At 44.2% G+C, this 57,671-nt stretch carries 51 protein-coding genes and 1 pseudogene (2 of these 52 cut by a window edge); 26 read left to right on the top strand and 26 right to left on the bottom strand.

Going from position 1 to position 57,671, the window contains the following annotated elements:
* The 3 genes from OCV44_RS09825 to OCV44_RS09815 form a co-directional block, all read left to right on the top strand.
* On the top strand, positions 1-299 hold the 3' portion of the coding sequence (locus tag OCV44_RS09825) for a septal ring lytic transglycosylase RlpA family protein (protein WP_139684464.1). Its footprint begins 154 nt before the window's first position; only the last 299 of its 453 coding nucleotides appear in the window; its start codon lies beyond the left edge, outside the window; the stop codon is at positions 297-299.
* Positions 300-503: 204 nt separating this feature from the next.
* A complete protein-coding gene (locus tag OCV44_RS09820; RefSeq protein WP_139684465.1) occupies positions 504-1,517 on the top strand; it encodes a manganese-dependent inorganic pyrophosphatase in 1,014 nt (337 codons plus the stop codon).
* A 199-nt stretch (positions 1,518-1,716) separates the two neighbouring features.
* Positions 1,717-3,555 (top strand): hypothetical protein, encoded by a 1,839-nt coding sequence (locus OCV44_RS09815; RefSeq protein ID WP_139684466.1) that lies wholly within the window; start codon positions 1,717-1,719, stop codon positions 3,553-3,555.
* Between the two features lie 132 nt (positions 3,556-3,687).
* Here the strand turns inward: OCV44_RS09815 and OCV44_RS09810 are convergent, their stop codons facing one another.
* The 6 genes from OCV44_RS09810 to OCV44_RS09785 all read right to left on the bottom strand — a co-directional run bounded on the left by OCV44_RS09810 (position 3,688) and on the right by OCV44_RS09785 (position 8,312).
* Positions 3,688-4,194 carry a GNAT family N-acetyltransferase gene (locus tag OCV44_RS09810; protein ID WP_139684467.1) on the bottom strand — a complete coding sequence of 169 codons (507 nt, stop codon included), beginning with the start codon at positions 4,192-4,194 and terminating at the stop codon, positions 3,688-3,690.
* Positions 4,195-4,307: 113 nt separating this feature from the next.
* Positions 4,308-4,793: a TetR/AcrR family transcriptional regulator gene (locus tag OCV44_RS09805; RefSeq protein WP_315973228.1), complete on the bottom strand. Its 486-nt coding sequence runs from the start codon at positions 4,791-4,793 to the stop codon at positions 4,308-4,310.
* Positions 4,794-5,116: 323 nt separating this feature from the next.
* Complete coding sequence (locus OCV44_RS09800; RefSeq protein ID WP_390903450.1) at positions 5,117-6,376, bottom strand: esterase/lipase family protein; 1,260 nt, start codon at positions 6,374-6,376, stop codon at positions 5,117-5,119.
* Positions 6,377-6,423: 47 nt separating this feature from the next.
* A complete protein-coding gene (locus OCV44_RS09795) occupies positions 6,424-6,870 on the bottom strand; it encodes a pentapeptide repeat-containing protein (protein ID WP_139684469.1) in 447 nt (148 codons plus the stop codon).
* Positions 6,871-6,918: 48 nt separating this feature from the next.
* Positions 6,919-7,308 (bottom strand): ArsR/SmtB family transcription factor, encoded by a 390-nt coding sequence (locus OCV44_RS09790; protein WP_139684470.1) that lies wholly within the window; start codon positions 7,306-7,308, stop codon positions 6,919-6,921.
* Positions 7,309-7,394: 86 nt separating this feature from the next.
* On the bottom strand, positions 7,395-8,312 hold the full coding sequence (locus OCV44_RS09785; protein WP_167855777.1) for a permease: 918 nt from the start codon (positions 8,310-8,312) through the stop codon (positions 7,395-7,397).
* A 476-nt stretch (positions 8,313-8,788) separates the two neighbouring features.
* Here OCV44_RS09785 and OCV44_RS09780 point away from each other — a divergent pair, with 476 nt between their 5' ends.
* Positions 8,789-9,268: a hypothetical protein gene (locus tag OCV44_RS09780; RefSeq protein ID WP_135384781.1), complete on the top strand. Its 480-nt coding sequence runs from the start codon at positions 8,789-8,791 to the stop codon at positions 9,266-9,268.
* A gap of 140 nt (positions 9,269-9,408) precedes the next feature.
* Here the strand turns inward: OCV44_RS09780 and OCV44_RS09775 are convergent, their stop codons facing one another.
* From OCV44_RS09775 to OCV44_RS09755, 5 genes are all read right to left on the bottom strand, one after another.
* On the bottom strand, positions 9,409-11,562 hold the full coding sequence (locus OCV44_RS09775; RefSeq protein ID WP_139684472.1) for a TonB-dependent receptor: 2,154 nt from the start codon (positions 11,560-11,562) through the stop codon (positions 9,409-9,411).
* Between the two features lie 621 nt (positions 11,563-12,183).
* Positions 12,184-13,140, bottom strand: a complete 957-nt coding sequence (locus tag OCV44_RS09770) for a GntR family transcriptional regulator (protein ID WP_139684473.1) — start codon at positions 13,138-13,140, stop codon at positions 12,184-12,186.
* A 457-nt stretch (positions 13,141-13,597) separates the two neighbouring features.
* Positions 13,598-15,595: a Fe(3+)-hydroxamate ABC transporter permease FhuB gene (gene fhuB / locus OCV44_RS09765; protein WP_139684474.1), complete on the bottom strand. Its 1,998-nt coding sequence runs from the start codon at positions 15,593-15,595 to the stop codon at positions 13,598-13,600.
* Positions 15,595-16,506, bottom strand: a complete 912-nt coding sequence (locus OCV44_RS09760; protein WP_139684475.1) for an iron-siderophore ABC transporter substrate-binding protein — start codon at positions 16,504-16,506, stop codon at positions 15,595-15,597. The genes fhuB and OCV44_RS09760 overlap by 1 nt, the downstream gene beginning before the upstream one ends.
* A 17-nt stretch (positions 16,507-16,523) precedes the next feature.
* A complete protein-coding gene (locus tag OCV44_RS09755) occupies positions 16,524-17,291 on the bottom strand; it encodes an ABC transporter ATP-binding protein (protein ID WP_017104133.1) in 768 nt (255 codons plus the stop codon).
* A 101-nt stretch (positions 17,292-17,392) separates the two neighbouring features.
* Between OCV44_RS09755 and OCV44_RS09750 the strand changes: the two genes are divergently transcribed.
* On the top strand, positions 17,393-18,649 hold the full coding sequence (locus OCV44_RS09750; protein ID WP_139684476.1) for an MFS transporter: 1,257 nt from the start codon (positions 17,393-17,395) through the stop codon (positions 18,647-18,649).
* A gap of 77 nt (positions 18,650-18,726) precedes the next feature.
* Here OCV44_RS09750 and OCV44_RS09745 read toward each other — a convergent pair whose 3' ends face one another.
* Together OCV44_RS09745 and OCV44_RS09740 are read right to left on the bottom strand one after the other, a co-directional pair.
* Complete coding sequence (locus OCV44_RS09745; RefSeq protein WP_139684477.1) at positions 18,727-20,511, bottom strand: amidohydrolase; 1,785 nt, start codon at positions 20,509-20,511, stop codon at positions 18,727-18,729.
* 125 nt (positions 20,512-20,636) lie between these two features.
* Positions 20,637-20,813: a hypothetical protein gene (locus OCV44_RS09740; RefSeq protein WP_170213710.1), complete on the bottom strand. Its 177-nt coding sequence runs from the start codon at positions 20,811-20,813 to the stop codon at positions 20,637-20,639.
* 52 nt (positions 20,814-20,865) lie between these two features.
* On the opposite strand from OCV44_RS09740, the gene OCV44_RS09735 reads away from it, so the two are divergent.
* A complete protein-coding gene (locus tag OCV44_RS09735; protein WP_139684478.1) occupies positions 20,866-21,828 on the top strand; it encodes a helix-turn-helix transcriptional regulator in 963 nt (320 codons plus the stop codon).
* A 149-nt stretch (positions 21,829-21,977) separates the two neighbouring features.
* Positions 21,978-22,496, top strand: coding sequence for a lipocalin family protein (locus OCV44_RS09730; protein WP_139684479.1), 519 nt, complete (start codon positions 21,978-21,980; stop codon positions 22,494-22,496).
* Positions 22,497-22,589: 93 nt separating this feature from the next.
* Here the strand turns inward: OCV44_RS09730 and OCV44_RS09725 are convergent, their stop codons facing one another.
* Positions 22,590-22,964, bottom strand: a complete 375-nt coding sequence (locus OCV44_RS09725) for a hypothetical protein (protein WP_139684480.1) — start codon at positions 22,962-22,964, stop codon at positions 22,590-22,592.
* 76 nt (positions 22,965-23,040) lie between these two features.
* Entirely contained in the window at positions 23,041-23,346 is a 306-nt protein-coding gene (locus tag OCV44_RS09720; protein ID WP_050644585.1) for a monooxygenase, read from the bottom strand.
* A gap of 163 nt (positions 23,347-23,509) precedes the next feature.
* Between OCV44_RS09720 and OCV44_RS09715 the strand changes: the two genes are divergently transcribed.
* Positions 23,510-24,421 carry a LysR family transcriptional regulator gene (locus OCV44_RS09715; protein WP_139684481.1) on the top strand — a complete coding sequence of 304 codons (912 nt, stop codon included), beginning with the start codon at positions 23,510-23,512 and terminating at the stop codon, positions 24,419-24,421.
* Between the two features lie 22 nt (positions 24,422-24,443).
* Here OCV44_RS09715 and OCV44_RS09710 read toward each other — a convergent pair whose 3' ends face one another.
* Complete coding sequence (locus tag OCV44_RS09710) at positions 24,444-25,058, bottom strand: TetR/AcrR family transcriptional regulator (RefSeq protein WP_004736309.1); 615 nt, start codon at positions 25,056-25,058, stop codon at positions 24,444-24,446.
* A gap of 201 nt (positions 25,059-25,259) precedes the next feature.
* On the opposite strand from OCV44_RS09710, the gene OCV44_RS09705 reads away from it, so the two are divergent.
* Positions 25,260-26,375, top strand: coding sequence for an efflux RND transporter periplasmic adaptor subunit (locus tag OCV44_RS09705; protein WP_139684482.1), 1,116 nt, complete (start codon positions 25,260-25,262; stop codon positions 26,373-26,375).
* A gap of 8 nt (positions 26,376-26,383) precedes the next feature.
* The gene (locus OCV44_RS09700; protein WP_139684483.1) at positions 26,384-29,482 is read left to right on the top strand and encodes an efflux RND transporter permease subunit; all 3,099 of its coding nucleotides are present in this window, start codon (positions 26,384-26,386) and stop codon (positions 29,480-29,482) included.
* 120 nt (positions 29,483-29,602) lie between these two features.
* On the opposite strand, the gene OCV44_RS09695 is transcribed toward OCV44_RS09700, so the two are convergent.
* The 5 genes from OCV44_RS09695 to OCV44_RS09675 all read right to left on the bottom strand — a co-directional run bounded on the left by OCV44_RS09695 (position 29,603) and on the right by OCV44_RS09675 (position 35,672).
* Entirely contained in the window at positions 29,603-30,091 is a 489-nt protein-coding gene (locus tag OCV44_RS09695; RefSeq protein ID WP_139684484.1) for a hypothetical protein, read from the bottom strand.
* A 168-nt stretch (positions 30,092-30,259) separates the two neighbouring features.
* Positions 30,260-32,236, bottom strand: a complete 1,977-nt coding sequence (locus OCV44_RS09690; RefSeq protein ID WP_139684485.1) for an alkyl sulfatase dimerization domain-containing protein — start codon at positions 32,234-32,236, stop codon at positions 30,260-30,262.
* Positions 32,237-32,492: 256 nt separating this feature from the next.
* Positions 32,493-33,482, bottom strand: coding sequence for an HlyD family secretion protein (locus OCV44_RS09685; RefSeq protein ID WP_139684486.1), 990 nt, complete (start codon positions 33,480-33,482; stop codon positions 32,493-32,495).
* A complete protein-coding gene (locus tag OCV44_RS09680) occupies positions 33,482-34,108 on the bottom strand; it encodes a magnesium transporter (protein WP_139684487.1) in 627 nt (208 codons plus the stop codon). The genes OCV44_RS09685 and OCV44_RS09680 overlap by 1 nt, the downstream gene beginning before the upstream one ends.
* 634 nt (positions 34,109-34,742) lie before the next feature.
* Entirely contained in the window at positions 34,743-35,672 is a 930-nt protein-coding gene (locus tag OCV44_RS09675) for a hypothetical protein (RefSeq protein WP_139684488.1), read from the bottom strand.
* Between the two features lie 330 nt (positions 35,673-36,002).
* Here OCV44_RS09675 and OCV44_RS09670 point away from each other — a divergent pair, with 330 nt between their 5' ends.
* The 4 genes from OCV44_RS09670 (at position 36,003) to OCV44_RS09655 (ending at position 39,617) form a co-directional block, all read left to right on the top strand.
* Positions 36,003-36,938 carry a LysR family transcriptional regulator gene (locus OCV44_RS09670; protein ID WP_139684489.1) on the top strand — a complete coding sequence of 312 codons (936 nt, stop codon included), beginning with the start codon at positions 36,003-36,005 and terminating at the stop codon, positions 36,936-36,938.
* Positions 36,939-37,155: 217 nt separating this feature from the next.
* Entirely contained in the window at positions 37,156-37,533 is a 378-nt protein-coding gene (gene gloA, locus OCV44_RS09665) for a lactoylglutathione lyase (protein ID WP_086049742.1), read from the top strand.
* A gap of 14 nt (positions 37,534-37,547) precedes the next feature.
* The gene (locus tag OCV44_RS09660) at positions 37,548-38,645 is read left to right on the top strand and encodes an alkene reductase (RefSeq protein ID WP_139684490.1); all 1,098 of its coding nucleotides are present in this window, start codon (positions 37,548-37,550) and stop codon (positions 38,643-38,645) included.
* Positions 38,646-38,756: 111 nt separating this feature from the next.
* Positions 38,757-39,617: a DMT family transporter gene (locus OCV44_RS09655; RefSeq protein WP_139684491.1), complete on the top strand. Its 861-nt coding sequence runs from the start codon at positions 38,757-38,759 to the stop codon at positions 39,615-39,617.
* 33 nt (positions 39,618-39,650) lie between these two features.
* Here OCV44_RS09655 and OCV44_RS09650 read toward each other — a convergent pair whose 3' ends face one another.
* Positions 39,651-40,145 carry a peptidylprolyl isomerase gene (locus OCV44_RS09650; RefSeq protein WP_086049739.1) on the bottom strand — a complete coding sequence of 165 codons (495 nt, stop codon included), beginning with the start codon at positions 40,143-40,145 and terminating at the stop codon, positions 39,651-39,653.
* 199 nt (positions 40,146-40,344) lie between these two features.
* Positions 40,345-40,446: pseudogene (locus OCV44_RS22250) on the bottom strand (thiol:disulfide interchange protein DsbA/DsbL); the annotation flags it as partial.
* A gap of 131 nt (positions 40,447-40,577) precedes the next feature.
* On the opposite strand from OCV44_RS22250, the gene OCV44_RS09645 reads away from it, so the two are divergent.
* On the top strand, positions 40,578-41,534 hold the full coding sequence (locus OCV44_RS09645) for a glycosyl transferase family protein (RefSeq protein ID WP_246091714.1): 957 nt from the start codon (positions 40,578-40,580) through the stop codon (positions 41,532-41,534).
* A 309-nt stretch (positions 41,535-41,843) separates the two neighbouring features.
* On the opposite strand, the gene OCV44_RS09640 is transcribed toward OCV44_RS09645, so the two are convergent.
* Positions 41,844-42,077 (bottom strand): hypothetical protein, encoded by a 234-nt coding sequence (locus OCV44_RS09640; protein WP_086049737.1) that lies wholly within the window; start codon positions 42,075-42,077, stop codon positions 41,844-41,846.
* A 286-nt stretch (positions 42,078-42,363) separates the two neighbouring features.
* Between OCV44_RS09640 and OCV44_RS09635 the strand changes: the two genes are divergently transcribed.
* The 4 genes from OCV44_RS09635 to udp all read left to right on the top strand — a co-directional run bounded on the left by OCV44_RS09635 (position 42,364) and on the right by udp (position 47,990).
* Positions 42,364-42,780 carry a CBS domain-containing protein gene (locus OCV44_RS09635; RefSeq protein ID WP_009847166.1) on the top strand — a complete coding sequence of 139 codons (417 nt, stop codon included), beginning with the start codon at positions 42,364-42,366 and terminating at the stop codon, positions 42,778-42,780.
* 149 nt (positions 42,781-42,929) lie between these two features.
* Positions 42,930-44,393 (top strand): MATE family efflux transporter, encoded by a 1,464-nt coding sequence (locus OCV44_RS09630; protein ID WP_139684493.1) that lies wholly within the window; start codon positions 42,930-42,932, stop codon positions 44,391-44,393.
* Between the two features lie 173 nt (positions 44,394-44,566).
* Positions 44,567-46,918, top strand: a complete 2,352-nt coding sequence (locus tag OCV44_RS09625; RefSeq protein ID WP_139684494.1) for a zinc/cadmium/mercury/lead-transporting ATPase — start codon at positions 44,567-44,569, stop codon at positions 46,916-46,918.
* A 313-nt stretch (positions 46,919-47,231) separates the two neighbouring features.
* A complete protein-coding gene (gene udp, locus OCV44_RS09620) occupies positions 47,232-47,990 on the top strand; it encodes a uridine phosphorylase (RefSeq protein WP_009847163.1) in 759 nt (252 codons plus the stop codon).
* 327 nt (positions 47,991-48,317) lie between these two features.
* Here udp and OCV44_RS09615 read toward each other — a convergent pair whose 3' ends face one another.
* A complete protein-coding gene (locus OCV44_RS09615) occupies positions 48,318-49,484 on the bottom strand; it encodes a DUF1887 family protein (RefSeq protein WP_086049734.1) in 1,167 nt (388 codons plus the stop codon).
* A 197-nt stretch (positions 49,485-49,681) separates the two neighbouring features.
* On the bottom strand, positions 49,682-51,673 hold the full coding sequence (locus OCV44_RS09610) for a methyl-accepting chemotaxis protein (RefSeq protein ID WP_139684495.1): 1,992 nt from the start codon (positions 51,671-51,673) through the stop codon (positions 49,682-49,684).
* Positions 51,674-51,948: 275 nt separating this feature from the next.
* On the opposite strand from OCV44_RS09610, the gene hinT reads away from it, so the two are divergent.
* From hinT to OCV44_RS09575, 7 genes are all read left to right on the top strand, one after another.
* Entirely contained in the window at positions 51,949-52,299 is a 351-nt protein-coding gene (hinT, locus tag OCV44_RS09605; protein WP_139684496.1) for a purine nucleoside phosphoramidase, read from the top strand.
* Positions 52,300-52,813: 514 nt separating this feature from the next.
* Entirely contained in the window at positions 52,814-54,205 is a 1,392-nt protein-coding gene (locus tag OCV44_RS09600) for a COG3014 family protein (protein ID WP_012604412.1), read from the top strand.
* Positions 54,205-54,588 (top strand): YcfL family protein, encoded by a 384-nt coding sequence (locus OCV44_RS09595; RefSeq protein ID WP_139684497.1) that lies wholly within the window; start codon positions 54,205-54,207, stop codon positions 54,586-54,588. Before OCV44_RS09600 ends, OCV44_RS09595 begins: the two co-directional genes overlap by 1 nt.
* A gap of 142 nt (positions 54,589-54,730) precedes the next feature.
* Complete coding sequence (gene lpoB / locus OCV44_RS09590; protein ID WP_009847157.1) at positions 54,731-55,321, top strand: penicillin-binding protein activator LpoB; 591 nt, start codon at positions 54,731-54,733, stop codon at positions 55,319-55,321.
* 164 nt (positions 55,322-55,485) lie between these two features.
* The gene (locus tag OCV44_RS09585) at positions 55,486-56,352 is read left to right on the top strand and encodes a phosphotransferase (RefSeq protein WP_139684498.1); all 867 of its coding nucleotides are present in this window, start codon (positions 55,486-55,488) and stop codon (positions 56,350-56,352) included.
* Positions 56,353-56,448: 96 nt separating this feature from the next.
* Positions 56,449-56,988 (top strand): alpha/beta hydrolase YcfP, encoded by a 540-nt coding sequence (gene ycfP, locus OCV44_RS09580; RefSeq protein ID WP_139684499.1) that lies wholly within the window; start codon positions 56,449-56,451, stop codon positions 56,986-56,988.
* Positions 56,989-57,468: 480 nt separating this feature from the next.
* Positions 57,469-57,671, top strand: the 5' portion of a protein-coding gene (locus OCV44_RS09575) for an NAD(P)/FAD-dependent oxidoreductase (protein WP_139684500.1). 1,087 nt of this gene lie beyond the right edge of the window; the window shows 203 of its 1,290 coding nt (coding positions 1-203); its start codon is at positions 57,469-57,471; its stop codon lies beyond the right edge, outside the window.

Below are 57,671 nucleotides of genomic sequence, written 5' to 3'. Positions count from 1 at the left end.
CTTCTTGGTATGGAGATAAGTTTCATGGAAAGCTCACAGCAAGTGGTGAGACGTATAATATGAATGCGAATACTGCGGCTCATAAAACTTTGCCATTCGGGACTATCGTGAGAGTGACCAATACAGACAATAACAAGTCTGTTGATGTGAAAATTAACGATCGAGGGCCTTACGTAAAAGGCCGAGTGATCGACCTTTCGCACAAGGCATTTGCACAAATAGGTAACGTTAAGAAAGGCACTGTACCTGTCAAAATCGAGATTGTTGATGACAGCAATACCTTTAGGTATAAGCACTAATTGCCTTAAAGCCTGTATTTGTTTGTGAAACTCAAAGGATTGGTAGAGATACCGATCCTTTTTTGTTTTTTAGGAAAACCTAACGAAAATGAAATTACATTTCGTTACTTACTGAAGTAAATCTGAAACATCGCTGACACGGTTCTGAAATTTTTGATGGTTAGCTTATGGGGTTCTAAAACGAATCCAAATAAGGAAATACCCGTGAAGCTAACACCTGTCGTTGCCGCCGTAATTATGTCTTTCAGTTCAGCAAGTTTTGCTTTTAGCTTGCAACAATCTACCAATGAAAACAGTGAAGATCTCGTATGGACAGGGCACCTTAGCCCAGACAGCGACACGGTAATGTCTGCGATGCTCGCGGCTCATATCTATGGTGGTACGGCGGCAGTGCCTGAGCCTATCAACCCTGAATCGACGTTTATCTTGAACTACTGTAATGCGGAATCACCACGTGTAGAGACAGATTACTCTTCATACCGAGTGGGGCTGGTAGACTTCAACCAAGTGACTCAACTCGCGCCAACTATCGATCAATCATCCATTGTGGCTGTGGTCGACCATCACGCAATTGGTGGCTCACCGATTAACACCCCACAGATTGTCGAGATGGATATTCGAGGTTGGGGGTCGGCTGCAACGATTCTGGTTGATAACGCTGAAAAGCTCGATGTGACCTTACCTAAACACCTTGCTTGTGTTGGCTTGGGGGCGATTCTTTCTGACACCGTGGTGTTCCAATCATCAACCACAACTGAGCACGATCGTGAATACGCAGAGAAGTTAGCAAAAGTTGCAGGCATTTCAGATATCGAAGACTTCGGCCAACAGATGTTGATTGCTAAATCGGATCTTAGCCATCTTTCATCTGAAACCATTTTGACGCTGGATTACAAAAACTTTAAATACGGTGGCAAGCAGGTGGGTATCGGTGTCGCTGAAACGCTAACGGCTCAACAATTGATTGACCGTAAAGACGAGCTATTGGCTGCGATGAAGGCTTATAAAGCAGAAAACGGGCTAGACCATCTGTTCTTCTCAATCACAGATACTAAGAACAAAGAAGCGAACCTATTGTGGGTGGATGAAAGCGACTATCAAGTCATTAAATCGGCTTTCAACGCAGAACCAACAAGCGATATGTTGACTCTGGAAGGCGTCACTTCTCGTAAGCGTCAGATTGGCCCTGCGGTTCAAAAGGCAATTGAAAGCTTGTAAGTATTAGAGAGTTTGGGAGAGGGATTGGTAGATATACCAATCCCTTTTTTGATTTCTATATAATTAGTTATCGGTAGATGTGCGGTTATTTGATAGTAAACAGGTGACATAGTTAACAAATTAGTATTGACTGATATACCTACAATAAATGCGGAGTTATTATCCGACGATTACTCTATGTATTTCAGCAGGCTATTTCATGAAATTAAATCAGGTTCTAAACCACACTAATCAAGTTGAACGTTCTAAATTCGTCAACTGCATAGACAAGTTATGTCAAGACATTAAAGATGATCCTGATTTAGCCAAACAACTGGATAAAATCGATGGGCAGCTTAAGGCTGCGTCAGGCAACGAAATAACGCAATTATTTAGCCTAATTCCTACTCTTTTCAAAAAGCATCTTAAAGAACAAATTGCGATCGGCGGTCCTCAGGTTTCTTTATTGATTAATATTCTCGTAAGAGATGGAAACTGCATTGCAACTATCCCTTGGATCGAAAGCCTTTACGCTAAAGAATACAAAGAAATTAATGACTTAAGCTTAAGTCTTATCAAAGAAATTGAAGATAATGATTCTGTTGATTTTGAACGTTTGAACCGTTTAGATATTTATCGTGAATGTATGAAAACGGCTTTTGATAATGATTTGAAATCTAACCGTACTGCAAAAATATCTGAAGATGAAAGAAGCATTCTAAACGTTTTAGCAGAAAGGTTGGCGCTTTCACGAGAGGAAATTCATGCTATTGAGCATTCCATTGACCCAATTCCAGAGTTGGGGATTGAAAATTCACTTGAGTACCTCCGTGAAAATGGAATCATCCTTATTAACAGACGCCGCGCCGAGGTTATGGTTGCTGATGAAGTGATCGAATCTCTGCACGATGTATTAGGGAAGGAATTACATGATAAGTACGTACTCCGTATCTTAAGGTCACTCTCTGATGCTGATCTCTCCAACATACTTAAGAACCATGGGTACAAAATTCGTGGAGTTGAGCGACAAGACAAAATAGCAACAATTGTACATTCTGGTTTATCCATCAGAAGTATTTTGATGACTGATTTACATAGTGAAGATGCTACGCAGAACCAAAGAAAAGAACGCATAAAGCAACTAATTGAAGACATGGATCTGGATATTTCAAGAATTGGTACAAGATTGCAAGATCGTATCGATGTCATGATTGATTACCTGAGAGCATCAGAAGACGAAGAGTTTAATCTACTCAGTGTTAGCGGCTATAAAGAATTATTAGAGGCGTTGTCCCGAACAGAGCTTAGTGTTGAAGAGCGAATCCGAGCTGATTTCGAGATTGAGAATAAGGAAACTCTAGATCCTGAGCGTTTAAAAGCCCTCAGTATTACGCCACTAGATATTCTTTACCTATACAGTAATGATGAAATTAAAACTATTCGAAATGATATGAATCTGCCGAGGCGTGGTAATCCAAGAAGTCAGATCATTGAGAGCTTCGCTAGCGCAAATGATCGCTTAATTGAAAATTATCATCTCCTAGCTTGTCGTGATCTTCAAGGACTGCAATCTGCGGGGATTGATATTAAAGAAGCAGATATCGGTGTTAAATTTGAAGAAGCAACTCGTTCAATTTTAGAGCAGTTAGGAATGAACGTAGATGAAGATTTGAGAAAAGATATCAATACAGCAAAAGACAAAGCTGACATCATTATCTCGTTGGAAAATGATGATGTTATTATTGGTGAAGCAAAGTCATTTAAGAACGGGCAATTCTCGAAATATTCTTCGACTTCTCGTCAAGTTAAGGCATACGTTAAGCGTTGTGAAGCCAACGGGCACAGAGTCGCTCAAGTATTGATTGTTGCTCCAAAGTTCTCCGAAGATTTTATCGATGCAGCTGACATGGATACAGAGATCAATATTTCTTTGTTAGAGGCCGAAGGGTTGCAGAAAATATTGGCAGCATTTAAACAACGTAGAAACCCTAATTTCTCTCCTAAGCTATTAACAAAGGGAGGGTTACTTAAAGCTGATTTGATTTCCAAATCGATTTAGGTAATTACTTTAGGTTAATAAACATCGAGCTAAGACATCTTAGCTCGATTTTTTGCATCAGAACCTAGAGTATTTCGATTCACCCAAAAAAATGGAACGCCTGAGCGTTCCATTTTTCGTATCTGATTTACCTTAAACTTGCTCGCTTGGGTGTCCCCACATCAGCTCGCTTGCGTAAGGGCCTGTGATGCTTGAGGTTGATTCACCTACTTCATCTAATGCGCCAGGGGTGAGTGCTTTAGCGAACCAGCACTCTAGAGGTGCAAGTGTTTTTACTGGTGGAAGAACATTATGTGGCGTGTTGTAACGGTTTCCGTAGTGGATAGGGTCGCCCATCACGAAGATAACGTCAGCGTCGAGTTGCTTCTCGGCTTCTTCCATTAATCGTGTCGCGTAACCTTTGCCTTGATACTCTGGCAATACCGCTAACGGTGCCAATATATAACACTTCAAATGTGGTGCTGCGTCTACAGTGATTGGGGTATAGCATGCGTGTGCTACGCCTTCATGCACGATAGAAAAGCTGCCGTCGGCAATAAGATCGTCGGCAAATTCTGCGTACAGTTTTGCATGGCGTTCGTCGTAAAGCCCGCCAGCAGCGGCGAAAGCTTGGTATTGAATTTCATAAGGTGTTTTCATTTGAAAAATTCCTAACTTAAATTGTTTTTTGCTAGCGTTTTCTGATAGATACTTTAAATAGAAAGTTACTTGAGATAGCTAGCTGCGTTTTATTGAGCTTTTAAGCGAGGTACTTATAAATCCAGCAGCAGTAAGTACTTAGCGATGAAGCGTTCTTTAACTTGTTCTAACGGGTAATCACCATCCGAGAACAAGTAATTGAGTGCGATACCATCGATATCGGCGATTAACATGTGGCTATCGACAATGCTGTTGGCATTGGGAATATCACATAGAATGACCTCGAAAGACTGCATCATCAGTTGATAGCGTTCGTCCAACAGGTCTTTCAAGATCAGCCTCAACGATGGCTGACATTTCACTTGGTAATCCAACTGATAAAACAGTTTTTGTTGTGGTTCGGCCATCGACAAGAAGATGTGCTCAATAAGGTTAATGAACCTCTCTTTTACCGACATTCCTTCACTAGATAGGTCAACACTTTCTCTGACCTCACTAATGATCTCTGCCATGCGAACAAACACTTGTCTTAGTAGGTCATCTTTATTTTTAAAATGATGAAAAACTAAGCCCTTCGATACTTTCGCTGTTTCACACACCTGTGCGATAGACGTTTTTTCAAAGCCTTGTGTCGCGAATAATTCAATCGCGGCTTGGATTGCTTGCTGCTTCTTGTCCATGGAATTCACTCAATTATTTTACAGACCGACTATCCGGTCTGCAATTTATTGTGTGGATAATATACAACAAAAGTGAGGATCGCAAGATCTTTAAAGATCGTTGAATTGGAGTGATGTTCGGGAAGAACCTAGGTTAGAAGCCTATAAAAGTGGCTTCCTTTTACTGTGGAGTTCTGCGTCTGAATTTATGGGAGTGTATTTATACCTTTAAGCATCCCCTCGTATCCATGAAGTAATGGACGCTATTCTTGTTCAGTCCTCAACCAAAACTCAGAAAGATCTTCAAACAAGTCGTCGTTGTCTAAGATACTTAAATGATTTTCGTCGTACCCGAAAATTTGGTCGGCGTTCAATTGAGCTGGTCGCGAAAGCTGGCTTGATAGGTCAATTACGCCATCATTACTGTTGGTATTAAATAACTCCCCCGAATTGTATCCAAACGCTAAAAAGTGCGGGGTATGGTTTTTAGTCTTACTACCAAATAACTCGGCGATAAATTTTCCGTCTGGATTTAAATCTACCCAAGCTGGCATCACGATAGGGGAGTATTCAACCCCTTGCTTGGCGGATGCCACACCACCAAACGGGGAAGATATGGTGGTGATGCTGCTGACAAAATTGCATAACTGTCCGATTTGGCACTGACGAACACTGTTTGCCACGATCAGCCCGCCCATGCTGTGTGCCACCACGTGTAATTGTTGGATCTTGTATTCCGTCACTATGGTATGCAGCAGGTTATTCAAGCCTTTCGAACTTAAAACCAGAGATAAGCCAGAAGGGTAGTTGAATACCCATATTTGGTATTTAGATTGATCTATTTTTTCGATTAATGGAGCAAAATCTAAAGCGGTTGCGTTGATACCATGTACAAATAGGATAGGGATTTTAGTTGGGTCGTATTCCGACAAAAAGTAGAGTCCAGCATTCCCTTCAAAAAAGAATGTTACTGGCTGCCACATGCCGAGCTTAGCGTTTTCTCGCTTAAAGGGCGGATCCGTTAAACTCACCACGGTGCCTATATCGACAAGATCCAATTCCACTTTCAGTAAAGAGGACAGTGAGTGATTAACAAAGGCTCTGGGCGCTTTGTTTTCGTCAATGGCGAGTGAAATTCTTACTGTAGAATTGTCTTGGTGATCATGCAGATTAACGACACTGAATGGTTCGTCAGCCTGTAGGGTTAAATCTTGGTTTTTATCATCAAAGACAAGTAGGTAGTGTATTTTTCTAGATAGCTGCAATTGAATACTGTCGCTATCTATTATGCCGTCGTAGCCATCAACTTCGCTTTTATTGATATCTTTTATCTGTTGAATAACGACGGCTGAGCCCGACGCAGGTTCGGTCAGAATGATTTGGTACTGGTCGGTATAGGCATCAATTGCGTCTATCTCATTAGATAGATTTCTAAAATTACCACACCCTGATAGCACAACACTGAATAACAGTACGAAAAATAATCGTCCAGTAATGAATTGCCTCATTCCAATTTTATCCATAAATCAACAACCTGTGTTTAATAGTAGCAATAAAACTGTGCCTAGCCTTACTCAGAGGTGAAGCACTGCTGATTAGGGTTACGCAATTCAATAATGGTGTTGCGGATGTCGATGCGTTTGAACGCTTCGTCATTAACTTGAGCATTGTTGAAGTCAGTGCGAAACAAGTCGGCTCGCAGTAAATCGACGTTGTGCATTTGTGTGTTGCTCATGTCGGCGTTGCGTAAATCCGCGTCTTGGAAAATCGCGTTATTCAGAGTCGCGTGGCTGAAATTGGCGTAGGTGATATCCGCTTCACTCATGTTACTGCCCGACATATCCGTACCACTAAAATTGGTGCGAATTAGGTTGGCACAACGCAGGTCGATGTTTTGAAGCGCTAGATTACTTAGGTCGGCATTACGCAATTGTGCTCGTTCGCCACCTTGGTTTTCTAGCCATAATTTGTGTTGTTCAAGAATAGAATCAAGCTCTTGTTGAGTGTATTTATTCATACTTCACGACATCCCTTCAGTTGTTCGGTATCGCTTATTTATTTGGTATTACTTAATTTTGCTGTGCCACACTTCGCTGTCTGGGCCAATGACACATTCGCCATCTACTCTCATTGATAAACGAATCAGGCAACGTTTCACTACTTCTTTGAAGTCGTCTTCCGGTAAGTGTCTGACGGAATCAACCAAGGCTTTGCAGTGAGGGGCGTTTTGTTCTTTTAATGTGTAGAACACCCATTTACCTTTCTTTTCGTGGTTGAGCAGGCCAGCTTTGTAGAGCATTTTTAGGTTACGCGAGACGTTGTATTGAGTCTCACCAATGATGTCCATGGCTTCAGCCACCGCCATACATTCATCAACATGCAGAAACAGCCAGAATAATCGTAAGCGATTGGGTTCCGACAGGGCTTTTAATGCATCAATGTATTTTTCATCCACGTGGTGTTTACCTTTTCAACGAATAGCGCCACTCAATACGAGCAGCGCGAAGTTTCTATTTTGTCGTTTTTACAAAGTGTAAGCCTCTACACAACGTATTGGAAGATGGCGCCACCAACGACGGCGGTGGTTAGAACGATTCCAACAAACGCGATTACGGCTTTTCTTTTTAGAACTGCTGATACTAGCGCGATTTCAGGCAAACTTGCACCAGTACCACCGATAATTAATGCAAGTGCCGCGCCTAAGCCCATTCCCTTAGCAATTAATACGTTAAGTAGCGGTATTGCCATTTCAATACGTAGGTAAAGTGGAATACCAATCAATGAAGCCACCACTATCGATTGGAAGCTATCGCCACCGACGTACTTCTCAACTAGATCAGCAGGCAGGTAAACCGCAGAGAATCCGCTGATTGCCGCACCCAACAATACGTATGGGATGATTCGTTTGAACAGAGACCAAGCGCCGCCCATAGCATTACGCATTCTTGATGCAGAAGAGGGTGCTCCGCCACAGGTTGAAGCGTTGCTGCTGCATCCTTTTCCTTTGCTGTCTTCCAGTTCGTCGGCTCGTTTGATTTCATTTCTCCAAGGCGACTTGGAGATCAAGTAGCCACCCAGTACCGCTGCGGTAAACGTTACTAAGAAGTACACAACGGTAATCTTCAATCCGAACGCGGCATACACCATCGCCAACACAATGAAGTTACACAGTGGCGCCGAGATGATGAAGCTCATTACCGTACCCAATGATGCGCCCATCGATGCCATTGCCATGGTGACAGGTACAACCGCTGCACTACAAAATGGCGTCAACATGCCAAACAGCGCGCCCAATAGGGTTCCCCATTTGTCGTGTTTAGTTAGCGTTGCTTGGAGTTTTTCTTGAGGGATGTATTCACGCATGATGCCAGTTAGCAGTGACACGATGGCGATGATAAGGACTAAGCCTTTCGCTACATAAAAGAACTCGTTAAACGCAATTAATAATTTAGTATCCAAAATTGGAATCTCTAGCAAGTGAAAGAAGCTGGATAATATGATCACATGCACGTCTGTGCAAGTATGCATTTGTGAGCTGGGGGGGATTAGGCACTAAAATCGCGGTTCTGTCGTTGGCTCGCCTCTCGAATAGATAGGGCTGACAGATAGATAATTTATATAAATCATATAATTAGATTTTATGTGCAACGGAAGAAGTGACTGGTTCAGGCGTTGGTGTGTGGGCGTGATTTTTTTTCTCGAAAGTGGATACCTATGGAAAATATCAGCCTTAGGGAGTGACTGTGCCACCCTGAACATTAATGATTTCATCCTCCGCACTTTTTTCTTTATAAGAGAAATAGGGGGGATTTCTGTCGAATCATTAATTTGAATAATGAATCTTGGTGGTGTCACAAAATGGTAAGTTTTGCTCCTTTTCGAGCGCTAAGATGTATTTCAAATCAAGGCGACTTATCAAATTAGAGAGAGACAGAATGACTAAATCAGACAAAGTTTACGGGTTCAACACACCACAACGTCTATTTGTAGGTTACACGTTAGCTGTGCTGGTGGACTTAGTGGTACTTAACTTTTTCGATGAGTACTGGGACTTCGTCAACATTGAGTCTTTCACTATTTCTTTGATAGCAGCGTTATTACTGCAGTTATTGTTGAAGCTCTCTATTGGCTTAGAGCACAAGATTGCTGAGCACTTCAAAAGTAAACCGGGTACCGCGCCTAAGGTTTATCGCGCCATCACGACTTACATCATCTTGGTGGGTTCAAAGTTCGTGATGCTAGAAGCGATTAACCTTCTGTTCGGAGATAAGGTGAGTTTTACAGGCCCTTGGGGCGGTGTAGTGGCGTTCTTCGCCGTGGTATTTACGATTCTGATTGCTGAAGTAATTGTATCGAAGATCTACTTTGCGCTTGATGATAAACAAGAATCAAACTTGAAAGAAAAGACAGCTTAAGCATAAGTAGAGTTAAACATAGGGGAGTTCGGAATGAACCCTCAATTGAAAAGGGTTGGCATGTTTGCCAACCCTTTTTGTCTTTTAGCTATCCCACACTTTAGAGTAAGCGACTAATTCAGCTTATGCAGACCGATTAATTAGTACTTAACTTGGTAGTTCAGAGTGTAAGTACGGCCGCGGCCTTTGTAGTCATACGCTGCTGAGTCGTAATGAGACGAGTAAAGGATTTGAGCACGTTGACCCCAAACAGTGGTGTAGTCTTTGTTCAGTAAGTTTTGAATACCAAAACCTAGACTACCGACAGGAAGCTGATAGGTACTCACTAGATCAAACACGGTGTAGCCATCAAGTTTGTTTTTGTCGTCTTCGTAATCAAACATAGTTTGGCTTTGTACTTTTACAGATAGGTCTGTGTCATACCAACCTGCCCAAGCACTCGCTTTAGAGGTGCTTGCACTTCCTGCAGATACATCTTTCCAACCGTCGTTACCTTTCACTTCAGAGGTGACGTAGTGACCAGAAGCACCCAGTTGAATGTTGTCATGTACCCAGTAAGAAGCCATCGCCTCTAGCCCGTATACTCGTTTTTTGTCATTGATGTTTTCAATCAGCAGTGTCTTTCTGTTGTACTTCACTGATTTGTCAGATTGTGAGTAGTAAGCCGCGGTTTGCAAGCTTAGCTCGCCAGTATCAAGGCGGTAACCTAACTCGAAGCTGTTGGTTTTGATACCAGACATTTTTGAGTCATTAACGTTGATGCTGTCGTTGAGTTTCCAGTGATCGCCAACGAGTTTGTAGCTGCCTTGTCCGTAGTATTTAGCTGGGTCTGCAAGGTCGAAACCCTGCGAGAAGTTTGCCCAAACTTGAGACTCGTTATTAAGGTGGTAGATCGTACCTAGGTTAAATAAGCCAACACCGTAATCAGTTTCACCACCTGGTACTGCGTCTGCTGTTTTCCCTTTGCCTGCAGCAATTTTCTTCTGCTGGCTGTAGCCGACAAAATCATCAATCTTGTTAGAGATGTATTGGTAGCGGAATCCACCTTCCACCGTCCAATCATCGGTGATCGCATAGTCAGATTGTACAAAGCCCGCGATAGAGCTGACTTTAACACCTGCATAGCGACCCACTTGTGCATAGGTCTTGTTAATTAAATTGCCTGAATTGTTCGCAATGGTGCGATCGTAAAGCGCTTGATTGCTATCAAGCTGATCTTGATACGCATCGATACCATAAACAATATTGAACTTATTGAAGCTCTTAGCCAGTGCTGTTTTTAATGAAATAACATCGGTAATTTGCTGACCAGAAGATTGGAAGTAAGGCGTGTAAGTTTGGTCTTCTTTACGGTATGAAGCTTCAGCAATAAACTGATGCCCAAGGAACTGATCATCGACGTAAGAGGCGCTAAGCATAATACGTTCGGTGCCATGTTCACGGTCAGAGTCAAAGCCTTTACGTACGTCAACAAAGTCGCGTCCGGTGATGTATAGGCCGTAAGGAGAGTTCTGCTGGCTATCGTAATATTGTGCTAGGAAGTTGAGCTTCTTGGTCTCAGACAGGTTCACGCCGACAGTTGTCAGGAAATCTACCGTCTTGTTGAACTGCAGTGAGCCTTGTGAAATGTCAGGAGTAACAATATCACCATCCGCATCGAATACACCTTGTGTCTCGGTGTAAACCACAGAAGAGCGGGCTTGAACTTTGTCGTTACCGCCAGAGATAGATTGACCGACTTTGTAATCGAAATCTTCACCTGAATTAAAGCCCGATGAGCCACCGACATAAGATTCGAATTCTAACTCTTCACCTTGTGCTTTTTTGGTGATGATGTTGATGACACCACCAGAAGCACCGGCACCGTAGATAGACGTTGCACCCGATAACACTTCGATGCGATCAATGTTAAATGGGTCAATTGAATCTAAGTGGCGGCTGATTTGGCGAGAGGATTGCAGTGATACGCCATCAATCATCACGAGCATCTTACGGCCACGTAGATTCTGACCATAGTTAGTACGAGCGCCGCTGCTTACATCTAAAGAGGGAATGCTCGCCGATAGAATCTCACCTAGTGATTTACCACCACGGTATTCCTGTTCGATTTTATCTGCGTCGATGTACCAAACTGTTCCCGGAATATCGCTGATCGCTTTTGGTGTTCGGCTAGCGACAACCACCATGTTTTCTTCGGTTGTGTATTCTTGTGCTTGGGCTGTAAACACTGTGCTTGCTGCGACAATCGCTAGCGTAACGGTGGAAAGCTTGAAACTTCCTTTTTCGGTTTTCATTTTGTTCTCAATCTTGATCAATAAAAGGCTGCACAAAGACTCATATTTGTGCGATGACTTTGTTGTTTTTATAAGTAAACAGCGTTCATCTTTACTAGTTGGTAATAAATCTAGTTAGTAATAAATGAAGCCTCCTAAATTAGAAAAGAGGTTAACAGTGGTCACTTACCTATGGCCCCAAACATACTCATCTCGATATCTTTCAAGTTTGTATACGTTCGCATTCACGCCACCTAAGCGGTTGCTACTTCCATAGTTAAAGTACGAAGTATTATCGTTAAGTTTATCAATTCTAAATAAGAATCATTATTATTGTGTTTTTGTTGCGAAAATACAATATGAAAATACAATTTTCTTTTATAGATTTGGAAACACTTGTTTGCCGGGGGGGGGAGTCACTCGGGCGGAACAGAGCCAGTGCCTTGTTCCGCAAGTGTTTAAGCGGGTGTGATACGTATAATTCAGAAGGTGTGAAAGTGCAGGTATTAGGGCCTGTTGATCTTTTGAACAAAAATTAACAACGAAAGGTAAACAGGCCCTCGTGTGTTCGTGAAGTCAGAATGGTATTTTCGAAGGTAGAAGGACACGATAAGGGCAGCCATGATTTGACTGCTCACGTAGTTAACTGTTTTTTGCCATGATGCTGCTGATTAAACTTTCTCGCTGCTCCATAGAGACCGTCATTACGTCGTTGTAGGTGCGTTTCATGACTCGAATGTCATTTTCCAGTAGCTGAGCTAATTTTGTCGAGGCCGTTTGGTTGTCACCTTCTAGCACCAATTCGATGATCTCTAGGCGACGCTGGCACGATTTAGTGACCGAAGATTGAATGTGCATCGAGACGAGATCGGTCGCTTTACGTAGGCGATTATGTTGTTGCATGGTGCTCAATAAGAAGCGATTTCCTGAACATGCGGCAAGTTGCTCGTGAAAATCAGCACTGAGGCTAAAGAGTTGACTGGCGTTGACTGATTCTGGGGCGTTAATCGCTTGAGCATGGCGATCTCGGCAGCTTTCAATTGCACTGTTATCAAGTGTCCATGTTGGTTCGAGTAGGCCTGCAGGCTCGAAAATGAGTCGACAGCGATAACTTTCGGTGTGTCTTTCTAAGGTGTTCAACACACCATCAAGCTGCCATTTGTATCCTGGACTGCGACGAAAAATACCATCGCTTTCTAACAGGCGCAGTACGCTTTGCATCTCACCACGGTTGGCATCATAACGTTGTTGCAGGTCTTTCTCGGAAAACGACTGACCTAACTCACTAAAGAATAAATCCATGAGTACGCGCAGGTATAATTGTTCTTGGCGAGGTTGTTGGTCGTTGTCTTGGCCTGAAATTTCGATATCTGCCGCATCGGTTTGTAATACAGACCCTTTATAAGGGACGACTTTAGTGATGCCTTGCGCTGACAAGTGCTTTAATACCGCTCGAATAGGGCTTCTTGATACTTCGAATTGCTGCGCCAAAGATGATTCATTTAGGCTGCTTCCCGCTTTCGCGTTGTCGGCTTTTAGCCTCGCGATGACCTTGAATAACAAATTTTGTTGGAGCTTTGTAATTGTCGTTATGTCCATGACGCTCAGAGTATGTGTTTAATCTTGATTCCATGGTAAACACAAAAAGGCTTAAATACCATAAATTGTGTTTTTGTAACCAAAAGACAATGTTAATCGACCTGTTGCAATGGATAGGTTGGTTGGTAATTTAGCGGTTGATTGGGAATTGATCGGTTAGTGATAGCTTTGTTGGCAAGTGTGTCATACCAATCACAGTAAGTAAGTGATCAAAAATAGCGCAGGAAAAAGGCTTGAGAACAAGGCAGCTCTTTTCGACAAGAAGTTTCGATAAGTAGTTATTCTACAATCAAAAATTCTAACACAGTTATCGAGCGTTTTAACCAGCTAGGGTGACCAGTTATTTACTACGATTGGTATTAATGAGTGGGTAAGAAGAGAGCCCGCTTAAAGCCTCGACTTCAAATAGAGGCTTCAAACGGGGCTTTAAGCGGAGAAAGTGATTTCTCGTGTGTGCTTATTTTCTCATTAGATAGAGGAAGTAGCCGCCACCAATCAGAGAGGCTAATAGACCTGCAGGGAACTGCCAAGGGAACCATAGCGTACGACCAATCCAGTCGGCAGCAATCATGATGATAGCGCCTAATAATGCTGCAGTGAGCATTTGAGGAATCGCGCGATATTGGTGAAGCGAACGCGCCATGTGTGGCGCCAATAATCCAATGAAACTTAATGGCCCAATGACGATGGTGCACAGAGTTGTTAGTGCCGCGACTAGCAAAAGCAAAGCCAATCGAACAGCGGTTGTGTTCATACCTAGGCTGCTTGTGGTGACGTCACCTAAGTTAATCAGCTCTATCCAACGATTCAAAGACAGCGCCACTGCACTTATGATGGCAACCCCAACGGCGAGCAAAATGACATCTTGATTAGCGACTAAATAAGTCGATCCTGAAAGCCAAGTGAGGAGCGCGGTTGCATTCTCATTGCCCGAGCTCATTGTGATGCGCAATAGAGCGTCGAGCCCTGCACTTAGCGCGATGCCCGTTAACAAGGTTTGCGTTGGGGCGAAATTGTGTTTTCTTCCCATCAACCAAACCACGGCAGTCACTGAAGTTGCGCCGAGTGTACCAAGCAGCATTTGCTCTTCTCGGCCGACTGAAGTGCCAAATAGTGTGCCGAGCACTAACGCCAGAGCAGCCCCTGAGCTGATCCCCAATACTTCGGGGCTCGCCATTGGGTTGTTTGAGATGCGTTGAATAATCGTGCCTGCAAACGCAAGCCCGATCCCTGCCAATAGCGCGACTAATACACGCGGTAGACGCAGATCGAATAGCGATGGGTTGAGTTCAACATTCCAACCAAACTGATTTTTACCTACTGTAAGGGCAAGAACACACATTACCATCAATAGCACTGACATCGCGGTCAGTACTTTACGCGTACTGACGAATTTGTAGTGCTCAATGGTTTCACTGCGGTTTTTGAGATCGGACTGCAGCTTGGTACGTTGCAGTAACCACAATAAGAAAGGAGCACCCAGTAGCGCCGTCATTGCGCCGGTAGGGAGCAGCTCGCCACCGAAGCCAGAGAAGGGCTGAATCACTAAATCCACAATCAATAGAATGAAGCTGCCTACCAACCCACTGACCAGAATCTGTTTCGCGAGTGCTCTTACACCGATAAGCCTAGCGATAGCAGGCGCCACAATGCCAACGAATCCGATTAAGCCTACTTCACTGACTACGGCTGCAGTAATAAAAATCGCCAACGATAAGCAGAGCAATTTGATTTGTTTGATGTTTACACCAAGCGAAGTGGCGACATTATCGCCAAATTGCAGCGCTGATAATGGACGCTGCAAAACCAGTAATAACAGTGTCGGGATTGAGACTAAAGGTATTAGAACCTGCACGCTCGACCAATCATTCTGATTCAGTACACCGGCACCCCAAACAAAAATACTGGTAAGCCGTTGTTCATGCAGCATGAGCAACATGGTGTTGAGTGAGCCTAAAAATAGGCTGACAACCATACCGGCTAACACCATGTGTAATGGTGAAAAGCCTCGTGCAGAACTTAAGGTAAAAACTAAGCCTGTTGCAAGGCAGCCCCCGATGAAAGCGGGAATAAACCCTGGGATAGCTAGGTTAGCAGGAATTAAAAGGATCCCTAATACCATGCCGAGTTCTGCGCCTGCCGCAACACCCAATGTGGTAGGTGAGGCAATGGGATTACGCAGTACAAATTGCATCACACACCCAGCGACTGCCAGTGCAAAACCACAAATGAGAGCGACGGTAAGCCTAGGCAAATAGGTGAGGTGAGTAATCAGATGCTGATAATTTGAAGAATCAAAGTGAAACAGCGTATCCCAAATTAGGCCAACCCCTTGCGAGTAAGGAGCGGTAATTTGCAGTAGCGAGCTGATCAACAAAACAGCAGCGACAGGCAGTGCCGCTGCCTTGATATTGAATCGGCCTGTGACGGTTTTTTCGATCTTTACGATAGCCATTATTTTTGGATAAGCAGTTCGGTAATGTGGTCACTAAACCTTTGAGCGGCGATTAGCCCACCGAAGGTCCAGATGGTAGGAAGTTCGTAAACGGAGTCTGTACGCGTAAACGCCATCGCTTGCCAAAGAGGGGATTGAGTCAGTTTCTTATGCTCTTCTTCCGTTAGCGGGCCAAAGATCATCACATTCGTCTGTTGGTGTTCAGCGAGCCTTTCAGTACCAGTAGTGGTAAAACCCCAGAGGTTTGTCTGCTCTTGCCAGTCGTTTTTAAGGCCCATGCTGCTTATGGTGGCTTGCGCTAATGAACCTTGGCTATGAATGCGTAAGGTTTTGTCGTTGATAAAGCGTGCAAAAATCAGTGGTTTGTCTGAATTGCCTGCGGCACGTATTTTTTCACCGTTATCGCTTAATCTCTTGTTTGTCTCATCAATCACTTGTTGGGCGCGTTGTGCTTTATTAAATAGCTTGCCTAAAGAGAGGGTAACCGAAGTTGCGGATTCAAGTGGTTGTTTCTTTTTGCTGTAGACACTGTAAACCAAGACAGGTGCGATTTTATTGAGTTGGTGGTAGGCCGCCGCCATATGCTCACTGATTAAAATGACGTCAGGTTTGAGTTCTGTTAGTAGCTCTAGGTTTGGTTCTCTTCGAGATCCCACGTCTGTCACGTCTGCATTTAACGCCGGTTTTACCACCCATTGCTGATAACCTTGTGCGTCTGCCACACCTTGCAACTCAACGCCTAGGCTTAATACGGTTTCGGTGAGTGCCCAATCTAAAGCCACCACTTTTTTAGGCGTAGCATCGAAAGAGGCACTGCCCATTTCATGTTTGATTTCTAGTGCGTGAGCGCTCTCTAGAGCAAGGGCATTGAAAGCTAATACTGTGCACAGCATGGTGATGAACTTTTTCACAACAGGTTCCTTTTGATTTAAGGGATGTAGCTGATAGGTTGCCCTGTCTCAGGGTGCTTAAAGAGCGCAAGCTCCATTCCGTAGATTTGCATCAGTGTTTCTGGCGTCATCAAATCTTTAGGTGAACCGGAAGCAATCACTTTTCCAGAATGAAGCGCAATCAAATGATCACTGAATTTGGCGGCCATGTTGACATCATGAAGCACCATGATCACGGTTAAGCCGAGTGACTGATTAAGCTCTCTGATTAAAGCGAGCAATTCATGCTGGTGCGCGACATCGAGTGCTGAGGTTGGTTCATCAAGCAAAATACATTGGCTTTGCTGAGCAAGCAGCATTGCGACCCAAGCTCTTTGTCTTTCTCCGCCGGAAAGTGTTGCGACAAATCGGTCAGAAAAGGCGTTAAGGCCAACTTTCTCAATCGCTTCGTCTACGATGGCATAATCATCTTTGCTGTAACGTCCAAATGCGCCTTTCCATGGATAACGGCCAAAGCAAACCAGTTCACGAACGGTCACGCCATCAGTAATCGGTGGGTGCTGCGGCAGGTAGGCGACTTGGTGTGCAAATTCAAGGTTACTGTATGAGGCGAGTGGTTGCTCATTGAAGAAAACGTCACCTTCTGTTGGCGTATTTTGTCGACTTAACAGTTTAATGAGTGTCGATTTGCCACATCCATTATGACCAAGCAAGGTGGTGATCTTCTTTGGTTCAAAGGTCAAAGTCGTTGGCGAAAGGATTTTCTTACCGTCGATTTCGAACGAGGCATTGGTAAGTGTGTACATAATGCAATATGAAGTTGAGTTATGGGCTGCTAGCCGCTAATGTAACACAGTGAAATCAAAATGATAATTATTCGCTAAATCAATCTATTTATCATTGTAATATGCTCGTGCCCACTACGAACCTACCAACCTTATCTAGCGCCTTCGATATTATGTCTGTGATACAAAATAAAAAATTTCAACTATTGGCTATTGGTCTTGCTTCGGCTCTTATGGGAATTGGGCAAAACGGCTTACTCGTTTCACTGCCTTTTCTTGTGGAACAGTCTTCATTCAGCTTGCCTACGTGGTCGATTCTTATCGCAATAGGAAGCATATTATTTCTGCCGTCTGCGCCTTTTTGGGGAAGGCAGAGCGACAAATATGGACCTAAAAAAGTAGTCATTCAGGCATTGCTAGGCATGGCAATCAGCTTTGCCTTGTTGTGTTTTTTCGCCATGTTTAGCAAACAGGGGCAGGCATTCGTGTTTTGTTTGATTGGGTTGGTGGTCGCGCGAATTATTTATGGTTGTACGGTGTCTGGAATGGTGCCTGCGAGTCAGCATTGGGCGATATTATTGTGTGGTGAGAAGAAGCGTTTACAGGCTATTACATCAGTGAGTCTTGGCCTAAGTGTTGGTCGATTAATTGGGCCTTTGGTCTCCATTTTAGCGTTAAAGTTATCGCCTTTTGCTCCCCTGATCGTGATGATCTTTTTGCCGTGTGTTGCTTTACTTGTCACGATGTTGTTACCAACGCCTAAAGAAGAAACTCGGAAGGCTGATGGAATAGGGCAAGCACCTTGGTTACCGAATAAAACATTACTGCCTTTTTTATCTTGCGGGTTGTTGTTGTGTGCCGCAGTCGCGTTGTTGCAATACAGTTTTTCTCCACTGATTTATTCGATCACCCGTTGGCCTACCGAGCAAATAAGTGACACGATCGGGATTCTTTTGACTATCAGTGCTGCCTGTACCTTTGCTACTCAACTCTTGGTTATCAAAAAAGAAAAGCTGACACCGTTTGTTATGTACCGTTGGGGGGCATTTGGTTTGCTTGTCGGTTTTGGAATGTTCTTGATTCCCAGTATGTGGGCGTTAGCTGTGGCGATGGTACTGACAGCGATTGGTGCAGCGCTAATTGTTCCTGCTTACACGTTATTCGCTACCGAAAAGCAAAGTGAGGCTCCGGGCGCAGCCGCAGGGTATATAGCCATGTCTCATACTCTAGGCTACGGGGTTGCTTCAATGCTCGCGTTTACTTCGACCTTGAACCCTCAGTATCCCATCTACTTATGTGGGCTGTTTTCTGTGCTGATTTTTGCGACGACTTATGTTGTAAAAATAAAGGGAAATACCAAGCTCGCTGAGCAAGCTTAATCTTATATTTCCCTGATATTTTTTAGTGAATCAGTTAACAGCCGCAAGTAAACGGCTTCGTATCGAACTTTGATTCACTAATTTATGTCTTTGAAAGCAGCGCCTTCGAGAACAGTGTCTTCGAAAACAGTTTTCCCGTTCAACACTGTCATTAACACCTGTGTTTCTGCGATTCCTCTTGCTGACAACGTGGTGATGTCTTTGTTGAGAATCGCGAAGTCCGCTGATTTCCCTACCTCAATAGAACCCGTGATGTCGTCGATACCAAGGCTCTTAGCTGCATTGATGGTGTAAGCGTCTATCGCGGTATAGATATCAGTTAAGCCTGTTTTGCCCATGATTAAGCTGTTCGCGATGCCGACCAAAGGGTTGATGTCGTGTACATTCCAGTCACTGCTCAAGGTGACATTGGCATCAGTCTTAAGTATCGCGTCTAGATTCATCATGGCTTTGGCACGGCGAGCACCAAGGAAGGCTTCAGCCCATTGGTGTTGATGCTTGGCTACGTAATCGGAACCGACTTGGAAGTCTGCCGAGACATTGAGCTGCTTGAAGCGGGGAACGTCTTCATCATTGATTAACTCTATGTGAGTTAGGGTATAAGGCTTTTGCGAACCTTGTTTACGCACGCTTTCTATCGCATCAAGAGATTCACGAACCGCACCATCACCAATCGCATGAATGTGGGCGCTAAAGCCGATTTTATCGAGCGCGCTGAGCCACTCTTTCATCTGTTCTGGTGGAATGTAGTTTAGGCCATTGGGAGACTGTGGCAGATAGGTATTTAAATAGGGCGCGAGTGTTTTTGCTGTACCGTTAATGAAGATGCCATCGCTGTACATTTTTACCTGATCGACGAGCAACAGACGGCTTTTATCATCGGAATACATCTTCTCGAAGACTTCTAATTGAGAGGGTATCGCCATTGATGGATAAACCCAAGGGCGTAATGACACGCGAGCCGTCAAATCTTGGTTTTGCTCCGCTTCTAGCCAAACGTCATACCAGCCTCGTTTCCAATACATCCGGCCGTCACCGATGGTGGTAATGCCGTGCGCAGCGGCTTCTTCAAGACCGAACATTAACCCTTGGTAGCTTTGTTCAAAGAGCTCGCTTTGGCTGTTCCACGCCATTTCCATAATTTGGTCGCCAGCGTTATCTAATAAGATGCCATTGAGCTTGCCGCTGTCTTGGTCTTTTAAATAAGCGCCACCTTGTGGATCAGGAGATTGTTGGCTGATTCTTGCGATTTTCAGTGCTTTCGAATTGACCCACATTGAGTGAGAGGTTTGCTCCATGATCACTACTGGGCGGTCTGGGAAAACACGATCGATGAGCTCAAGTGGCGTGTATTCCGAATCGCTATCGAGCGTGGCTTCTAAAGAAAAACCATAGCCCATCAGCCAACCTCTTTCGTCAGTGTCGGCATTGATTTTACACGCTTCTAAGTAGGGGATTTGTTCTTCTAATGTGGCTTCAGAATCCAGTTCGCAATTGCCACCCAGCTCTGAGGCGGCTTCAAAAACATGATTGTGATTATCAATGAACCCCGGTAAAACAAAGGCATTCTCTAAGTCGATGACATCGGTACTCTGGCCTTGAAAAGATTGCGCCTGAGCGTGGTCACCGATGAAGATGATCTTGCCTTTATGGGTAACGATCGAGTCCGACTCTCGATGCCCGTAGATGTCGGCATTAGTAAAGATCTGGTCTGCGGTTTGGCTATTCGTTTCTACTTGATTTTGAACAGTCGGTTGGCTTTGAGCAGCTGTGCTGTCTTGTGCAAGTACCGGCGAAACAGCGCCTAAGCTGGCGAGTAATACAATCCATGCAGTGCGTGGCAAAGTGAGCTTATTGTTCATTGTTATTTATTCCATGTTCCACTGTTTAGTAAGTATAGAAAGCGAGTGGCCAGTGTGAAACTCTACATGAATGACAAATAAAAACTGCGATTAATCAACAAGCTGTCGTTTGAGCAAGCCTTTCATTAAGACTCGTGTCTTATGCTGTTACGCAGATCTTTTTTGTATTCTTCATGAGAGTTATAGCCATAAAGCTTCCAAGTGTTCTCACCTTTAATGTTGTGGTTGTAGGTGATCTCGCCTATCCACTGCTGACGAGTGGCAAGAATCATATCGCGGATTTTTAATAATAAAGTGTCCATAGTTGCTCTCCTGGTTAAGTTCCCTTGAAGTATATTTAGCGGTGACAACCGGATGAGTATTCTTAGCGCAATGTTCAATACTTTTCAGTCAATGCACTCATATGAATGGTTTGATGCGTATACTTTCAATATTAAAAAGTCACTGAGCATCGCAATGAAAGGTTACTTGGAAAAAGTGCCACAACGAATTGGCACATCATGGCGCTATAAGAAAATTGTCGAGAACAGTAAAAGCTATGGTTGGCACCGACATGAAGAGTACGAGATAGCGATACATCGTCACTTTGCTGGCCATAGTTTTATTGGGCACCATCAAAGCGATGTGTTCCACAACCACATGATTTTGGTGGGGCCAGATTTACCTCATGCTATTTATTCTGAAGAGAACGCGGATGAATCGCGAATCTGTGAAACGCACGTGGTTTGGTTTCGCAAAGATTGGATAGAGCAATTGATAGCGTGTTGCCGCGAGCTCGAACCGATGCGTGTTTTGTTGGAGGACTCAAAGAAAGGTCTGCAGTTTTCGCCCGCTACGGCAGAGAAAGCGACGGAATTGTTGAACAAGGTGATCGACCAGTCGCCACACCAACAACTGCTTACCTTGTTTTCTTTGTTTGCGTTATTGCTTGATGACCAAGAAGTGGTTCAGTTGATCAACCCTGTCTTTAATACAGGAGATGAAGATGAGGTCAGCGATAAGCTGGATAAGATTGAAGCCTTCTTGGTAAATAACTTTATCCGAGATATCTCAGTTAACGACTTAGCCAGTCACCTATTTCTCAGTGAGAGTAGTGTCAGGCGGCTCTTTCAAAAGCACTACAATGAGAGTTTTAGCCAGCGATTGAAGAAAATTAGGCTCAATGTGGCTTGTGATTTGTTGATTAACACCTCACTGCCAGTGAATTTGATTTTGGAGAAAGTGGGTTACGACAACCAAGCTAATTTCAATCGCCAGTTTAAATCCTATAAGCAGGTGACACCGACTCAATACCGTGCGGCTATGAAGCATTACTGATTCATTCACCAACGAAACAATTCCCATAAGCTTCTGAATAATTTACTGTTATATGAACCATATAAACGGATTTAACGTATTACTAAGGATGTAAGTTAAGGCTCTCACATGACTTACTCGAATTACTATTAAAACAAGTCGAGGTTAGGATGAAGAAAATATTATTGCTGCTGAGTGTCATCTTATTGGGTGGGTGTGTCGGCATGCCTGAAACAGTAAAGCCCGTTCAACAGTTTGAATTGGATAGATACTTGGGCAAATGGTACGAAGTGGCTCGTTTGGACCACTCGTTTGAGCGAGGCCTCAATAGTATCAGTGCTGAATATAGCCTGCGTGACGATGGTGGCGTGAAGGTGATTAACCGTGGCTATTCAGATGAAGATGGCGAATGGAACGAGGCGGAAGGTAAGGCGTACTTTGTCGAAGGCAGCGATCAGGGTTATCTAAAAGTGTCGTTCTTTGGCCCCTTCTACGGCGCTTATGTGGTGTTTGAGTTGGACAAAGAGAATTACCAATACGCGTTTGTTTCGGGCCCTGATACTGACTACTTGTGGCTACTTTCAAGAACACCAGAGGTTGCGCCAGAAGTGATGGAGAAGTTCAAAGCGATGTCTAAAGAGCGTGGCTTCAATACTGATGAATTGATTTACGTTGAGCACAGCAAATAAGCTGAGCGCGCTAGGTTAACGACAGTTGATTGAGAAAAAGGAACAGGTGATGAGTGCATCTGTTCCTTTTTTATTGGTTTGGTTTTGTATGAACTAGCCTTGTCGACGAACCTGCAACACGCTGAGCACCGATAGTGAAAGGAAGAATGCAGGGTCACTCCAACCAAAGCCAGCAAAAATGCCTGTAAACGCGGCATACAAGGTGATGATGGCACCCAACATATTGGTCACAACCAAACCTTGGATGAGCTTTTTGGCACTGACTCCGGGCTCAATGTCTCGCAATAACCAGCTTATCGCGGCAATACCACCAAGGAAGATACTGGTGTGCTGAGAGAGAAAATAAGCGTACTTATCATTAATTTCTACGCCGTACATAGGCCACATCACCGTTGGTAGGAAAAACAACGCCAAGGCAAACCCTGCGTAAATGATGCCGTGTAGGCTTAAAAACGTTTTATTGTTCATTTGTTATCTCTCTATCTCGTGCCTTTCGCTAATTCGTTATTCATTCCAATCGCTTTGTTTTCATTCAGCGAATTAACTAGCCGTTGATTGGACCTTTGTTAATGGTAGTTAAAGGCTGGTTCACGTCGAAAATCACACCGCGCACTTCCTCTACGCCCATCTCTTTTAAGCGAGCGGCATGCATCGCTAGGTAAGTCTCTGCACTGAGTTGGTCTTCAAAAAGATAGACACCACCGCCCAGTTTTTCAGCTTCGTTTTCTGTCCAGATTTTCCAGATCATACCTGGTTCGTTGTTGATGGACTTAGCTAGGTCTACGAGTGCGTTCGACATCTCTTCACCGAAAGGGCCGTTAAATTCAAAATCAACTTGTAGTAGTTTCATGGTGTTTCTCCGTTTAACAAATTTCGTTTAACAAAATCCGCTATAAAAAATAGGTGTTTAAGACAAACAAGCCATTCTCGTTTGTTGTTGAAATCCATATTACCTGTAAAAAACAGACAGAAAAGTTCATAATATCGCCATTAACTGTCAGGATTTTAGACCGATGAGATTAAAGACCACCCTAGACCAATGGCAAACATTGTATGAGATAGACCGTGCTGGCAGCATTCAGGCGGCGGCACTGCAATTGAATAAGAGCCACACCACGTTAATTTATGCGTTGAGAAAACTGGAAGATCAGCTGGGCGTGTCTTTGGTTAAGGTTGAAGGCCGTAGGGCAGTGTTATCGGAAGATGGCAAAGCCCTATTGCGCAGGGCGAGCGGCATGCTGGAACAAGCGCGAGAGCTTGAGCTGATCAGTGAGCAGTTAGCAAAGGGTGTGGAATCTGAAATTGTGGTCGCCGTTGATCATTTGTGCAGCCTTGAGCGCCTTTATAAGCCGATGGCTGCGTTTATGGCAGAGAACAACACCACATCAATACAAGTGATTGAAACATCACTGTCGAAGACCACTGAAATGGTCACTCAAGAACGGGCCGATGTGGCCATCATCAACTTGCCAATTACCAATTACTCGGCTGAAGCTTTTGGGTTCACTAAGATGGAGCCTGTTGTCGCAAGTTCGCATCCATTAGCTAGCATGTCACCGATATCGCTCAACCAGTTGTCGTCGCTACCACAAATAGTGGTGAGAGATTTAGGTGCTCAAGCTAGTCAAGGCAGTAAAAAGCAAGGTGAAAAAAAGGATGTGGGCTGGTTGAAGTCGAGCCAGCGTATTACGGTCGATAATTTCGACCATGCCTTTGGAGCGGTAGAGCAGGGTGTGGGGTATTGCAGGTTACCTAAACATATTGTCGATAGTCGAGGAAGTGACAAGCTCACGGTATTGAATGTGGAAAATGGCAGTGGATACCAAGTCCCGCTTCATCTGACTCTGCCGAAAGGTGCGAAGACAGGCCCAGCCGCAAAGCGTTTCTATGAACTGCTTCTTGAATCAGCTGCTCCTGTTAACTAACCCTCATTCAGTTGGGCTCAAACTAGCGAGGCTGATTGCCGTTTAAGAACAGCGCGACACATTCGCGAGTGTAGTGAAGTCTTTCTTCTTCAGATTCTCCGCTATCGTGTCCGAAGAATCCCCAATACGCCGATTTGCCGTGAAACATCAGCAGCAGTTGTCTTGCTGCAATGACTGGCGAGCTTGATGTCGACAGTGTGAGATCACCAGAGTCTATTTTCGACTGCAAATAATCAGCAAGTAACTTGGTGGTTTTCTGAGGACCAGTTTCTAAATAGATGGAGGCGATCTCTGGATGCGTATTCGCTTGGCTAATGGCATTTTGAAAGGTTTGTCTAGATTGTTCATCAAGTAATAAATCCTGAAACTTCACACCAAATTTCACCAACTCATCACCCACCGCAGCATCCATATCAAAGGCAGCAGGACTGAGTTCTCGCTCCGCACACTTGGTTTGCATGCAGGTTTCGAAAAGTTCGTCTTTGTTTTTAAAGTGAGAGTAGACCGTTTGCTTGGAAACGTTCGCTGCTTTGGCTATCTGATCCATATTGATCTTGAAGCCATGTTCAGAGAAAAGTTGGCTGGCTGCGGTTAAGATCTGCGATCTTTTCTGTTCACTCTTGATGATTTTAGTCACGTGCTTGCTTCTCGTTGCTTGGTGCCTGTTGGTGCTCAGTTCAATGCATTTCGTTCTGCGCTAAGCATTATGCTTTTTGTGATGGTTTTATCAATCATTAACGATGAAACTTGTTTTTAACACAACCAAACTAGACAGTCTAGTTTGATTTAGTTAGTCTAAAAAAAGAACATAATTGAGTACCGCATAGGAACAGTACGTATGTATAAATTGATGAAGGGAAGCGCAGTGACAGTGGCGTTGTCGGCTTTTCTTGTTGGATGTGGCGAAAAGGAACAAGCCCAAGAGTCGGTTGATTCAACCGCTGAAACGGCATCGAGCGTCCAAACCATTTTAACCGTGGAAACGATGGCCTTAGCGCTGTCTCCTTCTTATGCAGTACAACGTGAATATGTCGGTGTGGTTAAGGCGGGTCAACAGGCTAATTTAGGTTTCGAACTGGCGGGCAAAGTAAACGAGATTCTGGTGGATGTCGGTGACACAGTCACAACGGGTCAGCCGTTGATAAGACTGGATACCCAACTTTTGGAAACCGAGTCTAGCCAACTGAAAGCGCAGGCTGAAGAAGTCAAAGCTCAATTGAGTTTGGTGGCAGCGAACCTTAAACGTCAACGTTCATTGAAAGCGAAAGGCTTCAGTGCCGAAGCTGAGATTGATTCGTTAACTAGTGAGCAACGCGTATTGCAGGCGAACTTGCTGCGTATTGATGCCTCGGTAAAAGGCAATCAATTGAAGCTGGTGAAATCGACAGTTCGTGCGCCATATTCAGGGACCATCGCAACACGCTTTGTCTCGCTTGGAGATGTAGTGAATGTAGGGAATCCAACTCTTACACTGCTTGCCTCTGAAGGGAAGGAAGCCTTTATCGGTATTCCTGCCCATCAAATGAAAAAGGTTACTTCACTTTCCGCCCCAAGTATTCGCGTCGGGCGAGATGAATTCGCTGTGAGCCTGTTGAATCCGGGCGCAATGGTCGACACACAGTCTCGCAGTGTCGGTTTGCGTTATCTGTTTCCTGAGCAAGCGTCTGTTTTAGAAGGTCAACTTGCTTACCTTAAGTTTGATGAGCAAATCGATGACCAAGGTTACTGGGTTCCGCTCACGGGTTTGATCGATGGTTTACGTGGTGTGTGGAATATCTTCGTGATTGGTGAAGATAACAAGGTTGAACGTAGAAGCGTGCAGGTGTTGTTTGCCAATAACCAACAAGCCTACGTGAGCGGTGCAATTAGTGAAGGTGAGCAGGTGATATCCAGTGGTTTACATCGTTTGGTTCCCGGCCAAACCGTGAAGCCAGCCAGCGTTACTGCTGAATAGGAAATAGTATGAAAATTATAGAGACTATTTCTAACACTCGATTGCTTATCTTAATGACCGCACTGCTGATGGTGAGTGGCATTTCGGCGTTCATGACGTTGCCACGTGCAGAAGACCCGGTGATCATTAACCGCTACGCGAACATCACAACCAGCTTCCCCGGTGCCAGTGCCGAGCGTGTAGAAACCTTGGTCACCGAGGTCATCGAGAACAAATTGCGTGAGCTGAGTGAGGTTAAACTCGTCAGCTCGACGTCAAGACCGGGTGTGTCGATTGTTACTTTGGAACTCAATGATGTGATTACCGAGCCAGAGCCAGTTTGGTCTCAAGCTCGTGACAAACTGTCTGACATCGAATCCATTTTGCCTGCAGGCTCTCACTCTCCCGATCTCGACAGCGATCATACCTATGCTTTCACAACCATCGCATCTCTAACCTGGTCTGGTGCAGGCGAGCCTGACAGGTTAACGCTGGGCCGTTATGCCAAAGAACTCGCCAAACGGTTACGAACCTTGTCGGGTACTGAATTCGTTGATGAATACGGGATGCCGCAAGAAGAGATTCAAATCAGTTTACGCACTGCCGATGCTGCCGCGTTGGGGCGTTCAAGTGCCAATATCGCAGAATCTTTGGAAGGAGCGGATGCGAAAAACTCTGCCGGTGAATTGGTCAGTGCTTATTCTCGCTTTGGCTTAGAGATTAAATCTGAGCTTGATTCCATTGAACGTATTAAGCAAGTGCCAATAGCGACCGACAGCAATGGTCACATCATCCGTATGGAAGACATTGCTTCTGTGAAACGTGGTGAGAAAACCCCGCAAGACCAGATTGCCATTATTGATGGTGAGCCGGGTGTGATTGTTGCGGCAAGAATGCACCCTGATCTGCGAGTTGATAACTGGACGTCGCGAGCCAACGCGCTCATCAGTCGGTTTGAGCAAGAGCTGCCGAGTAATATTCAGGTCAACGTGCTTTTCAATCAGCAAGGCTATACCGAAACACGCTTGGACGATTTGGGTAAAAGCCTGATGATCGGTTTTGGTCTGATTTTGATTGTGCTGTTCGTCACCTTGGGTGTTCGAGCTGCGATCTTAGTCGCCATTTCTTTGCCACTGACGTCACTGCTTACATTGTCGATCATGAAAATGACCGGTGTGCCGATTAACCAGATGTCGGTGACAGGCTTAATTGTGGCGCTCGGGATCATGGTGGATAACGCGGTGGTGATGGTCGATACGATTCAAGCTTATCGCCTGAAAGGGCAGCAGCGAGCCGAAGCGACCATGAATGCATTGAAGCATTTATGGGTGCCGTTATTAGGCTCAACCTTAACCACCGTGTTGGCGTTTGCCCCGATTATTTTGATGCCGGGTGCATCGGGAGAGTTCGTCGGTGGTATTGCGATTACCGTTTCTTTCTCGTTGATCGGTTCTTACATCATTTCGCACACCTTGATTGCGGGCTTGGCGACCAAGCTACTGCCGAAACAGCTCAGTGATGTTGATAAGAAAGGTCAGCACCATTGGTACATGACAGGCTTGAGAATTCCTGCGTTGACGCGTTGGTTCTCGTCTTCTGTTCGCTTTGGTGTCACGCATCCAATCATCACTATTGCTTTGGTGTTGTTGGTTCCGTTTACCGGTTATTGGAGTATGTCTCAGCTGACTGAGCAATTCTTCCCGCCATCAGATAGAGACATGTTTGAGATTCAGGTGTACATGCCGCCGCAAGCGAGCATTTATGCGACCAAGAATACCTCTGAAAAAATCGACGATATCATTCACCGCTATCCAGAAGTGGAGCGCATTGATTGGCTGGTGGGCGCAAACTTCCCATCGTTTTATTACAACCTACAAGCTAGACAAAACAACGCGCCGTACTTCTCGCAAGCGATGGTGAAAACAGAAAACTTTGATCAAGCCAATGCGCTAATTCCAGAACTTCAAAAGGTGTTAGATAAAGAAGTACCACAAGCGCAGATCTTGGTACGAAAGCTTAATCAAGGGCCTCCATTTACCGCGCCCGTTGAACTGCGTGTGTATGGTGAAAACCTCGATACGTTGAAAGCGATTGGTGAGGATGTGCGCTTGATTTTGGCGGGGGTGCCTCATGTGACGCACACAAGGGAAACACTGCAACCGGGTACGCCTAAGGTGTGGTTGAAGGTCGATGAAGACACCGCAAAGCTGAATGGTATTTCATTGAACCAGTTCGCAGGCATGCTGCAAACGACTCTGACTGGTCGTGAAAGTGGCTCTGTGATTGAGGGCAGTGAATCGGTGCCAATTCGTGTTCGTGTTGCGGATGACGCGCGTGAAAACTTAGCGCATTTAAGCAATATCCGTTTGCCGATCAGTTCTGATGTCTACTCAACCGGTATCAATGTGTCTACCTTAGCCGAGCTTGAACTGACGACGAGTCGCGGTGCGATTACTCGTCGTAACGGGCAGCGTGTCAATACCATTGAGGGTTACATTGAAGCGGGTGTCTTGCCACAAACGGTGCTTAATGAATTCCAAAAACGACTTGAAAGCTATGAGATGCCATCAGGTTACACTATTGGTTTTGGTGGTGAATCCGCTGAACGAGACAATTCAGTCAACAGCCTGATCTCGAATGTCGCCGTTGTGGTGGTATTGATGGTGTTAGTGGTGGTGATGTCGTTCAACTCGTTCCGAATGAGTAGCATCATCTTCATGGTAGCAGGATTGGCTGGTGGGTTAGGGCTGTTGTCGGTGTGGATCTTCGGTTATCCGTTTGGCTTTACGGTGATCATCGCTATGCTCGGGATTGCGGGCTTAGCGATTAACGCGGCCATTGTGATTCTGACCGAACTGAAGCTAGACAAGGAGGCTTCCTCTGGGAATGTGGATGCGGTAGTTGAGGCGGTGATGTCGTGTACTCGACATATCAGTTCGACCACGATTACAACCGTTGGTGGCTTTATGCCGTTGATCATCGCGGGCGGTGGTTTTTGGCCTCCGTTCGCGGTCGCGATTGTTGGCGGCACAGTATTAACCACGCTTATCTCGTTCTACTTTGTGCCTGTGGTTTATCATTTGATGACTAAAAATCAGCGCAAAACCATCGCGACTCAAGCCGTATAACTGTTTTTCAATTTAGCGCATCTTTAACTAAGTCTCTTCAATTTACGTCACTTCAATTGCCCATAATTGAGCCGTATCTGGTTCGATTATGGCGTTGTTCTCTCACTAAATTCATTCCAATTATCCTTCAAAAATATCACTAAACCAATCTTCAAGCTGCTCTCGTTTATCTTGTGGGCCGTTGATGATCACTAAGCCGTTTAGTGTTGCGTGATCCCAAGATATGGTGCCGGTTGCTAGCGCATCGAACACGTCTAGTTCTGTAATCAGTAAAAGATCTTTATCAGTAGGCAAAGTATCTCTACCTGTTACATCGACGCCCTTATTAAGTTTCACTTGGCTGTAATGACCTTTGATTGCTTCAAATAAGTTGAACTCAATTTTGCTGGGGTGGGGTTTCACAAGCGCAGCCTTGATGGCAAAGAGTCGAAAGTGATCTGGCTTATTGAGGTTGTTGAATTCATCGTCTTGTCTGGCTGTAATGACGTTGCCAAATACCTCAAGTGAACCGGGCTCTGTCACTAAACTAAATCCTGTATCTTGGTGAAGACCACAAGCGAAAGTGAGGGAAGATGTGAGTGAAAGAATGAAAGCAAATCGTTTTAGCATGTGTGAACCTTAAACGAAGTAGGGCAGTTTCCTTACTTCAACAAAAGATCGAGATTGTTGAGTGAAGGTTGCGAACTGTACCAATAAATAAACGATAAAGGGACCACAATGGGTCCCTAAGTTATCGGCTCGCCATCCTTAGCATGCCTTTGCTTGGTGTATATCTAATTAACGAACGATGAGCATGATCTCTTCTGGAGTCATTGGCTTATCGAAGTAGCTCATGAATTGACCGAAGCCTTTGATGTCGCTATTCGAGAACGTGAATGCACCAGACTGTAGGTTGCTACCAATCACTTGTTGAGCGTTTGGACCTGCAATCAAGATTTGGTTCAATACGGCACGAGTGGTGTCGATTTGAACGTCTGCGCCTTTCACTGCTTCTTCGTGTAACTGAGCAATACCGTTACGGATTTCGATAGTGAATGCTTCGTTCGTATCAGAGAAGTTGTACGTTAGCATCATGTTTACGTCTAACGAGTTTTCTGCGATAAGCGTTGAAGTCATCATGTCGAAGATCTGCTGGCTTGGTAGTGCAGTAAGGACGTCAACAGAAGCGAAGCTGATCATGTTTGAGAAGTCACGTTTGTTCTCTAATTCAGCAGCAGCGTTAAGCGCCCAGTTACGCCAGTTGATGTTCACTTGGTCTGCAGCCCATGCTTTGTAAGCTTGTGCTTTCATTTTACGAGCTTCCATATCTTGCTTGTTTACCGTGATTGGGTAAGAAAGAATTTCTGCTGCAAATGTGTAGTTTTCAGCCTTAATTGCGGCTTGTGCAGTCGTAAGGATGTTCTCACGGCCGCCCATGATCTCTACGAACGCTTTAGCACGTTGCTCGTAAGCCATTGGCTCTAATTGCCATGGATCTGCTTCGAAGAAACCGTTGTAACCAACGTAGATCTGACGAACAGCATGTGCAACGGTGCCGTAGTGCTCTCCTAACCAAGGGTGCTCAGCAAGGTGCTTAGGAAGTTTAACCACTTCAACTAGTTCGTCTGGCGTCATACCTTTGTTCATGTAACGGATAGTTTGGTCATGCGTGTATTGAATTGCATCACGGTAGGCCGTTAATACGTCAGATACCGCTTCTTTACCTTCAACAGGACGACCGTGAGAGTTAATCATGATCTCAGTGTCGAACTTACGCATTACGTCGATGCCCTTGAACCACATTGATGGGTCACGGAATTTAGTACCACGGATGGTGTGAAGGTTAGGGAAGTTCTCACCTTGAAGAACTTCAGCTGCGTGCAGAATTTTCTGGTCTGGGAAGTAAACCACTAACTCATCTTTCGTTTCAGATGGCACGTTCTCGATGTGCATTTTCACGCCAGCAATTTCGATTTCGATGTGGCTTTGGCTTGGTACAAGTAGGTTTGGTTCAATGAACGAGATAGCACCTTGCATGAAGCGTGGACCAAGGCCGTCGTTTACTGTGCCGTGCTCTCCTTCTTCTACGTGCTTAGCTCCGGTGTAAGAAGTACGGTGACCAAATAGAGTACCTAGGTTTGAAGACCAGTTAGCCACCGCTGCGGTTAGGCCTTCTTCAGCGATGATTTTTACTTCGCCTGATGCTACTTCTTCATCAGTCACCCATGCACGCACACCTGAGATGTGGTCGATGTGGTTGTGAGAATAAATGATGGCTTTAACCGGCTTGTCTGTGATTTGACGGAACTGTTCTTTAACCGATTGAGCCATTTCTACCGACTCGCCTGGATCAACAATGATGATGCCGTCAGTACCTTCAATCATAACTGGCGTGTCTAGACCGAAGCCGTAACCAAGGTAAATATTGTCATCCACTTGGATGATAGCTTGGTCCATTTTACGACCATGCTTGGTTAGGGTTGGATGAACGTGATCAGACTCTTCTGTGTAAGCCAGAGAGTCGCCCGTTTTCGATACAACTTGGATGCGCTCGCCTTTGCCCCAGAATAGGTTTGACTTGTGTTCGAAAAGAACTTCGCTCTTGTAGCGAGCATCAAGGTCAATGTTTTGGTATTGCGCAGCATTTGCTGTCTGAAGTTCTTGGCCTACTTTCGATGTCGCTTCTACAGTTGGAGTTGCAGATGCAAAACCAGAAGCAAATAGAGCGCTCGCAACAGCAACAGGAAGTGCCATTTTTTTGAATGTATTAGTCATGGTAGTGACCTTATATTTGGATACAGGAATTGGATTTCTTGACTCAAATAATAGAAAGGATAGAGGTCGCTATCTACACGATAATAGTATTTCGACACATCGTTTTTACGATGATTTAATATTTTTGGCTGTTGTTTTCTCGATTTATACCGAAGGGTTAAATGAGGAAGATTGGTTTGTGATAGATACAAAAATGCCCTGAAAACCAGGGCATTTCTTAAAGAACTAAAAGTAACATTTTCGATTATCCAAGTGCTTACCAAGCACCTAAGTATGACTTGTAAGATTGTAGGCGAACCGTTGCTGCGCCGATTACATCGATGAAGCCCCAGAACGGATGTGGCTTCTCAGCCGAGATCCAAGCCGCACCAGTTGAACCAATCGGGATGTTGTAACCTTCTGGTTCGATGATCTCAAGTACGATAGTACGGCCTAAACCATTACCGTTTCTTACCACGTGTTGACCGACGCTTTGTGGCCCCTGAAGTGGAGAAATACTCGACTCACCGGTACCTGCATTAAAGCTGTGTACTTTTGCTCGGAACACGTGACCTGGGTATGCATCAACGAAGAACTCAGCGAAGTCTCCTACTTGAACATAACCGTAAGTTTGATCTGAAATACGCATCTCAAGGAACTTTTTGTTGGTGTTGTATAGGTGCATGTTACCCATGACTGAACCTTCAGCGATATTCACTATCGATACCTGACCGTCAAACTCAGCTTTAACGGTTTTCTTCTCTTGTGCCCAGTTTACTTTTTGCAGATCGGCTTTCAGCGACACAAGCTCAGCGTGTAGCACACGAAGATCGGAGTCGTACTTTTCTACGTCACGCATATTGAAGATTTCAGGTGACGTTTCAGCGCGCTCTAAGTCGCGAGTCATTTGCTTGATCTGCTCTTCTTTTTTAACGATTGAAGATTCGATCTTTGCTTTGTCTGCGGCAGAGTCAATGTCGACGAGTGTGTAAATTATGTCGCCTTCTTTAACCATCTGGTTGTGCTCAACAAGCACTTGGTCGATCTGCTGGCCAAAGATAGGTGACATCACCGCGTGCGGTGCTTTCACTGTGGTTGAGTTGGTTAAATCAACGGGTGCCCACAAGCGAGAGATAACCGCTAATACCGCAAGAATCGTTACGCCGCCAATGGCAGTCCAGGTATAGTTCTTGAAGTTCTTCTTAAGTGCGCCTGTCGCAAATAGTGACCATACAATTAGGATGTATGGAATCATCATCTCTTTCATTATGCGATCTCTTTATTTGTTGGGATTTGTTCTGCTGTAGACGTTTTGGTTATCGTTTGTTTTTCCGGAGCCTGTTCTCTAGGAGACTGTTTTGTAGGAGATAGCTCAGTTATCGACTTCTCGTGTGAGTCGCGGGCTAAGACTGTTTCTGTATTGGTGGCGTCTTGGTTAGGTTGTACACCACGGCGAATCACATCACTCAGCGATTGACCAATATGTTTCCAGTTCGCCAACGCGATAACCAAGGCGATAACCCAGAATGTTTTGCTGATGAAGAGCCCGCAAAGTGACAGTGCAAACACGATTTGTACGTGAGCGCTTTTGTGCTCTTTTGCTTTATGCACGCCTAGCTCATGTAATTGCCACATGCCGTAAACACCGGCTAATACCACAGCAATGGTCACCGAGAACAAGTAACCAGAGAAGGACTCCATCTGGAAGAAGTTCATCATCATTTCATTGGGATGGTTGTTGAATTGAGACATGTCGATGTCTTTAGAATGGATAGTGCCTAACGGTGCAAGAGCCCATGCACCAGCAAACATCACCGCCATAAACAGGCAGAATTTAATCAAGACCATCACAATGGCCCAGATTTTCTGGAAAACGATTTTTATAAAGTTCATATCTCAACCTACATCAATAAGAAGAGAGAATTTGCAGCCTAGAAGTCACCTTTAATGACATCTTAAAAAGTAGATGTCTATTATGTGGGTAGAGGTTGGTGCTCATAATAAACAAAAGTAATAGATGATATTAAAAGTGATATTGCACAGTCTAGACAACTGATTCTCGGTATCAAGAAGCGAATATGCTTCTCTACAAATCAATCTTTATTATTTGTCAGCAGACGTAAATGAAATGGCTATGAAGCGTTCGAATTAATATTCGTGCGGCTTTCTAGCGACTGTTTTTATTACGTGTAATACCTCGGCAATCGAGGGGCTCTTCCATGACAATTGACATACCAAAGTAAAACATTTGTCAGTTTTCTATTTGGGCTGATGATTGATTTGTTAGCAGGATAATAGGAAGAGTTTTGACCAGTATCTACCCAGAATTACGATTTGATAATATCGTAATTACGATTAGTAGTTATAACTCTAAATCGGTAGAGTGATTTATTTGAAAAGGCTCATATACAGATAGAAAACATTGTTCATTAACTTGGTTTGGATCAAAGAAGTCGATGAAAAGTGCTAAAAAGACTGGCCTAAAATATCGGATAAATTAGCCCAGCCCGCAGGGGATTTTAATTGCTTATTTGAATGGATTTAATGTAACAGGAGCAATAAAGAATTTTAGGTTCCAATCTGGTGCATAGGGCACATACTCAGCTGGATTGGTCGCACCAACATTTGCGTCTGGTTTCATTACGTAATATTGAAGTTCTACACCCCAACGAACTGGCATTGGCCCAATCTTAAACATATCGATATAGCCTAAGCCTACAGGTACTGTAAATTGGTCAGAACCCTCTTTTGTCCAATCAATTTGAATATTAGGTGTCATACCAATTAACGCGGTGTTGCTGACACGATAGTTTAAGAAGTACTGGATGTCCGCTTGATTGGTTGATTCAGTAACGCTGTCGCTACCCCCTACATCCCACCATTGCTGCGCTAAGAAACCAACGTTCCAGCTTTCAATGCTGGTTGGGTTACCGGTTTCTTTACCAAGGCGAGCGACCATTGCCGCAGGGCCTACTTGCCACTTATCTTGAGTTAAACCGTCAGTGCCAGTAGGCATGATCACCGTTGGACCAACACCCCAAATCCACCCATCGTCACGGTTAGGCGCTGCCATTGATAGAAAGACAGTGTCTCCCATACCGTTTGTACGTCCTTCAAAGAAATCACCGTTTTCACGATCACCTGGTGAACTGTAGTGGTTAGCAACCAAACGGTTCACCAAGTTCCATTCACCATCCATGATAGGTACAGGCATTACTGGTTGAAAGCTGAAGCGGTTTTGCATTTCATGGTGTCCATCTTCTTTCTCAAGAAAGGTGTAATCATTTTGAGTGATTAGCATCCATACGTCAGACACTGGGTTAGCCGACTTTTTTGCGGCTTCCTGAACTGAGAGTTGCTCCTTTTCAGCCAGCGCAGAACCAGAGTAAGCGATAGCCGCACCGCTTAAGAGTAGGGAAATTATTTTAGTGTTTTTCATATTGATACCGAGGGTCATTATTTTGATGCCATTGTAGTATTCATAAAGGCAATGTATACGTACCGAACGGAAACTCAGTGTCACGTAATTTGAGACAATATTGTAATTTAAAAGCACATTGCATGAAGTGCGCCCCATTATTACAGGGCTTACGGAGAGTGGTGGGTTTTATTGTCTCAATATATGAAGGTTTATTGAGGTTCGATGAGTGTGAGTAAAGTCTGGTTAATATGCTTTTTGTTAGCAAAATAGTCGATGCGTTATACCTTTAATCAATGTTTTTATTGACGATATTTAATCGTTTTTACGATAGCATGGTGCTCATGGTCGCCTAACGAGTAATGATATATGAGTAATGACATCCCCAACTTCAATCTACTTGCCGTGTTTTCTGCGGTGATGGAGCAGGGCAGTTTAAGCAAAGCTGCGGATCAACTCAGTACCAACCAATCGACCATCAGTACCGCGTTAGCTCGCCTAAAAAAAGAGATTGGCCAAGAGCTTTTTGTTCGTAAAGGAAGAGGTGTTGCGCCTACGTCTTATGCCCAAAGTTTGTATGAACAGATCAAAGCGCCGATCAATGAACTCAATGGCGTGTTTCAGTCGATGACCAATTTTGATGAGCAATCTTCTGAACGTAAGTTTGTGATTTCTGCGCCTGAGCACTTACAGTGGGTACTGCTCAATAGTTTTGCGGCGCTTCCCAATCAAAACTTGTCGCTAGAAGTCTTTGATCAACCAGACAGTGATGAGCGCATTTACGAAGATCTTTTGACTCAAGAGTTCGATGCCATGATCGATATCGTGGTGCCTGAACACCCAAGTATCGTCAGTGAAACACTTTATGAAGGCGAGTTTGTGATCGTGTGCAGAGAGGATCACCCTCGAATCCAAGGTGAAATCAGCGAAGCGCAATTCCTAAGTGAAAAGCATGCCGTATTAGATAGAACACGGCGTAAAGTTCGCAGTTTAAATCACTACACATCATTGGATTTATCTAAGCGTAAAATCGTGTTTCACGGGCGCTCACTGTTCAGTAATATCTTGCTATGTAGCCAATCGGATTACATCACTGTAGTGCCTTTATCTATGGCTGTGCAGTTTCAAGAAAGGCTAGGCTTGCAGCTGTTCAAGCCGCCTTTTGAATATCAGCCTATATCCCACTATTTGATTTGGCTAAAGAAGCAGAATAATGACCCTGCTCATAAATGGTTCAGAGAACAAGTCATCAGTACATCAGATACGATGTCTAAGACGCTTAAAGATAGGCGTTTGCGGTTTTAATTGAGAGTCTAACTCGAAGGGAAGCATTGGCTTCCCTTTTTTGTGTCATTGAGTTCGTGCTAGTCATAAAGTTCATAACAAAAAATTATCACATTGAGAATTTTTGATAATTTCCTTAATTCCTCGCTGAATCGTATTATTTCACTCAGAGATTAGTGGATAACCTCCACTCAAAATCATAACGGCGCCATGCTTGTGGTGCCAATAAGGGTGAAATATGAAATTCCTACACACAATGATCCGAGTTGCTGATTTAGACAAGTCTATCGAGTTCTACACCAAAGTATTAGGCATGAAAGAACTTGAACGCCACGAAAACAAAGACTACCGCTATACATTGGTTTTTGTTGGCTACGAACAAGGCGGCACGACTATCGAGCTAACGTACAACTGGGATACTAATGAGTACGAGATGGGCAGCGCGTTTGGTCATCTGGCATTGGGTGTAGACGATATTTACGCAGCATGCGACAAGATCAAATCGCTAGGTGGCAACGTCACTCGCGAAGCGGGGCCAGTGAAAGGTGGTTCAACGCACATCGCTTTTATCACTGACCCAGACGGCTACCAAATCGAACTGATTCAACTAGGTTAATCGAGGATATAACAATGACCAACGCACTATTTCAACCAATTCAACTTGGTAATATCGAGCTTAAAAACCGTATTGTTATGCCACCGATGACGCGCTCTCGCGCAACGCAACCGAGTAATTCAGCAAACGACATGATGGCGGCTTACTACGCTCAACGCGCTTCTGCAGGTTTGATTATCGCTGAAGGCACACAAATTTCACCTACGGGTCAAGGTTACGCTTGGACTCCGGGTATCTATTCTGATGAGCAGATTGCGGGTTGGAAAAAAGTCACCGATGCAGTACATGAAAAAGAGGGCGTTATCTTCGCTCAACTTTGGCATGTAGGGCGTGTAACACACCCAGACAACATTGGTGGTGAGCAACCAATTTCGTCTTCTGCGCTTAAAGCAGAAAACGTAAAAGTATTCATCGATAACGGTACTGATGAGCCGGGTTTTGTTGATGTGGTTGAACCTCGTGAGATGACCAAACAAGACATCAAAGAAGTGGTTGAACAGTATCGCCAAGCGGCTTTGAACGCGATTGAAGCGGGCTTTGATGGTATTGAACTTCACGCCGCGAATGGTTACTTAATCAACCAATTTATCGATTCTGAAGCAAACAACCGTACCGATGAATACGGTGGTTCAATTGAAAACCGTTTACGTTTCCTAGGCGAAGTGGTTGAAGCTATGGTCGAAGCGATTGGTGCTGATCACGTAGGTGTTCGACTTGCTCCGTTCACATCGTTGAATGGTACGGTTGACGCTACGCCAGTAGAGACTTACACAGCTGCGGCAGCACTACTTAACCTATACAAAATTGTGTACCTGCACATTGCAGAAGTTGATTGGGACGACGCACCTGAAACGCCAAAAGCATTTAAAGCGGCAGTTCGTGAAACCTACGATGGTGTCCTTATTTATGCGGGTAAATACGATTGCGAGCGTGGCGAAAAAGCCGTTGCTGAAGGCGTAACTGACATGGTTGGTTTTGGTCGTCCATTCGTTGCGAACCCAGATTTACCCGCTCGTATTCAAAATGGTTACCCACTTGCAGCGCACGATCCAAACACATTGTTCGGTGGTGCTGAAAAAGGTTTAACAGATTACCCAGAATACGCAGGCTAAAAACAGCTGCCTGAAGCAGAGTATTGAGATAGTATCTCGATCCTGTTGAATGTTTATAAAAAGCAACCTTGCAGAGTCGGGTTGCTTTTTTTTGTTATTGGACCAAGTAAGATGATGAAAGCGATGCGCGGAGAGTTTTATCTCCTATTTGCTACCCTGTTAGCTGGGATTGGATGGATTGCATCTAAGCTGGTGGTGTTAGAAATGCCTGGGCCAGTGTTCATTGGTGTGCGATTCTTCGTCGCGAGTTTGATTCTTTTGCCATTTTGTATTCATCATATTCGTAAGCTTTCGCTTAAGCAGATACTTTCTCTTTGCGGTGTTGGCTTGTTGCTGTCTGCTTCATTGCAAGTATGGGTATTTGCGGTATCGATGACGGAAAGTTTGTCGGAAGGAGCGTTTATCATGAGCTTAGCTATGATCATCGCGCCGTTTGTCTCTTGGATTATATTTCGAGTTAATCCTAATCGCGCCTTCTGGATGTCATTTCCAATTGCGATTATCGGTATGTTGCTACTGACCCTAACTAACGGCTGGCATATTGAGCAGAGTCAGATCTATTTCCTATTAGCATCGATGTTACTTTCGGTTCACTTTGTGATGAATAAGCGTGTGATTACTAATATCAAACCTATAGCTTCAATCTGCGTGCAGCTTTTTGTGGTGGGTGTTAGTGGGCTAGCGTTTGCTTCGATGACCACTCAACCAGAGTTTGAAATAACTCAAACCTTAGTATTCTGGTTTATCGTCTCAGCGGTTGTCGCGACATCGATCCGTTACTTATTGCAAACTGTCGGTCAGCACTCCGTGAACATGGAAGTGGCGGCATTGATCATGATTCTTGAGCCGGTGTGGACACTATTATTGAGTGTCAGCGTGTTGGGTGAAACGGTTGAGATGCAAAAGCTACTAGGCGGAGCGGTAATTATTGGTTCGCTATTATGTTATATCAAATGGTCGCGAAAAAAATAACCCTCGTCTAGAGCGAGGGTTTTATTTTACTACTTAGTCTTTGATAGTGACTTTAGTAATCACGATGTCTTCACACGGCACATCTTCGTGTCCCCAGCGAGTAGTGGTTGGTGCAAGCGCAATCTTGTTGACCACATCCATGCCTGCCGATACTTTGCCAAACACTGCGTAACCCCAACCTGCGTTGCTGGTCGCGGTATGGTCAAGGAAATCATTGTCGTCAAGGTTGATAAAGAACTGCGCCGTTGCGGAGTGTGGAGCATCAGTACGAGCCATTGCCACAGAGCCAATCACGTTCTTTAGTCCACGATTTGCTTCATTGACAATAGGTGCGTGTGTTGGCTTCTCTGTCATGTCGATAGTGTGTCCACCACCTTGAATCATGAAACCCTCAATCACACGGTGAAATGTGGTGCCTTCATAGAAGCCTTCTTGGCAGTATTTAAGGAAGTTTTTTGAACTTACTGGCGCTTTCTCAAGGTTAAGTTCAATTTCGATGTCGCCAAAGTTAGTGGTCAGAATAATCATAAAGGTGCCCAATGTTCGAGTACTAATATTTTGAGTACTACAGAGTAGTGGATAACGTAATAGGGTGCAGTATATGAGAAATAACGACGGATGCCAGAATAATACTTCCCAAGCGGTTTACTGGGCTGATGGGTGGCTAGGGGACTTTATATAAGAAAGGCTGCGATGGAATCATTGGCTTTGAGATGTCTAACACGCCCTAGAGAGTCAGCAGGAAATTGACTAGTTGGTTGTATTCTTCGTCGCTTTTGATGTTATCTGGCTAAACGATGTATTTGTTGTTAATCAGCACTGCTGGCACTAATTTACATCAATCCGCGAATTGTTAATTAGGGAGTTGCCACTGAATCGCTTTGCAATGAAGTGCGGGTGTCATAGAATCGAAAACGTATTCGAATTTTATTGATATCAACGGAAGAGAATAAACAATCAATGAGTAGTATTTTAGAGTGTATTCGCACAGTTGGACGAGGGGAAAGAGGCCGTAAGCCTTTGTCGTTCGAACAAGCCTACCGCATCATGGATGAGTATTTAAGCGGAGAGGTCGGTGACGACCAAATGGCTATGCTACTGATGTTGATTCGTGTGCAGAATGAAACCAATGAAGAGATCGCAGGCTTTGTAAAAGCGTTTCAATCTCGAGTACCAGACTTAGGTGCTGATATTGATTGGCCGTGTTATGCAGGTAAGCGTAACGATAACGCCAGTGGAAAGCCTTGGAACTTGTTGGCAGCAAAAATTCTAGCTGACAAAGGCTATAAAGTATTAATGCATGGCTACATGGACAAACCAAGTGGCCGTACGCATGTTGAGACGCATTTAGAATCTGTCGGCGTTCGCAGCGCAAAAGATCCACAAGACGCAAAGCAGATTCTTGAATCAGATGGCATCGCTTACTTGCCTTTGGCTAACTTCGCCCCACAAGCTCAAACCATGATTGGCTGGAAACACCGTTACGGACTGAGAACACCGATTAATACTGTTGTTCGTGCATTAAACCCTGGTGGTGCACGTTTCGGCTTGCGTGGTAGTTTTCACCCTGGATTTCCTCAATTACACGCCGAAGTTGAGCATGTCATTGGTAATAAATCCCACTCAGTGATTTCATTCAAAGGCATGAATGGCGAATCAGAATACAACCCTAAGGTGAGTCAAACCGTTTGGATGAGTTCTCCTGAGAAAGTGGAATCTTTCTACTGGGAAGGCACGATGAATGCGGAACTGCCTTTGCCTTCTGAATGTGTACTGGGTACACCACAAGAAGAGATGGAACTGATGGCGAACAGTGTTGTGGACAGTATGACGGCGATTCTATTTGCAGAAACTCACGATAAGGCTGAAGCTTATTCAAAGGCTGTGTGTCTGTGGGAAGCCTATTGTACTCGTTAGTAGTTATTAGCTAGTCTTTAAGAGTTAAGAGTTAAGAGTTAAGAGTTAAGAGTTAAGAGTTAAGAGTTAAGAGTTAAGAGTTAGCAAATAACGTATAGCGATTTAAATCGTGAATGGAAGAAGGTCAGCGAATGCTGGCCTTTTTTGTGCGTGTTTTTTTTGCATCTATCGTGGTTGGTATTCGCTGTTGAATAAAACAGGCGATCATTGTCAAGGTGATCGCCTGCTCATAACTTGTTACTACAACGGTGTTTGTGCCATTGACCATGCTGCTTGAGCTTGTCGATCAAGACATACGTTATGACTGCGCTATTTTAGGAATAGGCCGAAGTCGATCTCTTGTTCTCTTTCGTATTTAACCAGTTTTACTTTCAAGTTGTGCTCTACTGCAAGATCAATCGCTAAGTTTGACATGCGTTTTATCTCATTAAAACAGTTTGAGATAAGGGGCTTTTCTTGGTTGTCGATAGTTGCGATAAGTGTGTTCTCTGTACCTTCATTGTCTGCATAAACATACGCGTACATGTTGTTGTCGTGTTGCATAAATCACCTAAGTTGAGCTTTTTATTATTAGTGTGATGAAGGTTACAGTATTTATGTATTCAGGCTAGTTTACGTGAAGAATCAAAGGTAAGAGTTTGTAAGTGATGTTTGATTTTTTGCTTCATAGATAGGCTTGCACGCCTTCTGTGACGTCGATTTTTGCTTTGGTAGGTTTTACCTATTAATAAAATTGTTGAAATCCATTTAGTAAAATCAAGATTTTAGACAACAATTAAGGTAACACGATAGAAAAATCGATAACAAAACGTATTTTAGGGAGAGCGCAATGCATTCAATTAAAGTGAAAGATTACATGACGCCACAGGTTGTGACATTCACTCCTGACATGCCGTTAAGTCTCGCGTTAGACAGAGTAATGCGCAGCCATCATATGGGTGGTCCAGTCATTGATGATAATGAGCAAGTGATTGGTTTCCTTTCTGAACAAGATTTACTCGAGAAGTTAGTGAAGGTGAGCTATTTCTGCCAAGACACGCATATTGTGGGTGATTGTATGTACCAAGAAGTTCTCTCGGTATCGCCAGAATTATCCATTATTGAATTGGCCGATATGATGCAAGTTGGAAAACCAAAAGCCTACCCTGTGCTCGATAACAAAAAGCTAGTGGGTATGATCACTCGAACCGATGTTTTGAGAGCAATCGGCAAGAATTTAGATGAATGCTTCAAACATCAGGTATAGCTTCAAACATCATGTATAGTTTCAAACATCATGTATAGTGGCGTGTTAAGAACGATTTTTTTTCTCAATACCCTCAATTGAAAAGGCGCACTAGCGCCTTTTTTCTTTGTAGAGTTTTATCTTGTGGTGTTCCAACATTTGGAGGTTTCATGTCAAATCAAACTGCGAAGTTTGTAGAAGGTTCAACGATGCGCCACATACTGGTGATGTCGGGGGCTGGCTCTGTCGGTTTGATGGCATTATTCGTTGTCGATTTACTCGATATGTTATTCATCAGTATGTTGGGACAAGTCGAGTTGGCGGCGGCTGTGGGTTTTGCAGGTACGCTGACATTTTTCTCTACCTCCGTTTCGATTGGTGCTTCCATTGCCATGGGCGCATTAGTGTCTAAAGCTATTGGCTCCAAGAACCAAGAACACGCTCGAAACCTCGCAACCAGTATTATGCTGACTGCTTTTGTCATCAGTTCGACGATTACTGTGGTGATGTTCGCCTATATCCCAGAGCTGTTAGCCGCGATAGGGGCGAAAGGGGTTGCTGCCGAGCGAGCTCAAGCTTACCTACAAATATTATTACCAAGTGGCCCTTTCTTAGCATTGGCAATGGCGGCCGGTGCTGGCTTGAGAGCGGCGGGTGACGCTAAACGTTCGATGTGGGCGACCTTGTCGGGCGGTATCGTTAACGCGATTCTCGACCCTCTGTTTATTTTTGGTTTTGGTTGGAACATCGAAGGGGCGGCTATCGCTTCTGTTTTTGCTCGTTTTTCGGTGCTCTTTTTCTCGCTTTACCCTTTGATTCGCAGTCACCAGCTGGTGGCTCCGCCTTCTTTGACACAATGGCGCATTAATATTCGCCCGATTTTAGCAATAGCAATCCCTGCCATTATCACTAATACCGCAACGCCTATCGGTAATGCGATTGTGACAACCGGTATCGCACAATATGGTGAGGATTTTGTCGCAGGCTTTGCGGTGATAGGTCGTCTAACACCGGTTTGTTTTGCGGTTATCTTTGCTTTGTCTGGCGCTGTAGGCCCCATCATTGGGCAAAACTTTGGTGCCGAGCGAATGGACAGAGTAAAAGAAACACTCAACAACTCATTGTTGGTTACTACGGCATACACCATCGCCGTTTGTATTCTCTTATACTTTGTCCAAGACTATGTGATTCAAGGCTTTAGCCTACAAGGTGATGCGGCAATCATTGTTGCTGCATTCTGTACCTATGTCGCGTTGACTTTCACCTTCAACGGCGCACTGTTTGTTGCCAACACGTCTTTTAATAACCTAGGTAAACCGCTTTACTCGACAGCGCTGAATCTTGGTAAAGCCACTCTCGGTACATTGCCGTTCGTTTATTTAGGCTCGCAATGGTATGGCGCATTGGGTGTATTGTATGGGCAAGCCTTGGGTAATGTTTTGTTCGGAATACTTGGTACCTTGGTGCTTCGCTATCATATTGCCGAGCTTATGCAAGGTTCTCAAGTTGATCCTGTAGAAGACGATGTGTCGATAGTCAGCTTGAATACACAACCATTCTGTTCTCACGATGCGGTTCTTATTGATGATGTATCGGCAAACAGAGAGGAGTGTAAAGAGCTCAAGTCGCAATAACAGCGACACTCCAATATCAGATTGGTGGTTTGTAAATTTCTTCTTGGACTTGGACAATTTGTTATTGACCTTGGAGTAGTCTCCAAGGTTTATACTTTTGATGAACTTAAGGTTTTGTTGCTGTGATTAGTCAGCAACAACCTCAAGGCTTTTGAGTATTAAGGAGATACATTATGTGCGCAAAACACGCAGCGTGCCGCTCAACAAAAGTGGACGTTCAACCGCAAGAGACTGGGGCGACCTGTTCTAGTCCCAAAATTACCAGTATTACCGCCGCAGGCACTTCATCATCATGCTGCAGTTCTTCGACGGCTTCTGCATCAGCAGATGATTGTTGTGGTTCAGACAGTGGAGAAGAAGACCGGCTGCCCTTAGCTGAGTCTCTTAACACCCAATTTTCCAAAAGTTGGCTGGTCGCCGGAATGGACTGCCCAGCTTGTGCAAAAAAAATAGAAAACGCGATCAGTAATATTGACGGTGTAATTCAAGCGAAGGTTCTCTTTGCTACCGAAAAACTGGTTGTGAAATTCGACAATGAAAGTCTTGCTGACACCATTGAACAGGTCTCTATCAAAACGGGTTTTCCTCTTTCGGAAGTCGGTTCTAAAAAAGAAAAACAACAACCTGAGACTTTTTGGCAAGCGTATATCCAACCTAATTTTCAGATCATCGCGATTGCAGCCGCAATGCTCTTCGCAGCACTGTTGAAAAGCACTTCTCCTCAATTAAGTGAAGTCTTGTTTACTGTAACCTGTTTGCTTGGTTTGTATCCGGTGGCCAAGAAAGCAGTTCAGTTGGCACGTTCAGGTACGCCGTTTGCAATCGAAACCTTAATGAGTGTTGCCGCGCTCGGTGCTTTGTACCTTGGCGAAACCGCTGAAGCGGCGATGGTTCTGTTGCTGTTTTTGATTGGTGAGCGTTTAGAAGCGTTTGCTTCATCAAGAGCAAGAAGTGGTGTTCAAGCGCTCATGGCATTGGTGCCAGAAAATGCCACCAAGATTATCAACGGCGAACGTGTTGAAGTTGCAGTAAGTGAACTTGTTCCTGGTGACGTGATTGAAGTGGCGGCGGGTTCTCGATTACCTGCTGATGGCAAACTGATTACCGACGCGGCAAGCTTCGATGAAAGTGCACTAACGGGTGAGTCTGTTCCTGTCGAGCATATTGAAGGCAACAGCATCATGGCGGGCGCTGTGGTGGTCGACAAAGTTGTACGTATTACTATCACCTCTAAGCAAGGTGAAAATGCGATTGACCGTATTCTTCACCTGATTGAAGAGGCGGAATCTCGTAAAGCACCGCTTGAACGTTTCCTCGATAAGTTTAGCCGCTGGTACACACCACTAATGATGTTGGTGGCTCTGTTGGTCATCATCACCCCACCATTGCTGTTCGCGCAGCCATGGGAAACCTGGGTTTACCGAGGTCTAGCTCTATTGTTGATAGCTTGTCCGTGTGCGTTGGTAATCTCGACACCTGCTGCAATTACTTCTGGTTTAGCAGCAGCGGCGAAACGTGGCGCATTAATTAAAGGCGGCGCGGCACTAGAGCAGCTAGGAAAAATTCAAACGATTGCCTTTGATAAGACAGGTACGCTGACTGAAGGCAAGCCTCAGGTTACGGATATTCAACCTCTATCAGGTTGGAAACAAGACGCTATGCTTCGTGTAGTTGGGGCGATTGAAGTTGGTTCGACTCATCCTTTGGCGCAATCGCTTGTCGCTAAAGTTAAAGAGCTGAATGTTGAGATCCCTGAGTCACACAACAAGAAAGCGCTCATTGGTAGCGGTGTTGAAGGCGATGTCGATGGTGTTAAGTATCAGGTTTTATCACCGTCTAAAGTCACGTTCGCTCTTGGACCCGATGTGGTTTCTCAGGTAGAAGCATTAGAAGGCGAGGGCAAGACGGTTGTGGTTGCTCTTGAGCTTAAAGATCTAGAAGAGTCAACAGAACAAGCTACGACTGTGATTGGTTTGATTGCTTGGCAAGATACGTTACGTAGTGACGCTAAGCTTGCGATTGAACGACTTAATGACTTGGGTATTCAATCTATCATGCTCACAGGGGACAACCCACGAAGCGCAGCAGCGATCAGCAGCAAAATTGGTATGCAATATAAAGCGAGCCTGCTTCCAAGTGACAAAGTGTCTTATGTTGAAGAGTTATCTCAACAGTCACACGTTGCTATGGTCGGTGATGGCATCAACGATGCGCCAGCAATGAAAACGGCGAATGTCGGTATTGCTATGGGGGGTGGTACTGATGTTGCGCTTGAAACGTCAGATTCAGCACTGACTCACAACCGTTTAACTGAGCTGCCCGCGATGATTGAATTGTCGCAAGCGACTATGAATAACATTCGTCAAAACGTCGCACTCGCGCTCGGTTTGAAAGGTGTGTTCTTGGTGACCAGTTTGCTTGGTATCACTGGTTTGTGGGTTGCCGTTCTTGCTGATAGTGGCGCGACAGCACTGGTGACACTCAACGCACTGCGTCTGCTTCGATTCAAGTCTAAAGCGGATTAAGTTCAGCTCTCAGACATAGACGCTCTTAATTTTAAAAACGTCTTATATAAACTGCACTTCACATAAAAGCGCCTTTAGCGGTAATACGTTAAAGGCGCTTTTTGTCTCATTAGTATGCAACGTCGCTGTTCGGATTGCTTATTTTTGTGATGCCAATCGGTTTTTCGTGAAACCTGAAATGTTGTTGCGATCATTGGTGTGATATTCGTCACTTCATTTCATTATGAGCTTGGTTAGAGTGTGTTCGTACCCCACGAATTTACTATGAGCTTAAATAAGGGTAAAAAGCCCAATAAGCCAAAAGGAGCGAACTATGTCTCAAGCTGTTTTCCATTTAGGTGTTACTGAAGCAGATCTTAACGGTGCTACTCTTGCGATCATTCCTGGTGATCCTGCTCGTGTGCAAAAAATTGCAGAAGAGATGGAGAATCCTGTATTTCTAGCGAGTCACCGTGAATACACGCTTTACCGCGCAGAGCTAGACGGTAAGCCAGTTGTTGTATGTTCAACAGGTATCGGTGGCCCATCTACTTCTATCGCAGTTGAAGAGCTTGCTCAGCTTGGCGTTCGCACTTTCCTACGTGTTGGTACTACTGGTGCTATCCAACCTCACGTAAATGTGGGTGACATGATTGTTTCTACGGGTTCTGTTCGTCTAGACGGTGCTAGCCTGCACTTCGCTCCTATGGAGTTCCCAGCAGTTGCTGACTTCGAAGTTGCTACAGCAATGAAAGCAGCAGTTGAAGAATCAGGCGCAGCAGTTCACATGGGTGTAACCGCTTCAAGTGATACTTTCTACCCAGGTCAAGAGCGTTACGACACGTTCTCTGGTCGCGTGGTTAAGCGTTTCCAAGGTTCTATGCAAGAATGGCAAGATATGGGTGTTCTTAACTTCGAAATGGAATCTGCAACGCTACTAACAATGTGTGCAAGTTCTGGTTTGAAAGCAGGTTGTGTTGCTGGTGTGATCATCAACCGTACTCAAAAAGAGATACCTGATCACGAGACACTAAAAGTAACGGAAGCGCGCTCAATCAAAGTGGTTGTAGAAGCTGCTCGTAAAATGCTTTAAGTTTTCAAGTGCTTTAAGTCTTAAAACGACTTCAAATTTTGAAAATGGCCACATCGAATGATGTGGCCATTTTTTTGCGTGTTTACAAGTCCTTTGAGCTTTTTACCTTACGAGCTTTAGACTTTGCAAACGTAGACCTTGTGAGCTCTAAACCTTGTGAACATCTAGATGCTGTATAGTTTAGACCTTGTCAATACGGGCGGGGTAGTGGATATAAGTCATTTACTACGATTAGCATAATAGTTACGGGTACAAAAAAGGCGAGTGACTTAAACGGTCATTCGCCTTTTAGTTTTTTGAGAATTCGATATGTTCGAGTTTCTTAAATTAGCACTCTAAGTCTTCATCACCACCGGCGGCGGTAAACCATGCCGCGAGATGTGTTTTAAGATCTTTTAATTCGTCAGGGCCGATCAATGCAAGGCCAAGATCTTCGGCTCGTGTGATGTCGTTATGACGAAGAGGGCGGAAGCTCACTAACATGGCACGTGCTTGTAGGCCACCCAGAAGGTCTCTAAGCGATTCCAGCTTGTACAAGGTATCATCGCCATCATCACGCATACCTTTGGTCTTACACTCGATGATGTGCAGCTTATTGTTCACTACAGAGGCAACATCAAGCTCATTACGAACTTCACGCTCACCGAGTTGACGATAAACCTGAACATTCAAAGAGCGATCTTGAATGGTCGGCATGTCATCTTGGATCTGCTTAACGGTGCTATGAACCAGTGTTTCAAGCCATTCGCCGTTTGAGAAGCGTCGCGCGTCTTCATTGGCAAACGTCAAAATACCATTGTCATAAGTGGCAATCTTAGCTTCGACTAAATCGCTCAATAGCATGTTCAGCTCGCGATAACCTTGTTGCTTCTCAGACAAACCCACATCAAGCCTTTGTTCTTTACGGCAGGTGGTTGCAAGGTAGTTCAATGTAGCAAGGCCTGGGCCTAATTCTAATGCATTACTTGCCCAGCGTTCACCCAGTTCATAAAGCTTTTGGTCGAGCTGTGGAGACAGCTGTACATCGCTGAATTCACCACGAGCACCGAATACCGTTAGATAGTCATCGATAGTGATGCGATCTTGAACTTGTGCGTCTTCTTTACCATTCGGGTAAAGCCAGCACAGCTTGTCACTGTTAGGTTCAACAACAAAGATTGGCCAGTGGTAAGTACGAAATACTTCGTAGACAGAAAGTAAGCGGTGACGAAGGCCACAACTTGCGTTGAGTTTTACTTCTTGACCTCGAGCCTTGAGGTCTTCGGCAAGGGTTTGGATAGATTCTTTAATTACAGACGTGTTTACGATAGTTGGAATCTCGAAAAATTCACTCGTAATATCACGCTTTTTCAAAACGCTGTCTAAGCGTTGATAGATACTGACTTGATTTTTGTCACCGATGAACACGATGTGAGTGCTGATCGTTCGGTTGTCGAGTAGTGGTGTGATCAACCGAATGGGGTCTTGATCGATAATGCCAACATGAACAGCCATATAAATTCCTTAATAGCGGCTCGCTCATAAAGGTGAAAGAAAAAACGGGAAGCAGCAAGCCTTTATAATCATATAATGACAAAGCTCATAAAAAACAAGGGCAACCCTTGATAAAAGTTGCCCTTGTTCAATTAGTTATCACTATTGGGTGAGATATCCCAACATTTTAGGTGAATATCTATTGGTTCTTCGTTTACTTATAGTTTGAATTGATGAACTAAATCACCTTGCTGGTTTGCCAGAATTGTTAGGTTTTGGCTTGCCTCTGCAATTGATGACATCGCTTGATAACTCTTATCAGCAATCTGGTTGATGTCTTCAATGTTACGCGCGATATCACCCGAAGTTTCACTCTGCTCAGCCGCGGCTTGAGAAATGTGCGTACTCATACGACTGATTTCTAGAATCAATGCCTGAATCTCTTCCATAGCACTATTAGCACTTGAAGCTTGCTCAACCGACATATCCATATCACTCATGCAGCTTTCAATCACATTGCTTGCTGTTTTAGAGCTTGATTGTAGGTTACTGATCATTGTCTCGATTTCAGATGTTGATTGAGTTGTCTTTTGTGCCAATACTCGGACTTCATCAGCGACGACAGCAAATCCACGACCTTGTTCACCTGCGCGCGCGGCTTCGATTGCTGCGTTGAGTGCAAGTAGGTTAGTTTGATCCGCAATACCACGAATAACATCGAGGATAGAGCCAATCTGGCTGCTCATCTGTTGTAGCTCGCCTACAGCACCCACGGATTCAGTCAGACGCACCTCAAGTTGATTAATGGTACTGATGTTGGTGTTCATGACCTGACGACCTGATTCAGAAGCCGATTCTACTTGTTGAACCATAGTTAATGAGCTTTGTGCGCTGTTTGCTACTTCTTGTACCGAATGAGACATTTGTGTCATTGCCGTTGCGACGGTTGCCGTTTGTTCACGCTGGTTGTTCAATTGAGCCTGTGTCTCAGAAGAGGTTTTTTGGTTTACGCTTGCAGTATTGGTTAGGTCATCCGAAGCGTCGTTCAGTTTCACCAGAATATTGTGCAGGTTGTCGGCTAAGGTATTGATGTGACGGCTTACTCGGCTAAATTCGTTGTCGTATCGAATATCTATACGCTGAGTCATATCGCCTTCAGTCAGGCCTTCTAATGTACCGAGGATGCGCGTGAGTGGCTCCCTTACACTATGTGCAATGTGGTAACCAATCGCTGCAGCGAATACGGTGACAACAATGCCAATTGCGATCGCTTTGAATAGACCGTTGTCGTAGATGCTGCTCGCATCTGCTAATGATGAGTTGAGTTGCTCTTCCGCTGTGACGTTGAAAGAATCCAGCACCGCCATTGCTTGGTCGACCTCAACGGCTAGGTTAGCAATGTTGATGTACAAGGCTTCTTTCGCTTTCAGATAGTTATTATGTTTATCTAAAACACCGCCTTTTTGTCCCACGTCTTTGGTGAAGTTTTTAACCGATTCATCGAAAACATTTTTAATCGCAGGCAATTGTGTCGCTAAGCCACGGTACGCGTAGTTTAGGTGGGTAACGGCCTTTTTGTTTTGGTTAACGGCTTTTTGTACGAAGGCAACATCAGAACTTGCTAGCGCGTCAGAAGTGATCACCTCGGCGTCTTGTAGTTTAATGAAGTAGCTCTTTGCCATCACTTTTACAGAGATGCTTTTTTGGTCGGCAACGTACTCTTTCATGCCAACGGTCAATTCTGAATGTAAACGTTGGAAATCACGTGACGCTTTTTGTACTTGTTCTTGCGCCTCAAACATAGCGATGTAATTGTTCATCGCTTCATCTGCTTCGGTGAAGTAACGTTCTTCCATTGCTCTTAATTGCGTGATGCGCTCAGTGAGCGAGGTATTGTCTTGGCTTGCTGCTTCTAGGCTACCTAGCACTTCAGAAAAAGCGTTTTGTGATGCGGCAAACTCTGTTCGCATTGCAGACATACGCTCAGAATTTTGTGTGGTTAAGAAGTCTTTAAATGACTTGTCGGCGGAAAGTAATTGGACACTTGTTTGGTTTGAAAGCGCCACCAGCGGCAATGAGACTTTTGAGACGCTCTCAAAATTACTATGTATCTGATTCATGCTGCTCATCATGATGGTTATCGTGACTGCGAACATGATGATGATCAGTGCGAAACCAGCGTACATACGCTTGATCACAGATCCCTTCATGACTTTCTCCCTAAATAAATGTGGACCTAATACCAGGTCAAAATAAAACTAACAAAATTATCAGGATTTTATTGAGCTCGGCTTACGCATTTTATGACGCATACGTCAAAAATAAGCCTCAGCTATAATCAATATGGCATTCTTGAGAGATAAGGCGTGTTTCTTTTGATTTGAACGGTGTTTTTTATTATGCTTTAAAGCAGGTATATTGTGGTTTGACGCGGCATAGCGCATACTCAAAGCATTAAAAAATAAATGTTTTATCGGAGAGAAACATGGCTGAAGAAACCATTTTTAGTAAGATCATCAATAAAGAAATCCCAGTAGATCTACTATACCAAGACGATTTAGTAACCGCATTTCGCGATATTAACCCTCGTGCTCCTAGTCATATTCTCATTATTCCTAACAAGCTGATTCCAACAACGAATGATGTTGAAGCGGAAGATGAAGCAATGATGGGACGTATGTTTACTGTTGCTCGTAAGTTAGCAAAAGAAGAAGGCATTGCAGAAGATGGCTATCGTCTTATTGTGAACTGCAATTCTCACGGTGGCCAAGAGGTTTACCATATTCACATGCACTTGGTTGGTGGCCGCCCGCTAGGCCCGCTTTTAATGAGTTAATTAAAAGGCTAATAAGCTAACGAAACAGTTAATGATCTCGTTAATGGTTAATTAACATAAACAGCTAGTTGGAAAATTTGTTGTTTGTATGCCAACTTTTAGTTTTATCTGTTGTCTGAATATCGGCTTCGCTCAGGCAGAGCTAAATAAGTAAGGGATTACCTTGCTTAAGATCCTTTTTACAACGTGTTTCGTTTTGATAATGAGACTAGGGTCTGTTGATCTTTCGAGCTGATTTTTGCAGCACTTTGTGGGAAATTTCTACAAGGCAGAGGCTTTGAAGTGTAGCTAGCCTACATGAGAAGCTGATAACGCAGTAGAAATGAACCACAAAGACTGCCCGAAGGGTTCGGCTAGAATCGTTTTATGCTTTGTTAAGAAGTATTAACTTAGAATGACTAGGTTACATACTCCTTGCCGCGCCTAAAACGATTCTATATCGAACAAAATTTAACCACGAAAGGTCAGCAGACCCTAACAAAGTGGGCATTTTAAACATGCACGGAGACGATAAGTGAAGCACCAGTTTAGATTCGCTTCCATTGCCCTGTTATCGGCGTTGACAGCGGGTTGTGCGAATATGTCGGCAGGGAGCCTGTTCAGTCATTACAGCGCGCAAAACAAAGAAATTTACCAAGCAGTCAAGTCTGGGGATTATTCAACGGCTCAACAAGAGTTACCAGATTACGTAGCAGGTGACATTCTTGATAACTTTGAAAAAGGTAGAATTAATCTACTTGATCAAAAATATCCTGAGAGTAAGTCGTCGCTCGAACTGGCCGATCAGGCAGTAAAAGATCAGCAAAGTAAAGCGGTGATCTCTGTATCAGACAGTGCAACCAGTGTCGGCGCGTTGGCTGTGAATGACAATATTACCGAGTATGTGCCAGCCGATTATGAGTTGGGCTTTCTGCATTTATATCTTGGTTTGAATTATTTAAAGAAAAACGACTTAGAAGGTGCGGTGATCGAAATGCGCCGCGCTAACCAAGTTCAGGAACAAGCCAAGAAACAACGTGAAGCTGAGTTAGAAAGTGCTGCTAGCGACGCAAAATCTCAAGGATTGTCTGCCAACGTGGGTAGTATTCTTGCGAATTATCCTGATGCGGGTAAAAAGCTGCAATCTGTGCAAAATGCGTATCTGATGTTTTTGTCTGGCCTGCTTTACGAAGCATCTAACGATCTGAACAGCGCTTATGTGGACTATCGACGTGCTTTGGCCATCATGCCTGAGAATCAAGAAATCATCGATAGAACCATGGCAACAGCTGCTCGCTTAGGCATGCGACAAGATTTAGCAACACTGAAAAAACGCTACAAACAGTCATCTAAGTTAGGGGCAAGCGAAGGGCGAGTAATTGTGCTTCAAGAACAAAGTGCAGTTCAAGCGATGGACAGTTGGCGATTAGATTTACCTATTTATGACAGTCGCGATCAGGGCGCAATATACTCTCTGGCGCTGCCATATTACCCGCGCCAAAACGTAGAACGTTTTTCTGCGCTACGAATCAGCGGGCAACCGTTGTCTGAGCATTTGATTACGGATGTGAATGCGATGGCGCAGAATGATTTATCTGAACGTATGACGAGCATTGTTATTCGCCAAGCGTTACGTGTGGTCGCGAAAGATCGCATCCGTAAAGAAGCAACTCAAGGTAATGATGTCGGTAACATTTTGTTCAATGTCTGGAATGCATTCACGGAACAACCAGACACTCGAAGCTGGCAATCTTTACCTGCGGAAATAAAGACCAGCACGTTTGTAGCAAACAGTGGTCAATATACGTTAGAAGCGGGCGCTAAAACGTATGACTTTGATATTCGAGAAGGGCAGACCACTTTGGTGTGGATTTCTCGACAAGGAAACAATGCAACAATGTGGCATAAACAGCTAGGGAGGCTGTAATGAAAAAGTGGTTAGTGAGCTTAGCAGCGGTTATGGCTCTGGCTGGTTGTGCTGATAATACAGCTGGCGTAAGGGTAGATAGTCAAACTCAGAACGTTTTCTTTGGTGATAAGGTATTGGGTAGCCGCTTACAGGTTGAAGATATCCGTACCGACCAAATAGACGGTCATACTCGTGGAATCGTGCGTTTAAACAGCAACTATAAAGGCGATCAACATATCCTTTATCGCTTTTACTGGTACGACGATGCCGGTCTTGAGGTCAATTTAAAACAAGGCCCTTGGAAGCAAGCAATTGTTCGTGGTTTTGAAAGTATTTCGTTGTCGGAAGTGTCGGTAAATCCGAAAGCAACTCAGTTCCGAGTGCAATTCAGAGAGCAGTAAGCTTTCGTTTGGGGAAGCCTAGTTTTTAGTGTGAATCCAAGCTTTGATAGCAAAGATGAGATAACAACGGGTCTAAGGATTCGAAAATACAAAAATTTAAGAGTGTGGGTAACCCCGCTCCGTGATTAGTTAAGGAAACAAAATGAAAAAGAGTGTCATTGCGCTACTAGGTTTAGCGGTTATTTTAGGCGGTTGTTCAAACAAGGTAAGCTACGGTGATGCACAATCAGTAGAAACCACGACAATCGATTTTGGTTCAACTGACCTTCAAACGATTGCGGGTGAAATGGTCGATAGCATGATGGCGTCTGGCTCAGTGTCTTACATTACTCGTGAGCAACGTCCAATTGTGTTTGTAGAGCGAATCAAGAATAAGACAAGTGAGCACATCGATACTGAGTCAATCACTGACACCATCAGTACTAAAATGTTGAACTCTGGTAAGTTCCGTTTCGTTGATATGGACCGTGTAGAGTCTGTTCGTGAGCAATTGAACTTCCAAAACAATGATGAGCTTGTAAATCAAAGTTCAGCAATCCAATTTGGTAAAATGGTTGGTGCTCAATACATGTTGTACGGCAACCTTTCAAGCATCGTTAAGAAAGCGGGCAGCGACGAAGACGTATACTACAAAATGACCATGCGCTTAATGGATCTTGAGTCTGGTTTGATTGAATGGGCTGACGAGACTGAAATCCGTAAGCAACAATCGAAAAGCTTACTGGGCTTTTAATTAGCTTGTTGAGCTTCTTAAATAGCTTAGTGTGCTATTAACTTGGCCTAGCCATACGTCAACGCAGTGCATGTTATTTTCTGTGATTGGTATTAGTGAAGAGACACTGGCTTTTAGTCAGTGTCTTTTTTATAGGGCAGTTAAAACGTTTATAGGGAGTAAATATGGCGATTTTTTCTTGGTCTGAAGCAAAGCTTCTTGATACCAGTTTGAGTTCTCTTGATGGCTACTTTTCTGAGCCTCCAATCAGAGCGCAGACGTTGACTGGTGGTTTGACTAATCGGTGTTGGAAATTGGTTTTAGCCGATGGCACCGCCTATGTTTGGCGTCCAATTACCCCCATCACTAAAGCGTTCTTCATCTCTCGTCATGAAGAGTATCAAGTCCTGTCTACGATTGAGCGCCTAGATATCGGCCCAAGTCCGATAGTGGTCAATGAGCAAGGCTTATTAGTTGAATGGATCGCGGGTGAGACGTTGTACGAAGGACTAGAGCAGGATGATTTACTGAAGACGCTGATCTCGGTACATCTGGTTAATACCGCGCGACTGCCGCTCCAACCGTTCAGTTATACAGCTCGAGTTGACCACTACTGGCTTCAGCTTGATGCGGTTCATAAGACTGAAACCTGCACTAAGATTTATCAAGAGTGGCGCGTGGCTCCAAGTATCCCAAGTGTTGAACTTTCTTTGTGCCATTTTGATCTCGGTGGCTATAACCTTGTGAAGAACCAAGATGGGATTAAGATCATTGACTGGGAATACGCAGCGCTTGCGGACCCAAGACTTGATCTTACGCTGACCATTGCTGTTGCCGGATTACCAGTTACAGAAACTGTGAACAAGTACTGTCAGCTACGAGGTATCCATGATGCCCAACCTTGGCTTGATGGGGTAGATGCATGGTTACCAAGAAGCCAAATGATGGCGATGCTGTGGTATTTACTTGCTCATCAGCTTTGGGGCGATGACAGTTATCTACGTGAAGCCGAGGCTCTGAGTCACACTTTATGTAGCTATGATCACGTTTAGGAAGTGAAAAATATAATTTCAGAGCTCTTCCCTTTAAAACCTTGTTTTTCGTGTTAGATTGATCAGAACGTACCAATATTCAATGGGGGAGGTACAATGATTATCTATCTACACGGCTTCGACTCAACAAGCCCAGGCAATCACGAAAAAATACTGCAGTTGCAATTCATTGATGATGACGTTCGCTTCATCAACTACAGTACTTTGCATCCAAAACACGATATGCAGCATTTGCTAAAAGAAGTGCATAAAGTGATAGAGCAATCCGATGATCCACATCCAATCATTTGTGGTGTAGGTTTAGGTGGTTTTTGGTCTGAGCGTATTGGTTTCTTATGTGGGATTAAGCAGGTGGTGTTCAACCCTAATCTGTACCCTGAGAACAACATGGTAGGTCGAATTGATCGTCCTGAAGAGTACGAAGACATCGCGACTAAGTGTGTCGCTCAGTATCGTATGAAGAACAAAGGACGTTGTTTAGTGGTGCTTTCTCGTGAAGATGAAATTCACGACAATACGAAAACAGCTTCCGCTCTAGAAGATTACTACGAAATTGTCTGGGACGAAAAAGAGAATCATAAGTTCAAAAAGATCTCTCAACACTTACAGGCAATGAAAGCGTTTAAAAACGCTTAATCATTACAGCCATTTTATAAAGCAGCACTCAATTGAGTGCTGTTTTTTTATCTAAATTGGCAAGTGTTGCTTTAGACATATAGATTTTATCGATGAGTTTGCGCAAACGTTAACTAATCAGTCACGAATCCTCATTGTGGGTAAGGATTTTTGTTGCGGTCATCTTTTTGCTATATATAATGTTCTAAAGCAAAATATTTTGATAAATGTCAAAAAAAATTGAGAGCGAGTGATAAAACTTGCCCATAATTTGTGCTCTGCCTCTCAGGTAGGCACCTTTTTCATCCACGTGAGCAAAGTGGCAAACCAATGTTTGTTGCTTGTAATCCCTCTAACTACTCAGTGAGCTGTTGTTACTTATTATCACAGTCATCAAATAAGCCGAAACCTTTGGAATTAAGGTCGAGTAGATACATAGAATTTATCGGTTGGAGTAATCGAGCCGAACCCCATTTATTCATTTTGTAGAGGATTGTCATTGTGACAAAAATTATCGTAGTAGGCGGTGGTGCTGGTGGTTTAGAACTAGCAACTAAGCTAGGCCGCACTTTAGGTCGTAAGAAACGTGCCCAGATTACTCTGGTAGACCGTAAAGCAAGCCACCTATGGAAACCATTACTTCATGAAGTAGCCACTGGCTCACTGGATGAAGGTGTTGATGCGCTAAGCTACCGCGCACACGC

The sequence above is a fragment of the Vibrio tasmaniensis genome, from assembly GCF_024347635.1.
Taxonomy (GTDB): domain Bacteria; phylum Pseudomonadota; class Gammaproteobacteria; order Enterobacterales; family Vibrionaceae; genus Vibrio; species Vibrio tasmaniensis.
This window is presented reverse-complemented; position numbering and strand designations above follow the sequence as displayed.

What these genes read in the sequence shown, in the direction of transcription:
- OCV44_RS09815 (WP_139684466.1), top strand. Translation starts at nt 1,717, where the DNA reads ATGAAATTAAATCAGGTTCTAAACCACACTAATCAAGTTGAACGTTCT.
- OCV44_RS09810 (WP_139684467.1), bottom strand. Translation starts at nt 4,194, where the DNA reads ATGAAAACACCTTATGAAATTCAATACCAAGCTTTCGCCGCTGCTGGC.
- OCV44_RS09800 (WP_390903450.1), bottom strand. Translation starts at nt 6,376, where the DNA reads ATGGATAAAATTGGAATGAGGCAATTCATTACTGGACGATTATTTTTC.
- OCV44_RS09795 (WP_139684469.1), bottom strand. Translation starts at nt 6,870, where the DNA reads ATGAATAAATACACTCAACAAGAGCTTGATTCTATTCTTGAACAACAC.
- OCV44_RS09780 (WP_135384781.1), top strand. Translation starts at nt 8,789, where the DNA reads ATGACTAAATCAGACAAAGTTTACGGGTTCAACACACCACAACGTCTA.
- OCV44_RS09775 (WP_139684472.1), bottom strand. Translation starts at nt 11,562, where the DNA reads ATGAAAACCGAAAAAGGAAGTTTCAAGCTTTCCACCGTTACGCTAGCG.
- OCV44_RS09770 (WP_139684473.1), bottom strand. Translation starts at nt 13,140, where the DNA reads ATGGACATAACGACAATTACAAAGCTCCAACAAAATTTGTTATTCAAG.
- fhuB (WP_139684474.1), bottom strand. Translation starts at nt 15,595, where the DNA reads ATGGCTATCGTAAAGATCGAAAAAACCGTCACAGGCCGATTCAATATC.
- OCV44_RS09755 (WP_017104133.1), bottom strand. Translation starts at nt 17,291, where the DNA reads ATGTACACACTTACCAATGCCTCGTTCGAAATCGACGGTAAGAAAATC.
- OCV44_RS09750 (WP_139684476.1), top strand. Translation starts at nt 17,393, where the DNA reads ATGCTCGTGCCCACTACGAACCTACCAACCTTATCTAGCGCCTTCGAT.
- OCV44_RS09745 (WP_139684477.1), bottom strand. Translation starts at nt 20,511, where the DNA reads ATGAACAATAAGCTCACTTTGCCACGCACTGCATGGATTGTATTACTC.
- OCV44_RS09740 (WP_170213710.1), bottom strand. Translation starts at nt 20,813, where the DNA reads ATGGACACTTTATTATTAAAAATCCGCGATATGATTCTTGCCACTCGT.
- OCV44_RS09735 (WP_139684478.1), top strand. Translation starts at nt 20,866, where the DNA reads ATGAGTATTCTTAGCGCAATGTTCAATACTTTTCAGTCAATGCACTCA.
- OCV44_RS09730 (WP_139684479.1), top strand. Translation starts at nt 21,978, where the DNA reads ATGAAGAAAATATTATTGCTGCTGAGTGTCATCTTATTGGGTGGGTGT.
- OCV44_RS09725 (WP_139684480.1), bottom strand. Translation starts at nt 22,964, where the DNA reads ATGAACAATAAAACGTTTTTAAGCCTACACGGCATCATTTACGCAGGG.
- OCV44_RS09720 (WP_050644585.1), bottom strand. Translation starts at nt 23,346, where the DNA reads ATGAAACTACTACAAGTTGATTTTGAATTTAACGGCCCTTTCGGTGAA.
- OCV44_RS09715 (WP_139684481.1), top strand. Translation starts at nt 23,510, where the DNA reads ATGAGATTAAAGACCACCCTAGACCAATGGCAAACATTGTATGAGATA.
- OCV44_RS09705 (WP_139684482.1), top strand. Translation starts at nt 25,260, where the DNA reads ATGTATAAATTGATGAAGGGAAGCGCAGTGACAGTGGCGTTGTCGGCT.
- OCV44_RS09700 (WP_139684483.1), top strand. Translation starts at nt 26,384, where the DNA reads ATGAAAATTATAGAGACTATTTCTAACACTCGATTGCTTATCTTAATG.
- OCV44_RS09695 (WP_139684484.1), bottom strand. Translation starts at nt 30,091, where the DNA reads ATGCTAAAACGATTTGCTTTCATTCTTTCACTCACATCTTCCCTCACT.
- OCV44_RS09690 (WP_139684485.1), bottom strand. Translation starts at nt 32,236, where the DNA reads ATGACTAATACATTCAAAAAAATGGCACTTCCTGTTGCTGTTGCGAGC.
- OCV44_RS09685 (WP_139684486.1), bottom strand. Translation starts at nt 33,482, where the DNA reads ATGAAAGAGATGATGATTCCATACATCCTAATTGTATGGTCACTATTT.
- OCV44_RS09680 (WP_139684487.1), bottom strand. Translation starts at nt 34,108, where the DNA reads ATGAACTTTATAAAAATCGTTTTCCAGAAAATCTGGGCCATTGTGATG.
- OCV44_RS09675 (WP_139684488.1), bottom strand. Translation starts at nt 35,672, where the DNA reads ATGACCCTCGGTATCAATATGAAAAACACTAAAATAATTTCCCTACTC.
- OCV44_RS09670 (WP_139684489.1), top strand. Translation starts at nt 36,003, where the DNA reads ATGAGTAATGACATCCCCAACTTCAATCTACTTGCCGTGTTTTCTGCG.
- gloA (WP_086049742.1), top strand. Translation starts at nt 37,156, where the DNA reads ATGAAATTCCTACACACAATGATCCGAGTTGCTGATTTAGACAAGTCT.
- OCV44_RS09660 (WP_139684490.1), top strand. Translation starts at nt 37,548, where the DNA reads ATGACCAACGCACTATTTCAACCAATTCAACTTGGTAATATCGAGCTT.
- OCV44_RS09655 (WP_139684491.1), top strand. Translation starts at nt 38,757, where the DNA reads ATGATGAAAGCGATGCGCGGAGAGTTTTATCTCCTATTTGCTACCCTG.
- OCV44_RS09650 (WP_086049739.1), bottom strand. Translation starts at nt 40,145, where the DNA reads ATGATTATTCTGACCACTAACTTTGGCGACATCGAAATTGAACTTAAC.
- OCV44_RS09645 (WP_246091714.1), top strand. Translation starts at nt 40,578, where the DNA reads ATGAGTAGTATTTTAGAGTGTATTCGCACAGTTGGACGAGGGGAAAGA.
- OCV44_RS09640 (WP_086049737.1), bottom strand. Translation starts at nt 42,077, where the DNA reads ATGCAACACGACAACAACATGTACGCGTATGTTTATGCAGACAATGAA.
- OCV44_RS09635 (WP_009847166.1), top strand. Translation starts at nt 42,364, where the DNA reads ATGCATTCAATTAAAGTGAAAGATTACATGACGCCACAGGTTGTGACA.
- OCV44_RS09630 (WP_139684493.1), top strand. Translation starts at nt 42,930, where the DNA reads ATGTCAAATCAAACTGCGAAGTTTGTAGAAGGTTCAACGATGCGCCAC.
- OCV44_RS09625 (WP_139684494.1), top strand. Translation starts at nt 44,567, where the DNA reads ATGTGCGCAAAACACGCAGCGTGCCGCTCAACAAAAGTGGACGTTCAA.
- udp (WP_009847163.1), top strand. Translation starts at nt 47,232, where the DNA reads ATGTCTCAAGCTGTTTTCCATTTAGGTGTTACTGAAGCAGATCTTAAC.
- OCV44_RS09615 (WP_086049734.1), bottom strand. Translation starts at nt 49,484, where the DNA reads ATGGCTGTTCATGTTGGCATTATCGATCAAGACCCCATTCGGTTGATC.
- OCV44_RS09610 (WP_139684495.1), bottom strand. Translation starts at nt 51,673, where the DNA reads ATGAAGGGATCTGTGATCAAGCGTATGTACGCTGGTTTCGCACTGATC.
- hinT (WP_139684496.1), top strand. Translation starts at nt 51,949, where the DNA reads ATGGCTGAAGAAACCATTTTTAGTAAGATCATCAATAAAGAAATCCCA.
- OCV44_RS09595 (WP_139684497.1), top strand. Translation starts at nt 54,205, where the DNA reads ATGAAAAAGTGGTTAGTGAGCTTAGCAGCGGTTATGGCTCTGGCTGGT.
- lpoB (WP_009847157.1), top strand. Translation starts at nt 54,731, where the DNA reads ATGAAAAAGAGTGTCATTGCGCTACTAGGTTTAGCGGTTATTTTAGGC.
- OCV44_RS09585 (WP_139684498.1), top strand. Translation starts at nt 55,486, where the DNA reads ATGGCGATTTTTTCTTGGTCTGAAGCAAAGCTTCTTGATACCAGTTTG.
- ycfP (WP_139684499.1), top strand. Translation starts at nt 56,449, where the DNA reads ATGATTATCTATCTACACGGCTTCGACTCAACAAGCCCAGGCAATCAC.